This window comes from Streptomyces cyaneus (assembly GCF_004028635.1).
Lineage (GTDB): Bacteria > Actinomycetota > Actinomycetes > Streptomycetales > Streptomycetaceae > Streptomyces > Streptomyces cyaneus.
On record NZ_ML138679.1, the window covers coordinates 114,405 to 171,944 of the forward strand.

46 protein-coding genes and 1 tRNA gene (2 of these 47 running past the window's edge) are annotated in these 57,540 nt (G+C 69.8%); 23 read left to right on the forward strand and 24 right to left on the reverse strand.

Annotation, left to right across the window (positions count from 1 at the left end; translation table 11 throughout):
* The 4 genes from EHO50_RS07635 to EHO50_RS07650 form a co-directional block, all read right to left on the reverse strand.
* Positions 1–286 carry the 5' portion of an ABC transporter ATP-binding protein gene (locus tag EHO50_RS07635; RefSeq protein WP_128429097.1) on the reverse strand. 629 nt of this gene lie to the left of the window's left edge, so 286 of the gene's 915 nt are visible here — the first part of the coding sequence; its start codon is at positions 284–286; its stop codon lies off the left edge, out of view.
* Entirely contained in the window at positions 286–1,656 is a 1,371-nt protein-coding gene (locus tag EHO50_RS07640) for a branched-chain amino acid ABC transporter permease (protein ID WP_128429098.1), read from the reverse strand. Before EHO50_RS07640 ends, EHO50_RS07635 begins: the two co-directional genes overlap by 1 nt.
* Positions 1,653–2,576 carry a branched-chain amino acid ABC transporter permease gene (locus EHO50_RS07645; RefSeq protein ID WP_128429099.1) on the reverse strand — a complete coding sequence of 308 codons (924 nt, stop codon included), beginning with the start codon at positions 2,574–2,576 and terminating at the stop codon, positions 1,653–1,655. The genes EHO50_RS07640 and EHO50_RS07645 overlap by 4 nt, the downstream gene beginning before the upstream one ends.
* Before the next feature lie 178 nt (positions 2,577–2,754).
* The gene (locus EHO50_RS07650; RefSeq protein ID WP_128429100.1) at positions 2,755–3,915 is read right to left on the reverse strand and encodes a branched-chain amino acid ABC transporter substrate-binding protein; all 1,161 of its coding nucleotides are present in this window, start codon (positions 3,913–3,915) and stop codon (positions 2,755–2,757) included.
* Positions 3,916–4,187: 272 nt separating this feature from the next.
* On the opposite strand from EHO50_RS07650, the gene EHO50_RS07655 reads away from it, so the two are divergent.
* A complete protein-coding gene (locus EHO50_RS07655) occupies positions 4,188–4,784 on the forward strand; it encodes a hypothetical protein (protein ID WP_128429101.1) in 597 nt (198 codons plus the stop codon).
* A 28-nt stretch (positions 4,785–4,812) separates the two neighbouring features.
* On the opposite strand, the gene EHO50_RS07660 is transcribed toward EHO50_RS07655, so the two are convergent.
* A complete protein-coding gene (locus EHO50_RS07660; protein WP_128429102.1) occupies positions 4,813–5,463 on the reverse strand; it encodes an ANTAR domain-containing response regulator in 651 nt (216 codons plus the stop codon).
* Between the two features lie 101 nt (positions 5,464–5,564).
* Here EHO50_RS07660 and EHO50_RS07665 point away from each other — a divergent pair.
* Positions 5,565–5,639: transfer RNA gene (locus EHO50_RS07665), tRNA-Leu, on the forward strand.
* 106 nt (positions 5,640–5,745) lie between these two features.
* Positions 5,746–6,528, forward strand: coding sequence for a helix-turn-helix domain-containing protein (locus EHO50_RS07670; RefSeq protein WP_128429103.1), 783 nt, complete (start codon positions 5,746–5,748; stop codon positions 6,526–6,528).
* Between the two features lie 48 nt (positions 6,529–6,576).
* Here the strand turns inward: EHO50_RS07670 and pyk are convergent, their stop codons facing one another.
* Entirely contained in the window at positions 6,577–8,013 is a 1,437-nt protein-coding gene (gene pyk, locus EHO50_RS07675; protein WP_128429104.1) for a pyruvate kinase, read from the reverse strand.
* Between the two features lie 151 nt (positions 8,014–8,164).
* A complete protein-coding gene (locus EHO50_RS07680; RefSeq protein WP_128429105.1) occupies positions 8,165–8,881 on the reverse strand; it encodes an SIMPL domain-containing protein in 717 nt (238 codons plus the stop codon).
* 138 nt (positions 8,882–9,019) lie between these two features.
* Between EHO50_RS07680 and EHO50_RS07685 the strand changes: the two genes are divergently transcribed.
* Positions 9,020–10,825, forward strand: a complete 1,806-nt coding sequence (locus EHO50_RS07685; protein ID WP_128429106.1) for a 5'-nucleotidase C-terminal domain-containing protein — start codon at positions 9,020–9,022, stop codon at positions 10,823–10,825.
* 39 nt (positions 10,826–10,864) lie between these two features.
* Here EHO50_RS07685 and EHO50_RS07690 read toward each other — a convergent pair whose 3' ends face one another.
* The 6 genes from EHO50_RS07690 to EHO50_RS07715 form a co-directional block, all read right to left on the reverse strand.
* Positions 10,865–12,460 carry a lysine N(6)-hydroxylase/L-ornithine N(5)-oxygenase family protein gene (locus EHO50_RS07690; RefSeq protein ID WP_246101062.1) on the reverse strand — a complete coding sequence of 532 codons (1,596 nt, stop codon included), beginning with the start codon at positions 12,458–12,460 and terminating at the stop codon, positions 10,865–10,867.
* Positions 12,457–13,839 (reverse strand): pyridoxal phosphate-dependent decarboxylase family protein, encoded by a 1,383-nt coding sequence (locus EHO50_RS07695; protein WP_128429107.1) that lies wholly within the window; start codon positions 13,837–13,839, stop codon positions 12,457–12,459. The genes EHO50_RS07690 and EHO50_RS07695 overlap by 4 nt, the downstream gene beginning before the upstream one ends.
* A gap of 365 nt (positions 13,840–14,204) precedes the next feature.
* Entirely contained in the window at positions 14,205–16,712 is a 2,508-nt protein-coding gene (pepN, locus tag EHO50_RS07700) for an aminopeptidase N (protein WP_164904782.1), read from the reverse strand.
* 56 nt (positions 16,713–16,768) lie between these two features.
* The gene (locus EHO50_RS07705; protein WP_128429108.1) at positions 16,769–17,326 is read right to left on the reverse strand and encodes a response regulator; all 558 of its coding nucleotides are present in this window, start codon (positions 17,324–17,326) and stop codon (positions 16,769–16,771) included.
* Positions 17,327–17,466: 140 nt separating this feature from the next.
* Positions 17,467–17,817, reverse strand: a complete 351-nt coding sequence (locus EHO50_RS07710) for a chorismate mutase (protein ID WP_128429109.1) — start codon at positions 17,815–17,817, stop codon at positions 17,467–17,469.
* 23 nt (positions 17,818–17,840) lie between these two features.
* Positions 17,841–18,728 carry a helix-turn-helix domain-containing protein gene (locus EHO50_RS07715; RefSeq protein ID WP_128429110.1) on the reverse strand — a complete coding sequence of 296 codons (888 nt, stop codon included), beginning with the start codon at positions 18,726–18,728 and terminating at the stop codon, positions 17,841–17,843.
* 87 nt (positions 18,729–18,815) lie between these two features.
* On the opposite strand from EHO50_RS07715, the gene EHO50_RS07720 reads away from it, so the two are divergent.
* A complete protein-coding gene (locus EHO50_RS07720) occupies positions 18,816–20,591 on the forward strand; it encodes a glycoside hydrolase family 35 protein (RefSeq protein ID WP_128429111.1) in 1,776 nt (591 codons plus the stop codon).
* A 78-nt stretch (positions 20,592–20,669) separates the two neighbouring features.
* On the opposite strand, the gene EHO50_RS07725 is transcribed toward EHO50_RS07720, so the two are convergent.
* Positions 20,670–21,479, reverse strand: a complete 810-nt coding sequence (locus EHO50_RS07725) for a S1 family peptidase (RefSeq protein WP_128429112.1) — start codon at positions 21,477–21,479, stop codon at positions 20,670–20,672.
* A 148-nt stretch (positions 21,480–21,627) separates the two neighbouring features.
* Between EHO50_RS07725 and EHO50_RS07730 the strand changes: the two genes are divergently transcribed.
* Entirely contained in the window at positions 21,628–22,530 is a 903-nt protein-coding gene (locus EHO50_RS07730) for a hypothetical protein (RefSeq protein WP_128429113.1), read from the forward strand.
* Between the two features lie 262 nt (positions 22,531–22,792).
* On the opposite strand, the gene EHO50_RS07735 is transcribed toward EHO50_RS07730, so the two are convergent.
* Together EHO50_RS07735 and EHO50_RS07740 are read right to left on the reverse strand one after the other, a co-directional pair.
* Positions 22,793–23,725 (reverse strand): SDR family oxidoreductase, encoded by a 933-nt coding sequence (locus EHO50_RS07735; RefSeq protein ID WP_128429114.1) that lies wholly within the window; start codon positions 23,723–23,725, stop codon positions 22,793–22,795.
* The gene (locus tag EHO50_RS07740) at positions 23,722–24,477 is read right to left on the reverse strand and encodes an SDR family oxidoreductase (RefSeq protein ID WP_128429115.1); all 756 of its coding nucleotides are present in this window, start codon (positions 24,475–24,477) and stop codon (positions 23,722–23,724) included. The genes EHO50_RS07735 and EHO50_RS07740 overlap by 4 nt, the downstream gene beginning before the upstream one ends.
* A 54-nt stretch (positions 24,478–24,531) precedes the next feature.
* Between EHO50_RS07740 and EHO50_RS07745 the strand changes: the two genes are divergently transcribed.
* The 4 genes from EHO50_RS07745 to EHO50_RS07760 are packed head-to-tail and all read left to right on the forward strand — an operon-like array spanning position 24,532 to position 27,946.
* Positions 24,532–25,296, forward strand: coding sequence for an enoyl-CoA hydratase family protein (locus EHO50_RS07745; RefSeq protein ID WP_128429116.1), 765 nt, complete (start codon positions 24,532–24,534; stop codon positions 25,294–25,296).
* Entirely contained in the window at positions 25,297–26,133 is an 837-nt protein-coding gene (locus tag EHO50_RS07750) for a CoA transferase subunit A (protein ID WP_128429117.1), read from the forward strand.
* On the forward strand, positions 26,130–26,873 hold the full coding sequence (locus EHO50_RS07755; RefSeq protein WP_128429118.1) for a CoA-transferase subunit beta: 744 nt from the start codon (positions 26,130–26,132) through the stop codon (positions 26,871–26,873). The genes EHO50_RS07750 and EHO50_RS07755 overlap by 4 nt, the downstream gene beginning before the upstream one ends.
* Positions 26,873–27,946, forward strand: coding sequence for an NAD(P)H-dependent flavin oxidoreductase (locus EHO50_RS07760; RefSeq protein WP_128429267.1), 1,074 nt, complete (start codon positions 26,873–26,875; stop codon positions 27,944–27,946). The genes EHO50_RS07755 and EHO50_RS07760 overlap by 1 nt, the downstream gene beginning before the upstream one ends.
* 84 nt (positions 27,947–28,030) lie before the next feature.
* Here EHO50_RS07760 and EHO50_RS07765 read toward each other — a convergent pair whose 3' ends face one another.
* From EHO50_RS07765 to EHO50_RS07775, 3 genes are read right to left on the reverse strand one after another with little or no spacing between them, the layout of a single operon-like run.
* Positions 28,031–29,188: an acetyl-CoA C-acetyltransferase gene (locus tag EHO50_RS07765; protein WP_128429119.1), complete on the reverse strand. Its 1,158-nt coding sequence runs from the start codon at positions 29,186–29,188 to the stop codon at positions 28,031–28,033.
* A gap of 26 nt (positions 29,189–29,214) precedes the next feature.
* Positions 29,215–29,826 (reverse strand): TetR/AcrR family transcriptional regulator, encoded by a 612-nt coding sequence (locus EHO50_RS07770; protein ID WP_128429120.1) that lies wholly within the window; start codon positions 29,824–29,826, stop codon positions 29,215–29,217.
* Between the two features lie 16 nt (positions 29,827–29,842).
* Complete coding sequence (locus EHO50_RS07775; protein WP_128429121.1) at positions 29,843–30,628, reverse strand: SDR family oxidoreductase; 786 nt, start codon at positions 30,626–30,628, stop codon at positions 29,843–29,845.
* A gap of 61 nt (positions 30,629–30,689) precedes the next feature.
* Here EHO50_RS07775 and EHO50_RS07780 point away from each other — a divergent pair, with 61 nt between their 5' ends.
* Positions 30,690–31,829 carry an acyl-CoA dehydrogenase family protein gene (locus EHO50_RS07780; protein ID WP_128429122.1) on the forward strand — a complete coding sequence of 380 codons (1,140 nt, stop codon included), beginning with the start codon at positions 30,690–30,692 and terminating at the stop codon, positions 31,827–31,829.
* Positions 31,829–32,809: an acyl-CoA dehydrogenase family protein gene (locus EHO50_RS07785; protein WP_128429123.1), complete on the forward strand. Its 981-nt coding sequence runs from the start codon at positions 31,829–31,831 to the stop codon at positions 32,807–32,809. The genes EHO50_RS07780 and EHO50_RS07785 overlap by 1 nt, the downstream gene beginning before the upstream one ends.
* On the opposite strand, the gene qcrB is transcribed toward EHO50_RS07785, so the two are convergent.
* Both qcrB and EHO50_RS07795 read right to left on the reverse strand, forming a co-directional pair.
* Positions 32,787–34,433 carry a cytochrome bc1 complex cytochrome b subunit gene (qcrB, locus tag EHO50_RS07790; RefSeq protein ID WP_128429124.1) on the reverse strand — a complete coding sequence of 549 codons (1,647 nt, stop codon included), beginning with the start codon at positions 34,431–34,433 and terminating at the stop codon, positions 32,787–32,789. The two genes, EHO50_RS07785 and qcrB, sit on opposite strands and share 23 nt — an antisense overlap.
* An 85-nt stretch (positions 34,434–34,518) precedes the next feature.
* Positions 34,519–35,244 (reverse strand): vWA domain-containing protein, encoded by a 726-nt coding sequence (locus EHO50_RS07795; RefSeq protein WP_128429125.1) that lies wholly within the window; start codon positions 35,242–35,244, stop codon positions 34,519–34,521.
* Positions 35,245–35,388: 144 nt separating this feature from the next.
* Here EHO50_RS07795 and EHO50_RS07800 point away from each other — a divergent pair, with 144 nt between their 5' ends.
* From EHO50_RS07800 to EHO50_RS07820, 5 genes are all read left to right on the forward strand, one after another.
* Entirely contained in the window at positions 35,389–36,381 is a 993-nt protein-coding gene (locus EHO50_RS07800) for a rhomboid family intramembrane serine protease (RefSeq protein ID WP_128429126.1), read from the forward strand.
* Positions 36,378–37,286 (forward strand): chitosanase, encoded by a 909-nt coding sequence (locus EHO50_RS07805; RefSeq protein WP_128429127.1) that lies wholly within the window; start codon positions 36,378–36,380, stop codon positions 37,284–37,286. Before EHO50_RS07800 ends, EHO50_RS07805 begins: the two co-directional genes overlap by 4 nt.
* A gap of 98 nt (positions 37,287–37,384) precedes the next feature.
* Complete coding sequence (locus EHO50_RS07810) at positions 37,385–42,502, forward strand: HD domain-containing protein (protein WP_246101063.1); 5,118 nt, start codon at positions 37,385–37,387, stop codon at positions 42,500–42,502.
* Complete coding sequence (locus EHO50_RS07815) at positions 42,499–42,834, forward strand: hypothetical protein (RefSeq protein WP_128429128.1); 336 nt, start codon at positions 42,499–42,501, stop codon at positions 42,832–42,834. The genes EHO50_RS07810 and EHO50_RS07815 overlap by 4 nt, the downstream gene beginning before the upstream one ends.
* Entirely contained in the window at positions 42,831–43,280 is a 450-nt protein-coding gene (locus EHO50_RS07820; RefSeq protein ID WP_128429129.1) for a hypothetical protein, read from the forward strand. The genes EHO50_RS07815 and EHO50_RS07820 overlap by 4 nt, the downstream gene beginning before the upstream one ends.
* Before the next feature lie 123 nt (positions 43,281–43,403).
* Here EHO50_RS07820 and EHO50_RS07825 read toward each other — a convergent pair whose 3' ends face one another.
* The 3 genes from EHO50_RS07825 to EHO50_RS07835 all read right to left on the reverse strand — a co-directional run bounded on the left by EHO50_RS07825 (position 43,404) and on the right by EHO50_RS07835 (position 50,566).
* Entirely contained in the window at positions 43,404–44,864 is a 1,461-nt protein-coding gene (locus EHO50_RS07825; RefSeq protein ID WP_128429130.1) for a glutamate synthase subunit beta, read from the reverse strand.
* Positions 44,857–49,464: a glutamate synthase large subunit gene (gene gltB, locus EHO50_RS07830; RefSeq protein ID WP_128429269.1), complete on the reverse strand. Its 4,608-nt coding sequence runs from the start codon at positions 49,462–49,464 to the stop codon at positions 44,857–44,859. The genes EHO50_RS07825 and gltB overlap by 8 nt, the downstream gene beginning before the upstream one ends.
* Before the next feature lie 370 nt (positions 49,465–49,834).
* Positions 49,835–50,566 carry a VIT1/CCC1 transporter family protein gene (locus tag EHO50_RS07835; protein ID WP_128429131.1) on the reverse strand — a complete coding sequence of 244 codons (732 nt, stop codon included), beginning with the start codon at positions 50,564–50,566 and terminating at the stop codon, positions 49,835–49,837.
* Between the two features lie 273 nt (positions 50,567–50,839).
* Between EHO50_RS07835 and EHO50_RS07840 the strand changes: the two genes are divergently transcribed.
* The 6 genes in view from EHO50_RS07840 to EHO50_RS07865 are tightly spaced (at most 8 nt apart) and all read left to right on the forward strand, a layout consistent with a single transcriptional unit that may run on beyond the window.
* Positions 50,840–51,901 (forward strand): ADP-ribosylglycohydrolase family protein, encoded by a 1,062-nt coding sequence (locus tag EHO50_RS07840; protein WP_128429132.1) that lies wholly within the window; start codon positions 50,840–50,842, stop codon positions 51,899–51,901.
* A gap of 2 nt (positions 51,902–51,903) precedes the next feature.
* A complete protein-coding gene (locus tag EHO50_RS07845; protein WP_128429133.1) occupies positions 51,904–53,214 on the forward strand; it encodes an ADP-ribosylglycohydrolase family protein in 1,311 nt (436 codons plus the stop codon).
* 8 nt (positions 53,215–53,222) lie between these two features.
* Entirely contained in the window at positions 53,223–54,416 is a 1,194-nt protein-coding gene (locus EHO50_RS07850; protein ID WP_128429134.1) for an ADP-ribosylglycohydrolase family protein, read from the forward strand.
* A complete protein-coding gene (locus EHO50_RS07855; RefSeq protein ID WP_128429135.1) occupies positions 54,404–55,819 on the forward strand; it encodes an ADP-ribosylglycohydrolase family protein in 1,416 nt (471 codons plus the stop codon). The genes EHO50_RS07850 and EHO50_RS07855 overlap by 13 nt, the downstream gene beginning before the upstream one ends.
* Positions 55,816–56,709: a ribokinase gene (gene rbsK, locus EHO50_RS07860; protein WP_128429136.1), complete on the forward strand. Its 894-nt coding sequence runs from the start codon at positions 55,816–55,818 to the stop codon at positions 56,707–56,709. The genes EHO50_RS07855 and rbsK overlap by 4 nt, the downstream gene beginning before the upstream one ends.
* Positions 56,706–57,540, forward strand: partial view of a CaiB/BaiF CoA transferase family protein gene (locus EHO50_RS07865; protein WP_128429137.1) — the 5' portion only. Its footprint extends 407 nt past the window's final position; the window shows 835 of its 1,242 coding nt (coding positions 1–835); the start codon lies at positions 56,706–56,708; its stop codon lies off the right edge, out of view. The genes rbsK and EHO50_RS07865 overlap by 4 nt, the downstream gene beginning before the upstream one ends.

The window sequence follows — 57,540 nt, forward strand, 5'->3', positions numbered from 1 at the left end:
TGCTGCCCAGCAGGGACTTCTCGCCGCCGTCCTTCGGACGGAAGACGATCTTCCCTTCCTGGGGGGTGTACGCACCCGTCAGGGAGTTGAACAGGGAGGTCTTCCCCGCACCGTTGGGGCCGATCACCGCAAGGATCTCGCCCCGGCGCATCTGGAGATTGACGTGGTCCAGGGACGTCAGACCGCCGAACCGCAGCGTCACATCCCAGGTCTGGAGCACCAGATCCGCGTCGTCGGAGGCGGGCCCGCCCACGGCGGCCGACTCACTCGTCACATCGGTGGTCATCAGAACTTGCCTCCCGCCGGCTCGGACATCGCATCCGCGTCACCGATGCCTTGCTCGGCCAGCTTCAGCTCACGCTGACGCCGTCGGGAAGGCCAGATGCCCTGCGGCCGGTAAATCATCATGATCACAAGCAGTGCGCCCAGGTACATGTACCGGTCGGACGGGTCCACGTAGTCCTTCAGCGCCTCGGGCAGCCACACCAGGGCGGCGGCGCCGATCAGCACACCCGGAATCGAGCCCATGCCACCGAAGATCACGTACGCCAGCACCAGGATGGACTGGAGCAACGGGAAGACCTCGGGGTTGATGTACCCGTACTTGCTGGTGAACACCACACCCGCGACACCCGACGTCGACGCGCCGATCGCGAACGCCATCAGCTTGAAGCGGACCGTGTCCACACCGTTGGCCGCCGCCGCGATCTCGTCCTCACGGATCGCGGTCCACGCCCGGCCCACCCTGGAGTGCTCCAGGCGCGAGAACAGGATGATCACGATCACGATGAAGAAGACCAGCAGGTACCAGTAAGGCAGTGGATCGATCGACCACTTGTAGGAGATCCCGGCGAAGTCGATCGAGAAGTCGGGGATCATCCGCGCGCCCTGCGGACCGCCCGTCACGCCGTCGGCGTTCTTGGCCACGAGGTAGATGATCTCGTGGAAGCCGAGCGTGACGATGGCCAGGTAGTCGCCGCGCAGGCGCAGCGTCGGAGCACCGAGCAGCAGACCCGTCAGCAGACAGGTGACCACGGCGATCGGGATCACCCAGAACGGGTTCAGCACCACCGGAGGCTCGATCGGCAGCCGGCCGGTCCAGAACGCCGTCGAGTACGCGCCCACCGCGAAGAAGGCGAAGAAGCCGAGGTCCAGCAGGCCCGCCCAGCCGATCACCACGTTCAGGCCGATCGCCAGCAGCACGAAGATGGCGATCTGATCGACCAGCACCGTCTGCCAGTACCGCTCCACCATGGAGGGGATCGCGAGGGCCAGCACCAGGGCGAGAACGATCAGGCCCCAGCGCAGCCGCTTGTCGGCCTGGAACCGGCCGCGCACCGCGGCCAGCGGAGCGACCGTGCCCGGCTTCGCCTTCTCGGCAAGGCCCTTGAGCCCGTCACCCGCGAACTCGCGCAGCACCCACACACCGACGGTCAGCGCCAGGCAGACCCACAGCCCGCCGCCCGTGAAGGTGGTCTCGAGGGAGTAGAAGATGTCCCGGGTGTTGCCCTGCTCGCCCGTCACCAGGGCCAGCAGCACACCCAGCGCCACCATCGCCCACAGCCGGGAGAACCGCGGCTGCCGGTACCACGCCGTACGGCGCAGCTTCGCCGCCTGAGACGGCGTCAGATTCTGAGATGTCTCGACCGCACTCATGCCGCCCTCCCCACTCGCTCACCGAGGATGCCCATCGGACGGAACATCAGCACGAGAATCAGTACCACCATTGCGGAAACGCTTCGCCACTCATCACCGAGCAGCGGCACCGTCATCGTCTCCACGATTCCGATCAGCACACCACCGAGCATCGCTCCGCGGATGTTGCCGATACCACCCACCACCGCCGCCGCGAAGGCGGTGATGCCGGGTATGAAGCCCATCGTGTACGAAACCTGGTTGAGGTTGGCGAACAGGAAGCCCGCCACACCACCGAGCACACCACCGATGATGAAGGTGCGGGAGATCACCTTGTCGATGTCCACACCCATCAGGCTCGCGACCTCGGCATCCTGCGCCACCGCGCGGATGCCCTTGCCGAGCTTCGTACGGTTCACCAGCAGGTCGAGCGCGATCATCATGACCACAGCCGTCGCGAACTGCAGCAGCTGAGTGATGTTCACCCCCGCCCCGAAGATGGTGAACACGTTTTCGTTCTTGTACATCTCCGGCAGCGTCGACGGGTCACGGCCGAAAAGCTTGCCCGCCAGGTTGTAGAGGAAGAACGAGGCACCGATCGCGGTGATCAGAAAGATCAGGCGAGGCGCACCACGTCTGCGCAACGGCCGGTACGCAACCTTCTCGAGTCCGTACGCCGTCACACCACCGAACAATGCCGACCCGGCCATGGCCAGAGCGACAAAGCCGATCGAAGCCAGCATCGACGGATTGGCCCCCGGATCAACGAGGGTGAGAACAATGAGACTGCCGTAAGCACCCACCATGAAAACCTCGCTGTGCGCGAAGTTGATGAGCTGCAGCACACCATAGACAAGGGTGTAGCCGATGGCGATGACGGCATACAGCGAGCCGAGCATCAGCCCTAGGACCAGATAGTCCCAGAACTCCTGAAGGGACATGCGTTGAACTTCCTGTAGGAACCAGGCAAGCCGCCGGACTCAGAACGCCAGGGCGGCCCGCAGAAAAACATGCGGATCGGTCAACGGCTGCGCCATCTTGCACTCTCCGCAGACGAGGGCCGGGAGAACCACCGTCCCCCGGCCCCCATCACATGGCGTCAATCGCCGGAGCCCGGCCTCAGCCGATCAGCTCGTTGACGTTGCCCTGGTACGCGATCTTGCCGCTCTTCACCTGGTAGACGAAGACGTCCGTACCCTTGAACTCACCGTTCTTCTCGAACGAGAAGGTCTTCGTCAGACCCTTGTAGGAGGCCTTGGCGAGGGCGTCACGCAGCGCCTCACGCTCGACGTCCTTACCCGCCTTCTTGATCTCCGCGATGATCATGTTCGCGACGTCGTACGCCTCGGCGGAGTACGTACCCGGAGCCCGGTTGAACTCCTTCTGGTAGTCCTCCGCGAACTTCTTCGTACCCGCCTCGACCGTCGCGTCGGTGCACGGGCACGTCAGGTACCAGTTCTCGGAGGCCGAGCCGGCCAGCTCAACGAACTTGGCGTCGTTGGAACCGTCACCCGAGATCGCCGCACCCTTGAAGCCCGCGTCCGACAGCTTCTTCGCGAACGGCGCCAGGTCCTGGTAGTAACCGGCGTAAATCAGGCCGTCAGCCTTGGAGTTGACGACATCCTTCGCGGTGGCGCTGTAGTCCGGCGTCTTCTGCGGAACGCTCTTCTTCACGACCGAGACACCGGCCGCCTTCAGGGTCGCCTCGGCGACCTTGGACAGACCCACGCCGTAGTCGGTCTTGTCGTCGATCAGGTAGACCTTCTTGGCGCCTATCTTCTTCGAGAAGAAGTCACCCATGGCCTTGCCCTGCATGTTGTCGTTCGGGACAGCACGCAGCAGGCTCGTGAACCCGTTCGCCTCGTCCGTCAGCGTCGGGTTGGTGGCCGACGGAGTCACCGTCACCAGACCGGCCTCCGCGTACAGCGGCGAAGCCGAGTTGGTCGGACCCGAGAAGGCGGGACCGACAACAGCCTTGACATCCGGGTCGTCAATGACCTTCTGCGCCGCAGTCGGCGCCTTGTCCGGCAGACCCTGGTCGTCAGCAGCCACGTACTCCAGCTTGAAGCCCAGGTCACCGCTCGCATTGGCCTGCTTGATCGCCAACTGCACGCCGTTCTGCATGTTCTCACCCAGCGCGACGTTGTCGCCGGAGAGCGGCCCCTCGAAAGCGATCTTCACGGTGTCGCCACTGCCGGAGTCGCCACCGCCACAACCGGTCAGCGCCAGCGCTCCAACGGCCACAGGAATGGCCAGCTTGATGACGGTCTTGTTCAGCACTAAGGGCTCCCTGGCCTCAACGATGCTTCCCGCAGAAGAACTCGTGATCCCTGCAAGGACACCGCTTATCCCTACGGTGTGCGGGGAATCTAATCGGGTTGACAGCCAGTCGGATAGGCCGACCACCGATGTGTGATCGCCCTGTGACCTCGGTTCAACTGCCGGATACACAACCCCAGCCATCAGCGGGCGAATGTTTCGGCCACCAGCACACCAGCCGGATGATCTTCACAAGCTCTTAACGAGCCCCGCCGACCCACCCGAAACGAGCCATGCAGACACCAGACGGATCCAGACCCGCACCCACCCCAGCCCACCCCACACCCGACAAGCGACACCTGCGCACCGCACTGGCCGGACTCACCGGCCTCCTACTCGGAGCAGCCATCACCGCCGCAACCGCCTCGACCCTCTGGCCACACACACCGACCACCCCCCTACGCCCACTGGAAGCAGCCCCCGAAACCGACCCCGTCCGCAGCGGAAACCTCCAGTTCGACACAACCGGCCTACGCTGCGGAATCACCACCATCGTCGGCACCCACGGCGAACACTGGGCCAAAGGCCGACTCTGCCGCATCCGCCTCACCATCACCTCCCAGGACTCCGTCTTCGGCCAGATCGACAACGAAATCCACCGACTCGCCCTCGACGACGGCACCGAACTCACCCTCGACCGCGAAGCCACCCAGATCAAACGCCAGCCACTACGCACCGAAGTCGCCGCACACGGCACCATCACCTACGACCTCTGGTACGACCTCCCCCGCAACCGACACCCCACCGCACTGCGCGTCCGCGCAAACGACACGGAGCCCCCGGCCACCATCCCGCTCCCCCGACGAGACTGGACCGAAGGCTCCGCCTGACCACACAGCCAAAACGCGCCCGGCGCCACTACCGCGCCTTCTTCTCCTCAGAGTCCTGAATGACCGCCTCGGCGACCTGCTGCATGGACATCCGCCGATCCATCGAGGTCTTCTGGATCCACCGGAAGGCAGCCGGCTCCGTCAGCCCGTACTCCGTCTGAAGGACGGACTTCGCCCGGTCCACCAGCTTCCGCGTCTCCAGGCGCAGAGTGAGGTCGGCGACCTCCTTCTCCAGCTCCTTCAGCTCCGTGAACCGCGACACGGCCATCTCGATGGCGGGCACCACGTCACTCTTGCTGAACGGCTTCACGAGATACGCCATCGCACCGGCATCCCGGGCCCGCTCGACCAGATCCCGCTGGGAGAACGCCGTCAGCATCAGCACCGGGGCGATGCTCTCCTCGGCGATCTTCTCAGCCGCCGAGATACCGTCCAGCTTCGGCATCTTCACATCGAGGATCACAAGATCCGGCTTGTGCTCACGGGCGAGCTCGACAGCCTGCTCACCATCACCGGCCTCACCGACGACGGTGTACCCCTCTTCTTCGAGCATCTCTTTGAGATCGAGCCGGATGAGCGCCTCGTCCTCGGCAATGACGACACGGGTCGTCAGCGGAGGCACGTGCGACTTGTCGTCGTCGGGCGCGTCTACGGGCTGGGGCGACTCGGGGGCGGTCACGGGGGCTCCTCGTTCAGGGGCAGGGGTGGTGCTGACAAGAGCCTACCTAGCTGCGGTAAGGTGGACGGGCAGCGGGTCGAGGTAAACCTTCGATTCACTGGGCCCCGGTAGCCCAATTGGCAGCAGGCAATGGATTCAAAACCCATACAGTGTCGGTTCGAGTCCGACCCGGGGCACTTTTCCTTCGATTCCAAGGTCGACCTTGAAGAGCGGATGTCCACGTTCTCGTGAACATCCGCTTTTTGCTGCGTGTCGTCGCGATCACTGTCACAGAGTGGCCACATGTACGACGTCAGCACACGCAAGCGAGCCGTGGATCTCGTTACTCAAGGGCGCAGCTTGAGTTCTGTCAGCAAGGAGACGGGGATTTCGCGTGCAACCCTCCGCAGTTGGCAGCGCCGCATTGAGCCGCGCCCCCGGAGGCAGACAGGCCGCCCTTGCCCCAGGTGCGAGGACGAACCTCGCCCGCCCGATGACCAAGCGGCCTACGCCTACCTGTTGGGCCTCTATCTCGGCGATGGCCACATCAGCCACTACTCCGAGCACCGAGCACCTAACCTCATGATCACTTGCACCGAAACCTGGCCCGGCCTCATGGACCACTGCGAACAGGCCATGCGTGCAGTCTTCCCAGAGAACTCCGTCAGCCGCGTCCGCAGGACCGGCTGCAGCAACGTGAAGGTCTACTCCAAGCATCTGCCCTGCCTGTTCCCGCAGCACGGACCGGGCAAGAAGCACCAGCGCTCGATCACCCTGGAACCCTGGCAACAGGAAATCGTCGACGCGCACCCCTGGGAGTTCATCCGCGGCCTCATCCACTCGGACGGCTGCCGCATCACCAACTGGACGACCCGCATGGTCGGCGGTGAGCGCAAGCGCTACGAATACCCCAGGTACTTCTTCACCAACGTGTCCGACGACATTCGCCGGCTCTATACGGACACCCTCGACAAGCTCGGCATCGAGTGGACGCACTGCGCCCGAAACGGCAACCCGTACAACATCTCCATCGCCCGCAAAACCTCCGTAGCCCTCCTGGACACCCACGTAGGCCCCAAGCACTGACCCTCCCCCACCACGCAGGGCCCCTCCTCAAGAGGGGCCCTCCGCCTGCTACTTGGGGCTGTCGTCTTCCCCGATGTGATGCACCCGCACCATGTTCGTCGAGCCGGACACCCCGGGAGGCGAGCCCGCTGTGATGACGACCGTGTCGCCCTTCTTGCAGCGGCCGTACTTCAGCAGCAGTTCGTCCACCTGGTCGACCATCGCGTCCGTCGAGTCCACGTGCGGCCCGAGGAACGTCTCCGCGCCCCACGTCAGATTCAGCTGGGACCGCGTCGCCGGTTCCGGCGTGAAGGCCAGCAGTGGGATCGGTGAGCGGTAGCGGGACAGGCGGCGGGCGGTGTCGCCGGACTGGGTGAAGGCGACCAGGAACTTCGCGCCCAGGAAGTCGCCGATCTCGGCTGCCGCGCGGGCCACGGCGCCGGCCTGGGTGCGGGGCTTGTTGCGTTCCGTCAGGGGTGGGAGGCCCTTCGCCAGGATGTCCTCCTCGGCGGCCTCGACGATCTTGGCCATCGTCCGTACCGTTTCGATCGGGTACTTGCCGACGCTCGTCTCGCCGGACAGCATCACCGCGTCCGTGCCGTCGATGACGGCGTTGGCCACGTCCGACGCCTCCGCCCTGGTCGGCCGGGAGTTGTCGATCATCGAGTCGAGCATCTGAGTCGCCACGATCACCGGCTTGGCGTTGCGCTTCGCCAGTTTGATCGCGCGCTTCTGAACGATGGGCACCTGCTCCAGCGGCATCTCCACGCCCAGGTCGCCGCGGGCGACCATGATGCCGTCGAAGGCGGCCACGATGTCGTCGATCGCGTCGACGGCCTGTGGCTTCTCGACCTTGGCGATGACGGGGAGGCGGCGGCCCTCCTCGTCCATGATCCTGTGCACGTCCTCGATGTCCCGGCCGGACCGGACGAAGGACAGTGCGATGACGTCGAAGCCCGTGCGCAGCGCCCAGCGCAGGTCGGCTTCGTCCTTCTCCGAGAGGGCGGGGACCGAGACTGCGACGCCCGGCAGGTTCAGGCCCTTGTTGTCGGAGACCATGCCTCCTTCGACCACCGTCGTGTGGACGCGTGGTCCGTCGACGGAGGTGACCTCCAGGCACACTTTGCCGTCGTCGACGAGGATGCGTTCGCCGGGGGTGACGTCGGCGGCGAGGCCGGAGTAGGTGGTTCCGCACTGCTGGCGGTCGCCTTCGGCGCCGTCTTCGACGGTGATGGTGAAGGTGTCTCCGCGTTCAAGGAGTACGGGTCCTTCGGTGAAGCGGCCGAGGCGGATCTTCGGGCCTTGAAGGTCGGCGAGGATGCCGACGCTGCGGCCGGTCTCGTCGGAGGCCTTGCGTACGTGCTGGTAGCGCTCCTCGTGGTCGGCGTAGCCGCCGTGGCTGAGGTTGAACCGGGCGACGTCCATTCCGGCGTCGACCAGTGCCTTTATCTGGTCGTAGGAGTCGGTGGCGGGGCCCAGGGTGCAGACGATCTTCGCTCGGCGCATGTTTCGACTCTATGACTTACCGGCGGGTAGAGAATTGGCCGCGTATGACTACTCAACAACCTTTGCGTGAAGGGCTATTGACAAGTGTTGAATTGTGCGGCGGGGTGCTCCGATGAGCGTTCGAAGCACCCCCATTCGGAATCCCGCGCATTCACAGCTGCGGCGGCGCCATCGTAAAGCGGGCGTTGACCTGTGCGTAGACGTGCTGGCGCTGGGGTTCGAGATCGAGGGGGGCAGCCGTGGTGTCCTCGGCGGCGCCGTAGGCCATGGAGCGCATGCGGCTGCCGGGGGCCTGTGGGTAGGGGGGTGGGGCGTTTTCCGCGCCGATGTCGGCGAGTTCGACCAGGGCGGCCAGGGAGGTGCCGAGCGCTTCCGCGTATTCCCGTGCGCGCTGGACCGCTTCTCGTACCGCTTGCTGCCGGGCTTCCCGGTGGGCGGGTGAGTCGGGGCGCAGGGCCCAGTAGGGGCCGTCGACGCGGGTGAGGTCGAGGTCGGCGAGGCGGGTGGTGAGTTCGCCGAGTGCTGTGAAGTCGGTGAGTACGGCGGTGATGTGGACGCGGCCGTGGTAAGCGTGGACGCGTTCGCCGCGGCCTTTGTCCTTGAGTTCGGGGCTGATGGAGAAGGCGCCGGTCTCCAGTCGTTCGACTGCGTCGCCGTAGGTTTTGACGAGGTCGAGGACGGTGGTGTTGCGGCGGGTGAGGTCGTCCAGGGCGGCGCGGCGGTCCTTGCCGCGGGAGGCGACGGTGACGCCGATGCGGGCGATCTCGGGGTCGACTTCGAGGCGGGCTTCGCCGCGGACGGCGATGCGGGGGGCGTCGGGGGTGCCGTAGGGGACGGCGGGCTGAAGTTCCTCTGATGGGGCGGTCATACGTCCCACTCTGTCATTGCTTGCCGGGTTACAGGACCCCGTGGGTCATCAGATCGAAACCTGCGGGGTCTGTTGCTGCCTGCCATGGCCAGGTCAGAATCTACGCGCGTTGTTGACCATTCGCCTGGGAGAAGCACCATGCCGTTGAACCGCCGGAAGTTCCTGAAGAAGTCCGCCGTGACCGGAGCGGGGGCGGCGCTGGCCACGACGGTGGCCGTCCCGGCGGCGCAGGCCGCTGAGGCGGCGAAGGGGTCGCGGCCGGCGAAGCGGTACTCGCTGACGGTGATGGGCACGACCGATCTGCACGGCAACATCTTCAACTGGGACTATTTCAAGGACGCGGAGTACGCGGACGCCAAGGGCAATGCAAAGGGTCTGGCGCGCGTCTCGACGCTGGTGAGCCAGGTCCGTGAGGAGAAGGGCCGCCGCAACACGCTGCTCATCGATGCCGGCGACACGATCCAGGGCACCCCGCTGACGTATTACTACGCGAAGGTCGACCCGATCACCGCGAAGGGGGGCCCGGTCCACCCGATGGCGGCGGCGATGAACGCGATCGGGTATGACGCGGTGGCCCTTGGCAACCACGAGTTCAATTACGGCATCGAGACGCTGCGCAAGTTCGAGGAGCAGTGCGACTTCCCGCTTCTGGGTGCGAACGCGCTGGACGCGAAGACGTTGAAGCCCGCGTTCCCGCCGTACTTCATCAAGAAGTTCTGTGTGCCGGGTGCCCCGCCGGTGAAGGTTGCGGTGCTCGGTCTGACCAACCCGGGTATCGCGATCTGGGACAAGGCGTACGTCGAGGGCAAGATGGTGTTCCCGGGTCTGGAGGAACAGGCCGCGAAGTGGGTGCCGAAGCTGCGCTCGATGGGTGCGGACGTGGTGGTCGTGTCGGCGCACTCGGGTTCGTCCGGTACGTCGTCGTACGGTGACCAGTTGCCGTACATCGAGAACTCGTCGGCGTTGGTGGCCCAGCAGGTGCCGGGCATCGACGCGATCCTCGTCGGGCATGCGCACACGGAGATCGCGGAGCTGCTGGTCACGAACGAGAAGACGGGTAAGACGGTCGTGCTGTCGGAGCCGCTGTGCTATGCGCAGCGACTGACCCTGTTCGACTTCGAGCTGGTCTTCACCAAGGGCCGCTGGACGGTCGAGTCGGTGAAGGCGACCGTGCGTGACTCGAAGACGGTCGCCGACGACCCGAAGATCACCAAGTTGCTGAAGGACGACCACGACATCGTCGTGGAGTACGTCAACCAGGTCGTCGGCAAGGCGACGGAGAAGCTGACGACGGTCGAGGCGCGCTACAAGGACGCCCCGATCATCGACCTGATCACCAAGGTCCAGGAGGACGTGGCCAAGGCGGCGCTGGCGGGGACGGAGTACGCCTCGTTGCCCGTGATCTCCCAGGCCTCCCCGTTCTCCCGCACCTCGGAGATCCCGGCCGGCGAGGTGACGATCCGGGATCTGTCGAGCTTGTACGTGTACGACAACACGCTGGTCGCGAAGTTGATGACGGGTGCGCAGATCAAGGCGTACCTGGAGTATTCGGCGGAGTACTTCGTGCAGACGGCGCCGGATGCGACGGTCGACGTCGAGAAGCTGACGAACGCGAACAACCGCCCGGACTACAACTACGACTACGTGTCGGGGCTGTCGTACGAGATCGACATCGCCCAGGCGGCCGGTTCGCGGATCAAGAATCTGTCGTACAACGGTGCCGCTCTGGACGACGCCCAGCGGTTCGTGTTCGCGGTGAACAACTATCGGGCCAACGGCGGTGGCGCGTTCCCGCATGTGGCGTCGGCTCAGGAGCTGTGGTCGGAGTCGACGGAGATCCGTACCCGGATCGCGGAGTGGGTGACCGCGAAGGGTGTGCTGGACCCGAAGAACTTCGCGTCGGTGGACTGGAAGCTCACGCGGAACGGCACGCCGGTCTTCTAGACGACAGGGCCTGGGCGCGCAGTCGTCTCGTCGGGAGCCTCAGATCCCGTCCATCAGTGGTGTCAGCACCTTCGGCTGACGCGCGGACGGGATCCGGGGCTCCTGCTGTTCGAGGCCGAAGGTGGTGAAGGCCGTGCGTGTGGGCAGGGGGTAGGTCTCCTTGCCGGTCACGGAGTTGAGGATGGCGGCGCTGCGCCAGGCTGCGAGGCCGAGGTCGGGGGTGCCGATGCCGTGGGTGTGGCGTTCGGCGTTCTGGACGTAGATGTGGCAGCCGGAGCCGGTGACGGAGGGGTCCATGACGAGGCGGTACTCGTCGTCGATGCGGGGGCGTTCCCGGCTGTCGAGGCGCATGTAGGGGTCGAGGCCGGCGAGGATGCGGCTGAGGGGGCGTTCGCGGTAGCCGGTGGCCAGGACGACGGCGTCGGTGGTGAGGCGCGAGCGGGTGTTCTGGTGGAGGTGCTCCAGGTGGAGTTCGACCTTGGTCGTGGCGACTCGGCCGGCGGTGCGGACGCGGACGCCGGGGGTGAGGACGGTGTCGGGCCAGCCGCCGTGCAGGGAGCGGCGGTAGAGCTCGTCGTGGATGGCGGCGAGGGTGCCGGCGTCGATGCCTTTGTGGAGCTGCCACTGGGAGGCGACGAGTTGGTCGCGGACGGGTTCGGCGAGGGCGTGGAAGTAGCGGGTGTAGTCGGGTGTGAAGTGTTCCAGGCCGAGCTTGGAGTACTCCATGGGGGCGAAGGCGTCGGTGCGGCCGAGCCAGTGCAGTCCCTCGCGTCCGACGGGGCGGCGGCGTAGCAGGTCGAGGAAGACCTCGGCGCCGGACTGTCCCGATCCGATGACGGTGATGTGCTCGGCGGCGAGGAGTGTCTCGCGGTGGTCGAGGTAGTCGGCGGCGTGGATGACGGGGACGCGGGGTGCCTCGACGAGGGGCCTGAGGGGGTCGGGGATGTCTGGTTCGGTGCCGATGCCCAGGACGATGTTCTTGGCGTAGGTACGGCCGAGCGCTTCGGCTTCTCCGTCGGGGCCGAGTTGGGTGAAGTCGACCTCGAAGACGTCGCGTTCGGGGTTGAAGCGGACGGCGTCGACCTGGTGGCCGAAGCTCAGTGCTGGGAGGTTCTCGCAGACCCAGCGGCAGTAGGCGTCGTACTCGGCGCGTTGGATGTGGAAGCGTTCGGCGAAGTAGAAGGGGAAGAGCCGGTCGCGGGTCTTGAGGTAGTTGAGGAAGGACCAGGGGCTGGCGGGGTCGGCGAGCGTCACGAGGTCGGCGAGGAAGGGGACTTGGATGCGGGCGCCGTCGATGAGGAGGCCGGGGTGCCAGGCGAAGGCGGGGCGCTGTTCGTAGAAGACGGTGTCGAGGTCGTCGAGGGGGTGGGCGAGAGCGGCGAGGGAGAGGTTGAAGGGGCCGATGCCGATGCCGACGAGGTCGCGGGGGGTGTCGGGGTCGCGGGGGGTGTCGGGGTCGCGGGGGGTGTCGGGGTCGCGGCGTGGGGGTGTCCTGAGGGCGGGCTGGGGGCCGGTGTCGGGGACGGCGCGGAGGGGGGCGCCGGAGCCTGTCTGGGGGCGCGTGTAGGCGTTTACCTGGGGGCGCGTGTGGGGGCCGGTGTGGGGGTTCGGCTGGGGGTTTGTCTGGGGGCTCATCCGGGGGTGTTTCCTTCCACCAGTTTCAGGAGGGCGGCCAGGTCGTCCGGGCGTGTGTGGGGGTTGAGGAGTGTGGCTTTGAACCACAGGCGCCCGTCTATCCGGGCCCGCCCGAGTACGGCACGGCCGTCGGTGAGGAGCCTTCGGCGTACGGCGGCGACGGCGGCGTCGGTGGCGTGTGCGGGCCGGAACAGGACCGTGCTGATGGTGGGCGGGTCGTAGAGGTCGAACCCGGGGTGGTCGTGGACGAGGGCGGCGAACTCGTGGGCGTGGTCGCAGACTTGCTCGACGAGTCGGCCGAGGCCGCTGCGGCCGAGGGTCTTGAGGGTGACGGCGATCTTGAGGACGTCCGGGCGGCGGCTGGTGCGCAGGGAGCGGCCGAGGAGGTCGGGCAGGCCCGCTTCGGTGTCGTCGTCGGCGTTGAGGTAGTCGGCGCGGTGGTGGAGCACGGCGAGGTCGTCGGGGTTGCTGACGGCGAGGAGACCGGCGGCGACGGGCTGCCAGCCGAGCTTGTGCAGGTCGAGGGTGACGCTGTCGGCGGCGTCGAGTCCGGTGAGTCGGTCGCGGTACCGGTCGCTGAAGAGGAGGCCTCCGCCGTAGGCGGCGTCGATGTGGAGTCGGGCGCCGTGCGCGGCGCAGAGGGCGGCGATCTCGGGGAGGGGGTCGATGAGCCCGGCGTCGGTGGTGCCCGCGGTGGCGGCGACCAGGTGTGGGCCGGGCAGTCGGTTGAGGGCCTCGTCGAGGGCGGCGGGGTCGAGGACGCCGGCCGGGGCGGGTACGGCGACCGGTTCGGGCAGGCCGAGCAGCCAGGCGGCGCGGGGCAACGAGTGGTGGGCGTTGGCCCCGTGGACGAGCCGGACGCCGGCGCCCTGGGCTTCTCGGGCGAGGAGGAGGGCCAGTTGGTTGGATTCGGTGCCGCCGGTGGTGAGCAGGGCGACGCAGCCCTTCTCCGCTCCCCCGGCGCCGAACACCTCCGCCGCGAGCACCCCCATCACCAACGCCTCCAGCTCGGAGGCCCCCGGCGCCTGGTCCCAGGAGTCCAGCGAGGGGTTGAGGGCCGAGGCGGCGAGGTCGGCGGCGGTGGCGAGGGCGAGGGGTGGGCAGTGGAGGTGGGCGGCGCAGAGGGGGTCGGAGGGGTCGGTGGCGCCTGCTGCGAGGGCCCGGACGAGGTTGTGGAGGGCGCCTGGGTCGCCGTTGTCCGGGAGTACGTCCCCGACGGCCTCCCGCATGCGTGCGGCGACCGCGTCCGGGCCGCCTGCGGGCAGGGGTCCCCCGCGAGCCCGGGCGCCCTCGCTCAGCGCGTCGAGCACGGTGTCGAGCAACGGCCGCAGGGCGTGGGGGCCTTCGGGGCCTGAAGCGAGCGACGGCGGCGTGCTCATCGTGTCCTCCCGGGCGCAGGGCAAGAGGGACTTCCAGCTTGTACCCGGATGCGTGATCGCGCCCGAAAAGCCCAACGACAGGAACCCGAAAGGAGGTACTTGCGTGCGGGGAAAGCGTGTCGGGGGTGGTGTGCCGCGGGTGGCGGAGTAAGGGGTGGTGGATGGGAGGGCGGCGGTCCTCGTCCGTCGAGGGGCTGATCCTCCTGGGGGCCGGCGCGCCAAGGCTCAGGAGCCGAGCCAGGAACCCGAGCCGGAAACCGAGCCAGGAGCCGAGCCCGGAGCCGAGCCAAGAGCCCGGCCAGGAAGATCAGCCCGCCGCATCACCCGTGGTCACCGGCGGTGCCCCTACCCCACCGGCGCCGGCCTCACTCGCCCTCCCGTACCCGCAATGCCCGTGCCAGGTCGTCGAGTTGGTCGGCGAGCCTGCGGCGCAGTGCCGGGATCGGCTCGCCGTCGCGCAGGCATTCCTCGCCGAGCCGCAGGGCTTCGGCGTCGACGGCGTACAGCGGGAAGGCGTAGCGGCCGGCGGCGTCGGCGATGGCGGGGCCGCGGCGGGCGCCGACGGCGAGCGCGTCCTGGTAGTAGCGCGGCACGTACTGCTGTACGAGGTCGGTCTGTTCGGGCTGCCAGAAGCCCTGGGCGGTGGCGATGAAGAGGTAGTTGGACAGATCGGTGCCGTCGTCGGTGGCGAACATGGCGTCCCAGGCCCTTGCCTTGGCCTCCGCGTCGGGCAGGGCGGCCCGGCAGCGGGCGGCGCCCTCCTGGCCGGTGGCGCTCGGGTCGCGCGCCAGCTCGGCGGCGATGGCGGCCTCGTCGACGGCGCCGAGGACGGCGAGGCGGCCCAGGACGCGCCAGCGCAGCTCGGGGTCGAGTTCGGGTCCGCCGGGCACGGTGCCGTCGGCGAGCCAGGCGGCGATCGTGTCGGGGTGGGCGGCGACGTCGATGAAGTGGCGTACGGCGATCAGGCGCAGGCCGGGGTTGTCGCCGTCCTCGGTGCGGCGGATGAGGTCGCGGCAGAGGGAGGAGAGGGTGGTCAGGGCTGCCGGGCGTGCCTCGGGGGTGAGGTAGCGGTCGGCGACCTGGGCGGTGGCGAAGGCGAGGACGCCCTGGACGACGGCGAGGTCGGTCTCGTGCGGCAGATGGGTGCGGGCGGCCTCCAGATAGGCGCCGGCGGCCAGTTCACCGTCGCGGACGGCGTCGCGCAGGGCGTTCCAGACGAGCGCGCGGGTGAGTGGTTCGGGCAGTCCGGCGAGGCTCGTGCGGATGGTCTCGAAGGATTCGGGTTCGAAGCGGACCTTGGCGTAGGTCAGGTCGCCGTCGTTGAGCAGCAGCAGTGCCGGGCGCTTGCCGATGGGCTGTGGGGCCGGGTGCGGGATGTCGAGGTCGAGGCGTTCGCGCAGGACGAGGTGGCCCTCGTTGTCGCCGAGGTCGAGGTCGTACAGGCCGACGGCGATGCGGTGCGGGCGGCTTCCGGCGCGGTCGACGGTGAGGCTGTACGTGCCGTTCTCGCCGGGGGTGACGGCCGGGGTGAGGGTGTCGACGCCGGTGGTGCGCAGCCAGGCGTCGGCCCAGGCGTGGACGTCGCGTTCGGTGGCGGCGGCGAGGGAGTCGACGAAGTCGGCGAGGGTGGCGTTGGCGAACTTGTGGCGGGCGAAGTGGGTGTTGATTCCGGTGAGGAAGTCCTTCTCGCCGAGCCAGGCGACCAGTTGGCGCAGTGCGGAGGCGCCCTTGGCGTAGGAGATGCCGTCGAAGTTGAGCTGGGCGGTGGCGGTGTCGTTGACGCCTTCGGGGGCGACGGGGTGGGTGGAGGGGCGCTGGTCGGCGTCGTAGCCCCAGGCCTTGCGGGCGACGCCGAAGTCGGTCCAGGTGTCGGTGAAGCGGGTGGCCTCGGCGCAGGTCTGGTAGCCCATGTACTCGGCGAAGGACTCGTTCAGCCAGATGTCGTCCCACCAGCGCAGGGTGACGAGGTCGCCGAACCACATGTGGGCCATTTCGTGGGCGATGACCATGGCGCGGGTCTGGCGCTCGGCGTCGGTGACGGCGGAGCGGTAGACGAACTCGTCGCGGAAGGTGACGAGTCCGGGGTTCTCCATGGCGCCGGCGTTGAACTCGGGGACGAACGCCTGGTCGTAGGAGTCGAAGGGGTAGGGCTCGTCGAACTTCTCGTGGTAGCGGTCGAAGCACGCGCGCGTGACCTCGAAGAGCTCGTCGGTGTCCGTGTCGAGGTAGGGGGCGAGCGAGCGGCGGCAGTGCAGGCCGAAGGGCAGGCCGCGGTGTTCGGTGCGCACGGAGTGCCAGGGGCCGGCGGCGACGGCGACGAGGTAGGTGGAGATCAGCGGGGTGGCGGCGGCCTGCCAGCGGCCGTCGTCGAGGTGTTCGGTGATGCCGTTGGCGAGGACGCTCCAGCCCTCGGGGGCCTTGACGGACAGGTCGAAGACGGCCTTGAGGTCCGGTTGGTCGAACGCGGCGAAGACGCGCTGGGCGTCGTCCATGCACAGCTGTGTGTAGAGGTACGTCTCGCCGTCGACGGGGTCGGTGAAGCGGTGCATGCCCTCGCCGGTGCGGGAGTAGCGCATGGCCGCGTCGACGCGCAGTTCGTGCTCGCCGGCGGTGAGGTTCTTCAGGGGCAGCCTGTTCTCGTCCAGGGTCTCGGGGTCGAGGGGTTGTCCGTCCAGCGTGACGGAGCGCAGTTCGGCCGGCTTGATCTCGACGAAGGTGTCCGTGTCCGCGTGGTCCGCGCGCGTGGTGAAGCGGATGACGGTGCGGGAGTCGAAGGTCTCGTCCCCGGTGGTGAGATCGAGTTCGATCGTGTAGCGGTGGACGTCGAGGAGCTGGGCACGGGTCTGCGCTTCGTCGCGCGTCAGTACGGACATGCAGGACATGCTGCCTGATGGCGCTGACAAGGCACAGAGGCTGATGGATAAGTGCCCTATGTCCGGTCTTTGCTCTGTTGAGGGGTACGGGCCGCCGCCGGGCTGTCGCGCTGCGGCGGGACGCGGGCGTCGGGGTGGGGCAGGCGGGGCCGCGGGGCGGGTTGCCGGCTGCCGGGGTCGTCCTTGACGAGGGCGCGTAATTCGTGGACCTCTCGCTCCAGTGCGCGTTGGCGCTGGTAGGAGTCGTACAGATAGCGGACCTTGGTGCGCAGCGCCCAGGGTTCGATGGGCTTCATGACCAGGTCGGCGACGCCGAGTCCGAAGGCGGTGGCGGTCAGTTCGTGGTCCGCGCCGAAACCGGTGAGCAGCAGGACGGGTATGTGCTGGGTCTGCTCCACGCGCCGCATGTAGCGCACCACCTCCAGGCCGCTGACGCCGGGCATGCGGACGTCCAGGAGCAGCAGGCCGACCTGCCCGCGGAGCACCTGCTTGAGCGCCTCGTCACCGCTGGTGGCACGGGCGAGGCGGTAGCCCAGCGGGGCCAGGGCGCTCTCGAGCGCGTACAGCGTGTCCTCGTGGTCGTCGACGATGAGGATCTTGGCATCCGACGGCATGGCCCGACGTCCCTCCCGGCGTGGACATCCAGGGTATGTCCGGGCGCTGACGGGGAGTGCGTGTCAGCTTGCATGGAGTGCACAGCGCAGCATGCCGGGCATGGGCCGCCGTGTCACTCCCTCGGGAGGGACGATCCAGGTCAGTTCGCCGTGGGCGCAGTGCCGTTGATGGTGTCCTCGGCGATGCTCTCGTGGTGCCTGATCACTTCGGCGATGATGAAATTGAGGAACTTTTCAGCGAAAGCCGGGTCGAGCTTGGCGTTTTCGGCCAGGGTGCGCAGGCGGGCGATCTGGCGGGCCTCGCGGGCGGGGTCGGCCGGCGGGAGCTGGTGCTGGGCCTTGAGGTGGCCGACCTGCTGGGTGCACTTGAAGCGCTCGGCGAGCATGTGGACAACGGCCGCGTCGATGTTGTCGATGCTGTCGCGCAGCCGGGCGAGCTCCTCGCGAACGGCGGGGTCGACGTCGCCGGGGGACGTGTTGCTGGTGGTCATGAGGGCCCAGCCTACGGGGCACCTCACGTGGTCGTTCGTTCGATCACGGGTGGATCGTCGGGGTCGGGGACCTGGTTGCTCCAGCCGCCGGGGACGGTGCGGCCCTGCTGGGCCCGGAAGCGGACGGGGGCCATGCCGACGCGGCGGGTGAACAGGCGGGAGAAGTAGGCGGGGTCGTCGTAGCCGACGCGGCGGGCGACGGCGGCGACGGGGAGCTCGGTGGCGGCGAGGAGTTCCTTGGCGCGGCCCAGGCGGATGCCGAGCAGATAGTCCTTGGGGCTGCAGCCGGCGCCGCGCCGCACGGCGGTGCGCAGTTCGGCGAGGGTCATGCCGTGCCGGGCGGCGTGATCGGCGACCGTCAGCGGCAGGCACGCGTCGCGGGCCAGCGCCTTGAGGACCGCCTCGCCGTCGGGGGCGAGGTCGGCGCGGGCGCGACGCAGGGCGACGAGGAGTTCGTGGACGGCGGCGCCGGTCTCCACCTCCAGGAGGGGGTTGTCGCGGCGCGCGGCGCGGGCCATCCGCCCGATGACGGCACGCGGGCCGGAGGCGTCGGACAGGGGCACGACGGGGCGGTCCGGCTCGATGTAGCCGAGTTCGGTGTAGGTCGCGGTGGCGGGCCCTGTGAAGTCGACGAAGCCCTCGTCCCAGCCGGTGCCGGGGTCGGGCGCGTAGTGGTGCGGCACGCCGGGGGTCAGCCACAGCAGCGCGGGCGCGGTGACGGTCGTACGGCGGCCGTCGGGGCCCTCGTACCAGCCGCCGCCCGCGTTGACGACGACGGCGACGTGGTGGTCGAGGGTGCGGGGGCCGACGGTGGGCAGGGCGCCGTACTGCAGGCCGACGCCGAGGCAGACCAGGCCGAGCCGGTGGTGGGCGGGGCCGGGCGTGAAGAACCGCATCCAGGTGTGGTACATCCGCGGTCCTCTCCGCGTCGCTTCGGTCCAAGCAGCGCCGATCTTTGTCCATGGACGTGATCACCGCCAGAGGTGAGGGTGGGGGGCATGAGCGAGTTCAGGGTGGGGGACACGGATTTCCTGCTGGAGGGGCGGCCGGTGCGGCTGCTGTCCGGCGCGCTGCACTACTTCCGGGTGCACGAGGCCCAGTGGGGGCACCGGCTGGCGATGCTGCGGGCGATGGGCCTCAACTGCGTGGAGACATACGTGCCGTGGAACCTGCACGAGCCGAGGCCTGGGCACCACCGGGACGTGCAGGCCCTGGGCCGGTTCCTGGACGCGGCCCGGGCGGCGGGGCTGTGGGCGATCGTGCGCCCGGGGCCGTACATCTGCGCCGAGTGGGAGAACGGCGGGCTGCCGTACTGGCTGACGGCCGGGTTCGGCACGCGCGTGCGTACCCGCGACGAGCGGTTCCTGCACCGCGTGCAGCGCTGGTACCACTACCTCCTGCGCGAGATCGTGCCCCGGCAGATCGACCGCGGCGGACCGGTGATCATGGTCCAGGTCGAGAACGAGTACGGCAGTTACGGGTCCGACGCGGCGTACCTGCGGTGGCTGGCCGATCTGCTGCGGACCAAGGGCGTCACGGTCCCGCTGTTCACCTCGGACGGCCCCGAGGACCACATGCTCTCCGGCGGCTCGATCCCGGGCGTTCTGGCCACGGTCAACTTCGGCTCCCACGCGCGCGAGGCCTTCGAGACGCTGCGCCGGCACTGCCCCGACGGTCCGCTGATGTGCATGGAGTTCTGGTGCGGCTGGTTCGACCACTGGGGCGGCGAGCATGTCGTACGGAATCCCCAGGACGCGGCGGCGGCCCTGCGGGAGATCCTGGAGTGCGGGGCCTCGGTCAACCTGTACATGGCGCACGGCGGCACCAGTTTCGCCGGCTGGGCGGGCGCCAACCGGGGCGGCGGCGCGCTGCACGACGGGCCGTTGGAGCCCGACGTGACGTCGTACGACTACGACGCCCCGATCGACGAGTACGGCCGCCCCACACCGAAGTTCTGGGCCTTTCGCGAGGTCCTCACCGAGTACGCCGAGGGCCCTCTGCCCGAAGTCCCGCCCGCCCCCGCCCCGTTGGGCGCGCCGGCCGAGGCGGTCCTGACCGGCTGGGCGCCCCTGGGCGACGTACTGCGGACGCTGGGCGGCCCGGAGGCGTCCGGCCCCGTCCCGCCCACCTTCGAGGAACTGGGTGTCGAGCGGGGCCTGGTGCGCTACGAGGTGACGGTGCCGGGGCCACGGCAGCCATACCCGCTGACGGTGCGCGGGCTGCGGGACCTCGCCGTGGTGTACGTCGACGGGGAGCGGGCCGGGGTGCTCACGGAGGACGACGCGTGCATCGAGGAGCCCGTGGCCGGGTACGCGCGCGTGGAGCTGTGGGTGGAGTCCCTGGGGCGGGTCAACTACGGGCCGCGGCTGGGCGAGCCCAAGGGGATCACCGGGGGCGTCCTGCACGAGCGGCAGTATCTGCACGACGTACGCGCGCGTGGGCTGCGGCTGGAGACGCTGGACGACATCGAGCAGGTCCGGGCGGTTCCGTCGCGGGAGCTGCCCGAGGACGGTGCCCCGGGTCTGTACCGGGGCACCGTCACGGTGCGGGGAGCCGGTGACGCCCGCCTGGAGCTGCCGGGCTTCACGCGCGGGTTCGTGTGGATCAACGGCTTCGGTCTGGGCCGTTACTGGTCCATGGGCCCGCAGCGCTCGCTGTACGTCCCCGGGCCCGTCCTGCGGGAGGGCGGCAACGAGATGTGGGTGCTGGAACTGGCGCAGACGGCCCGGTCGGGGTCCGGCGAGGCGGCTGCCCCGGTGCTCCGGGCCGTCTGACGCACTCCTGCTGACACACTCCTGCCGGCGCACTCCCACCGACGCACTGCTGCTGACGCACTCCTGGTACGGAGGTGCCTACAGGGCGTTCGCCGCGCGGGCTATGTCCTTCGCGAAGGTGCTGACCTCGGTGTAGACGCCGGGCACGCCGGTGCGGGCGCAGCCGTCGCCCCAGCTGACGATGCCGACCTGGATCCACTTGTTGGCGTCATCCTTGCGGAACATGGGACCGCCGGAGTCGCCCTGGCAGGTGTCGATGCCGCCGCTCTGCCAGCCGGCGCACAGTTCCTCCTTCGACACCAGCCGGTTTCCGTAGTGGCGCTTGCAGATGCGGTCGGCGACGAAGGGAACGGTGGCCTTACGGAGCTTGGTCGTGCCCGTGCCGCCTCCCTCCACGGTGTCGCCCCAGCCGGCGATCGTGAACATGCCGCGGTTGTAGCGGTCCGTGGTGGCGATCTTCAGCGTCGGCTTGTCGATGGGCCGGGCGAGCTTGATCAGCGCCCAGTCCTTGCCGGTGCCGTTGTAGCCCGGGGCCACCTTGACCTTGGTCGACTTGACCTTGATCGCCGCGGAGGAGTCGAGGTCGTTGACACCCGCGGTGACGGTGATGCTGGTGTTGTTGCCGGAGCCGTCCATACAGTGGGCGGCGGTCAGCACGACGTCCTTCTTGTAGAGCGCCCCGCCGCAGCCCATGGAGAGATGGACCATGAACGGGAACTCGTTCTGCGCGGCGGGCGTTCCCCCGACGACGCGGGTGGACGCGGCGTTCGCGCTGAGGGGCTGAAGGGAGGCGACCGCGAGGGCCACGGCACCGACCGCCGCGGCTCTTTTGGCCAGGGTTATGCCGCTTCTCTTCGGCGAGCTAAGGGTCAACGTACGTCCTTTCATGGCGTGTTGAGCGGCCCGCAGTATGAAGATCAGGTGGCATGCTTGACAAGGACGGATCTCACGTCCCGGGCATGGAACCTCGCCGGGGAAAAACCCCTCACATCCCCGTAGAGTGGAATCGGGTTCAAGGCGTCTTGGGGGTACGGGCGTGGCGAACGGCGGACCGGTCCAGCACGGCTTCCCACACCTGGAGACGGTGCGGGCGTCGATCACCGCGCTCTACAAGCGGCTGTCGTACGACACCGTCCAGACGTTCGCGACCAGCGTGCTGCCGGCCGATGTGGCGTTCTGCGACACGGACGACCTGTATCTGGGCGCGCAGCGGGTGGCCCGCGAGCTGGTGCGGCACTACCGCCTCCCGGACGCCCGGATGGTCGTCAGCTTCCGGGAGATGAACCACGCTGCCAGCGTGGAACTCGCCGCCGGGCCCGAGTACTTCGTCGAGCTGAACGACCGTTTCCGCACCCATCGCCGGGACATCGGGGCGGCCCTCGCCCACGAGGTGATGCATGTGTACCTGCACCGCCTCGACCTGTCCTTTCCCGGGACGCGGGACAACGAGATCTTGACGGACACGGCGACGACGTATCTGGGCGCGGGCTGGCTGCTCCTCGACGCGTACCGGGAGGACGCGGCGTCCTCGCAGAAGCTGGGGTATCTGACGCCGGAGGAGTTCGGGTACGTCCTCGCCAAGCGGGCGCTGGTCTTCGCCGAGGATCCGTCGGTGTGGTTCACCAGTCCGCAGGCGTACACGGCGTATGTGAAGGGCATGGCCGAGGCGCGGCGCGACGAGCAGCAGCCGCCGCTGACGGCGGCGGGGTGGGCGGGGCGGCGGCGGTATGCGCGCGATCGGCGGCATGCGCAGGACCAGCACGGGGCCGGGGCCGGGCCCCGGCAAGGGGTGCCGTACGCGTTCACGCCGGATGGGCGGGAGCCTCTGCGGGTGTCGTTTCCGTGTCCTACGTGTCAGCAGCGGATTCGGGTGCCGGTGCGGGGGAGGGTTCGGGCGCGGTGTGGGTTGTGCCGGACGGTGCTGGAGTGCGACACGTAGAGTTCTTCGCCCCCGCCGCCCCTACCCTTCCCGTCCCTGGGGGCTGCCGCCCCCAGACCCCCGCTTCGGCCCTGAAGGGCCTCGTCCTCAAACGCCGGACGGGCTGGAATGCCTGGACCGGCGTCGAGGGGTGAGGCCACCTGAAATCAGCCCCTCCGGCGTTTGAGGAGCGGGGGTCCAGGGGGCGGAGCCCCCTGGCGGGGTCGAAGGGGCGGAGCCCCTTCAAGGACGGGAAGGGTAGGGGCGGCGGGGGCGAAAACTCTCACGCCCCGTACACCGCACCCGGCACCCCCGCCTCCCCCAACAGCTTCAGCGCCACCTCCCCCGCCCCCTCCGGCGTCCAACGCGCCCCCTTGTCCACCGTCGGCCCCGCCCTCCACCCCTCCATGACCGTGATCCGCCCGCCCTCCGCCTCGAACACCCTCCCCGTCACGCCTTCACTCGCCGCCGAGCCCAGCCAGACGGCCCACGGAGAGACGTTCTCCGGGGCCATGGCGTCGAAGCCCGCGTCGGGCGCCGCCATCGACTCCGCGAAGGTGCGTTCCGTCATGCGGGTGCGGGCCGCCGGGGCGATCGCGTTGACCTGGACCCCGTAGCGGCCCAGTTCGGCCGCCGCGACCAGGGTCAGAGCGATGATGCCGGCCTTCGCGGCGCTGTAGTTGGCCTGGCCGAGCGAGCCCAACAACCCTGCCCCACTGCTCGTGTTGACGACTCGGGCGACGGGCGTGCGGCCCGCCTTCGCCTCGGCCCGCCAGTGCGCCGCCGCGTGCTTCAGGGGGAGGAAGTGGCCCTTGAGGTGGACGCGTACGACGGCGTCCCAGTCGTCCTCGTCGAGGTTGACCAGCATCCGGTCGCGCAGGAAGCCGGCGTTGTTGACGAGGGTGTCGAGACGGCCGTACGTCTCCAGCGCGGCCGCCACCAGGGATGCCGCCCCGGCGCTCGTCGCGATGTCACCGCCGTGCACGATCGCCTCGCCGCCCGCCGCACGGATCTCGTCGGCCACCTGCTGGGCGGGATTGTCGGCGGCCGTCTCCCCCGCAGCCCCGCCGACGGCCCGCGTGCCGTCGAGGTCAACCCCGAGGTCGTTGACCACGACCTTCGCCCCCGCCGCGGCGAACGCGAGGGCGTGCGCCCGACCCAGACCCCGGCCCGCCCCGGTGACGACGACGACCCGCCCCTCGCAGATCCGGCTCATGTCATGCCTCCTTGTTGACCGTTGTTGACCGTTGCCGCGTCCAGGAACGCCGGCCGCTCGCCCCCGCCGTGCACGAGCAGGCTCGCGCCGCTGATGTAGGCGGCGGCGTCGGAGGCGAGGAAGACGGCGGCCGCGCCCACGTCGGCCGGTTCGGCGAGGCGGCCGAGCGGGACGGTGCGGGAGACGCCGACGATGCCGTCCTCGCCGCCGTAGTGGAGAGAGGACCGCTCCGTGCGGACCATGCCCACGACCAGGGTGTTGACCCGGACCTCCGGCGCCCACTCCACCGCCATCGAGCGGGCCAGGCTCTCCAGCCCGGCCTTGGCCGCCCCGTACGCCGCCGACCCGGGCGACGGGCGGCCGCCGCTGACGCTGCCGATCATCACCACCGAGCCCCGCACCCGCCGCAGGTGCTCGTACGCGGCCAGGGACGCCGTCAGCGGAGCGACGAGGTTCAGCTCGATCACGCGCGCGTGCCGCTCGGCATCCACGTCCGTCAACCGTCGGTACGGTGTGCCACCCGCGTTGTTGACGAGGACGTCGAGGCGGGGCAGGGCCGCGAAGAAGACACGTACCGCTTCCGGGTCTCGGAGGTCCAGCGGCCTGAACTGCCCTGCCGCGAGCGGGACTTCGGGTGGTCTGCGGGCGCAGACCACGACGTCCGCGCCGGCCTCGGTGAAGGCCTTCGCCAACCCGGCACCGACGCCCCGGGTACCGCCCGTGACGACCACGACCTTCCCGTCCAGCCTCATTCCCGGCTACCCTTCACCTAACAAACGTTTGGTGGAAAGGTAGCTGATGCGGCCATGGGTGTCTCCACCTCGTCCCCGGAAAACGGGGCCGAAGAAGAGGGAATCGCCGTCGTCACGGTCGACTTCCCACCGGTGAACGCCCTGCCGGTGGAAGGCTGGTTCGCCCTGGCCGACGCCGTGCGGGCGGCAGGACGCGACCCGGAGGTCCGGTGTGTGGTGGTCGCGGCCGAGGGGCGCGGGTTCAACGCGGGCGTGGACATCAAGGAGATACAGAGGGACGGGCACAGCGCGCTGATCGGCGCCAACCGCGCCTGCGCGGAGGCCTTCGGCGCGGTGTACGACTGCGAGGTGCCCGTCGTCGCGGCCGTGCACGGCTTCTGCCTGGGCGGCGGTATCGGCCTGGTGGGCAACGCGGACGCGATCGTGGCGAGCGAGGACGCCACCTTCGGGCTGCCCGAGCTGGACCGGGGAGCGCTGGGCGCGGCCACCCATCTGGCCCGGCTGGTCCCCCAGCATCTGATGCGCGCGCTGTACTACACCTCGCGCACGGCGACCGCGGCCGAGCTGCACGCGCACGGCTCGGTGTGGCAGGTGGTGCCGCGCGCGGAACTACGCGCCGCGACGCTGAAGTTGGCCCGCGAGATCGCCGCCAAGGACGGCCGGCTGCTGCGCCTGGCCAAGGCCGCCATCAACGGCATCGATCCGGTCGACGTGCGCCGCAGCTACCGCTTCGAGCAGGGCTTCACCTTCGAGGCGGGCCTCAGCGGGGTGGCCGACCGGGTGCGCGACAACTTCGGCAAGGAGAAGGAGGGCGTGTAGGTGACCGACAAGACGATGACCGCCGACCAGGTCGTCTCCCGGCTGCACAGCGGCATGACCCTCGGCATCGGTGGCTGGGGCTCACGCCGCAAACCGATGGCCCTGGTCAGGGCCGTGCTCCGGTCCGACGTCACCGACCTCACCGTCGTCTCGTACGGCGGCCCGGACGTCGGCATGCTCGCCGCCGCCGGACGGATCCGGAAGCTGGTCGCCCCCTTCGCCACCCTGGACTCCATCCCCCTCGAACCGCACTTCCGTGCGGCCCGGGAGCGCGGCGCCTTCGAAATGATGGAGGTCGACGAGGCGATGTTCATGTGGGGACTGCACGCGGCCGCGAACCGGCTGCCCTTCCTGCCGGTGCGGGCCGGGCTCGGTTCGGATGTGATGCGGGTCAACCCGGGCCTGCGGACGGTGACTTCGCCGTACGACGACGGGGAGACGTTCGTCGCCATGCCCGCGCTGCGTCTCGACGCGGCCCTGGTCCACGTCAACCGCGCCGACCGGCTGGGCAACGGGCAGTATCTGGGCCCCGACCCGTACTTCGACGACCTCTTCTGCGAGGCCGCGGACACGGCCTATGTCTCGTGCGAACGTCTCGTCGACACGGCCGAGTTGACGAAGGACGCGGCGCCACAGTCGCTGCTGATCAAGCGGCACACGGTGACGGGGGTCGTCGAGGCCCCGAACGGGGCGCACTTCACGTCCTGCGCGCCTGACTACGGCCGGGACGAGGACTTTCAGAAGACGTACGCGACCATGCCCTGGCCGGAGTTCGCGGCACGGTTCCTCGACGGGGACGAGCAGACGTACCAGTCGGCGGTCAGGGAGGGGTCATGACGGAGGTCACCCGCACGCCCCTTCTCCCGGCCACCCGTGCCGAGTACTGCGTGATCGCCTGCGCCGAGGCCTGGCGCGACGCGGGTGAGGTCCTGGCGAGCCCGATGGGCCTGATCCCGTCCGTGGGGGCCCGGCTGGCACGGCTCACGTTCTCGCCGGACCTGCTGCTGACCGACGGCGAGGCGATGGTCGTCCGCCCCGACGGGACGACGGAGGGCTGGCTGCCGTACCGACAGCACCTGGCCCTGGTCACCAGTGGCCGGCGGCACGTGATGATGGGCGCGAGCCAGATCGACCGCTACGGCAACCAGAACATCTCGTGCATCGGCGACTGGGAGCGGCCGAAACGGCAGCTGCTCGGGGTGCGCGGCGCGCCGGTCAACACCCTCAACAATCCGACCAGTTACTGGATCCCCAGGCATTCCCGGCGGGTGTTCGTCGAGAAGGTCGACATGGTGTGCGGGGTGGGTTACGACCACGCGGGCGCCGCCCGCCATCACCGCATCCCTCGTGTCGTGTCCGACCTCGGCGTCTTCGACTTCGCCACACCCGACCACGCGATGCGTCTGGCCTCGCTCCATCCGGGCGTCACCCTGGAGCAGGTCCGGGAGGCGACCGCGTTCGACCTGGTCGTCCCGGACGACGTACCGCCGACCCGCGAACCCACCGCCGCCGAACTGCGCCTCATCCGCGAGGTCATCGACCCGGCGAACTCCCGCGCCAGGGAGGTCGGTGCGTGATGGAGACGCCGCTGACCCGCCTGGTCGGGGTCCGCCACCCGATCGTGCAGACGGGGATGGGCTGGGTGGCGGGCCCGCGACTGGTCTCGGCGACGGCGAACGCGGGTGCGCTGGGCATCCTGGCCTCCGCGACGATGACCGTCGACCGGCTGCGTGAGGCGATACGCGAGGTCAGGTCCCGTACGGACGCGCCGTTCGGCGTGAATCTGCGCGCGGACGCCGCGGACGCCGGCGACCGGGTCCGCGTCATGATCGACGAGGGGGTGCGCGTCGCCTCCTTCGCTCTCGCGCCCTCCCCCGAGCTGATCGCCGAGCTCAAGGACGCGGGCGTGATCGTCATCCCCTCGATCGGCGCCCGGCGACATGCCGAGAAGGTCGCGGCGTGGGGGGCGGACGCGGTGATCGTGCAGGGCGGGGAGGGCGGCGGGCACACCGGCGAGGTGGCGACGACGGTACTGCTTCCGCAGGTGGTCGACGCCGTGGACATACCGGTCGTGGCGGCCGGCGGCTTCTTCGACGGACGGGGACTGGTCGCGGCGCTGGCCTACGGGGCGGCGGGGGTCGCGATGGGCACGCGGTTCCTGCTGACGTCGGACTCGCCGGTGCCGGATGCGGTGAAGGCGCGGTACCTGGCGGCGACGGTCCGGGACGTGACCGTCACTACGGCTGTGGACGGCCTGCCCCACCGCATGCTGCGTACGGAACTGGTGGCCGCGCTGGAGAACTCCGGCCGTACGAGGGCCCTGGTGCACGCGGTCCGTCGGGCGGCCGGCTTCCGGAGGCTGTCAGGGCTGACCTGGCGGCAACTGATCCACGACGGCCTGGCTATGCGGCATGGCAAGGACCTCACCTGGAGCCAGGTGCTGCTCGCCGCCAACACGCCGATGCTGCTGAAGTCGGCGATGGTGGAGGGCCGTACGGATCTCGGGGTGATGGCGTCCGGGCAGGTCGCCGGGGTGATCGACGACCTGCCGTCGTGCGCGGGCTTGGTGGAGCGGATCATGAAGGAGGCGGAGCAGGTGCGGGAGCGGCTGACGGATCTGCAGCAGCCGACAGTTCGGCCGCGCCCCTGAGGGGCGCGGGGAACTGCGCGACCAGCCACGACGTCGCCGCAGCCGAACAGCGACACATCGCGGCAGTCACAGTGGAGCCCTGGGTCACAGCCTCTCGATGATCGTCACATTGGCCTGCCCCCCGCCCTCGCACATCGTCTGCAGCCCGAACCGGCCTCCGGTGCGCTCCAGTTCATGCAGGAGGGTCGTCATCAGCTTCACACCGGTCGCCCCCAGCGGATGCCCCAGAGCAATCGCACCCCCGTTGACGTTGACCTTGTCCGGGTCCGCGCCGGTCTCCTTCAGCCAGGCCAGGACGACCGGCGCGAAGGCCTCGTTGATCTCGACGAGGTCGATGTCGTCGATGGACAGGCCCGTCTTCTTCAGGGCGTGGGCGGTGGCGGGGATGGGGGCGGTGAGCATGCGGATGGGATCCTCACCGCGCACCGAGAGGTGGTGCACCCGGGCCCGGGGCGTGAGCCCATGCTCGCGCACCGCCCGCTCCGAGGCCAGCAGCATCGCCGCCGCGCCGTCGGAGACCTGCGAGGAACAGGCGGCCGTGATCGTGCCGCCGTCGATGACGGGCTTGAGCCCGGCCATCTTCTCCAGGGAGGTGTCCCGGCGCGGCCCCTCGTCGACGGCGACCTGGCCGTAGGGCACGAGCTCCCGCTCGAAGCGGCCCTCGTCGATCGCCCGCAGCGCCCGCCGGTGCGAGCGCAGCGCGAACTCCTCCTGGTCCCGCCGGCTGATCCCCCACTTGGCGGCGATCATCTCGGCGCCGACGAACTGGTTGACGGGCTTCTCCCCGTACCGCGCCCGCCAGCCCTCGCTGCCGGCGAAGGGACCCGCGGTCAGCCCCAGCGGCTCGGCGGCCTGCCGGGTGGCGAAGGCGATGGGGATCATCGACATGTTCTGCACGCCGCCCGCGACCACCAGGTCCTGGGTGCCGGACAGCACGCCCTGCGCCGCGAAGTGCACGGCCTGCTGCGAGGACCCGCACTGCCGGTCCACGGTCACGCCCGGCACCTCCTCGGGCAGCCCGGCGGCCAGCCAGCAGGTCCGCGCGATGTCCCCGGCCTGCGGCCCCACGGCGTCCAGGCAGCCGAAGACGACGTCCTCGACGGCGGCCGGATCCATGCCCGCGCGTGAGACGAGTTCCTTGAGGACATGCGCGCCCAGGTCGGCCGGATGGACCCCGCTGAGCCCTCCTCCGCGCCGCCCGACCGGCGTACGGACCGCTTCGACTATGTAGGCCTCTGCCATGGCAACTCCCCAGAATCCCCATTGAGTTACGTGCGTACGGCGATCCCGTCCAGCACCATCGACAGGTACTGCCGGGCGATCTCCTCCGGGCTGTGCTGTCCGCCGGGCCGGTACCAGGACGCGGCGACCCACACCGTGTCGCGCACGAACCGGTAGGTGAGCCGGACGTCGAGGTCGGACCGGAACACCTCGGCCGCGACCCCACGCTCCAGCGTGGACAGCCACGCCTTCTCGAACTTGCGCTGCGACTCGGCGAGGAACGCGAACCGCTCCTGCGCCACCAGCTGTCTGTTCTCCTTCTGGTAGATCGCGACGGCGGCCCGATGCCGGTCGATCTCCCGGAACGACTCGGTGACCAGCGCCTGAAGCGTCTCGCGCGGGTCCAGCTCGGCCTCCAGGACGGCGTCGTAACCGCTCCACAGCTCGTCGAGGAAGGTCCGCAGGATCTCCTCCAGCATCGATTCCTTGGAGTCGAAGTGGTAGTAGAGGCTGCCCGCGAGCATGCCCGCGTGGTCGGCGATCTTGCGCACGGTGGTGGCGTTGTAGCCCTGCTCGGCGAAGACCTCGGCGGCGGTGTCGAGGAGTTCGCGGCGCCTGGCGGCTGCGGCGGTCACCTGGGGCTTCTTCTTGGTCGGCACAGGGTCCATTGTCGTCCTAGGCGTGCTGGCTGCTGACGGAGACGATCTCGCCCGTCATGTACGAGGAGTAGCCGGAGGCCAGGAAGACGATCACGTTGGCCACCTCCCACGGCTCGGCGTACCGCCCGAAGGCCTCGCGGGCGGTCAGTTCCGCCAGCAGCTCGGGGGTCGTCACCTTCGCCAGGTGCGGGTGCATGGCGAGGCTCGGCGACACCGCGTTGACCCGCACCCCGTACTCGGCCGCCTCGATCGCGGCGCACCGGGTCAGCGCCATCACGCCGGCCTTCGCGGCCGCGTAGTGCGCCTGTCCGGCCTGGGCGCGCCAGCCGACGACGGAGGCGTTGTTGACGATCACGCCGCCACCGGTGTCGCGCATACGGCGCAGGGCGGCCCGGGTGCACCTGAAGGTGCCGTTCAGCGTCACGTCGAGGACCTTCGACCACTGCTCGTCGGTCATGTCGACGAGCGGTGAAGTCCCGCCGAGGCCCGCGTTGTTGACGAGGATGTCGAGCCGACCGTGCTCGCGCACGGCGGTGTCGAACAGGGCCTGCACCTGCGTCTCGTCGGTGACGTCACAGACGACTGACCTCACCGCGCCCGCGAACTCCCGGGCCAGCTCCGCCTCGTGCTCCTTCAGTCGCCGCGCGTGCGCGTCGCTGATCAGCACGCGCGCGCCCTCTTCGAGGAAGCGGCGCGCGGTCGCCCCGCCGATGCCCGCGCCCGCCGCGGCGGTGATGACGGCCGTGCGTTCGCGGAGCAGCCCGTGCCCGGGAACGTACGTCGGCGCCTCGACGTTTGTCATAGCAGCACGCTAACCTACCAAACACTTGTTAGGGAAGATTGGGGAGGGAAGGACGGTGACGGTGGACCTCACGCACGCTCCGGCCGACGAGGCGTTCCGCGCCGAGGCCCGCGCCTGGCTGCACGCGCACGTGCCGCCCGATCCGCTCCCGTCCCTGGAGACCGAGGACGGCTTCGCGGCGCACCGGGCTTGGGAGGCCGAACTCGCCGCCGACCGCTGGTCGGTGGTCAACTGGCCGGCGCCGTACGGCGGCCGGGACGCCACGCTGGTGCGGTGGCTGCTGTTCGAGGAGGAGTACTACGCGGCGGGCGCGCCGGGCCGCGTCAACCAGAACGGCATCAGCCTCCTCGCCCCGACCCTCTTCGACCACGGCACGGAGGAGCAACGCGCGCGTGTGCTGCCGCCGATGGCAACCGGCGAGGTGGTCTGGGCGCAGGCCTGGTCGGAGCCCGAGGCCGGTTCCGACCTGGCGTCGCTGAAGTCGAGGGCCAGGCGCGCGGCGGGCGGTTGGCTGCTGTCCGGCCAGAAGACGTGGTCCTCTCGCGCGGCCTTCGCCGACCGCGCCTTCGGCCTGTTCCGCACCGACCCGGACGCGCCCAAGCCCCACCAGGGCCTGACCTACCTGATGTTCGACCTGCACGCCCCCGGTGTCACGGTCCGCCCGATCGCCCGCCTCGACGGCAAGCCCGCCTTCGCCGAGCTGTTCCTGGACGAGGTGTTCGTACCCGACGAGGACGTGATCGGCGAGCCGGGCCAGGGCTGGCGCATCGCGATGTCGACGGCGGGCAACGAGCGGGGCCTGATGCTCCGCTCCCCCGGCCGTTTCCTCGCGAGCGCCGACCGGCTTCATCGCCTCTGGCAGGCGCAGGGCAGCCCTCAGAGCACGAAGAACCGTGTCGCCGACGCCCTGATCGGTGCCCGCGCCTACCAGCTCTTCACCTTCGCCGCCGCCTCCCGCTTCCTCGACGGCGAGTCGATCGGCCCGGAGTCCAGCCTGAACAAGGTCTTCTGGTCGGAGTACGACATCGCGCTGCACGAGACGGCCCTCGATCTGCTGGGCGCCGAGGGCGAGTTGACCGACACCGACTGGTCCGAGCGGTACGTCTTCTCCCTCGCCGGCCCCATCTACGCCGGGACGAACGAGATCCAGCGCGACATCATCGCCGAGCGACTGCTCGGCCTGCCGAAGGGGCGACGCTGATGCGGTTCCTCCTCGACGCCGAGCAGCGGGCGTTCGCCGACTCGCTGCACATGATGCTGACGGCTGCGGACACGCCGTCGGTCGTACGGGACTGGAGCCGGGGCGAGCATGCCAGTGGTCGCGCGCTGTGGTCCCGTATCGCCGAGGTCGGGGTATTCGCGCTGGCGGTTCCCGAAGCCCACGAGGGCCTGGGCCCCCGTCCCGTCGAACTCGCCGTCGCCTTCCTGGAGTTGGGCCGACACGCGGTGCCGGGGCCACTGGTGGAGACGGTCTCGGCGGCGGCGCTGCTCGCCGACCTACCGGACCTCGGCCCGGCCAAGCGGCTCCTGCCGGCGCTGGCGACGGGCGAGGCGATGGCGACGCTGGCGTGGACAGCGCCGTACGCCCTGGACGGTGACGTGGCCACCACCCTGCTGGCCCTCACTCCCCAAGGCCTGCACCTCTCCCCCGGTCACGGCCCGGTGCGCGCCTCCCTGGACCCGGCCCGCCGCCTCAGCCCTCTCCATGCGGGCGGCGAGCTCCTCAGCCCCGACCCGCCCACCGCCCGGACGCTCACCTACGCCCGCCTCACCACCGCCGCCCAGGCCCTCGGCGTCGGTCTCGCGCTCCTCGACAGGACGGTCGCCTACGTCAAGCAGCGCACCCAGTTCGGCGCCTCCATAGGCTCGTTCCAGGCGGTCAAGCATCGTCTGGCCGACGCGAAGATCGCCCTGGAGTTCGCCCGACCTCTCCTCTTCGGCGCCGCGCTCACCCTGGCGCCCGCCGACGTCGCCGCCGCCAAGGTCACCGCCTGCGAGGCGGCATACGCCACCGCCCGTATCGCGCTCCAGTTGCACGGCGCGATCGGGTACACGGCGGAGTACGACCTGTCGCTGTGGCTGACCAAGGCCCGCGCCCTGCGTACCGCCTGGGGCGACCCCGACGTATGCAGAGCCGAAGTACTCAGTGGTGATCGACTCAATGGTGATCGCCGCTGGTGAGCTCGCGGTACTCCGCCTCCGTCGGCTTGGCGATCCGCGACTGAGGGCCGAACATGGCCTTCGCCAGCCGGGCCCGCACCCGCTGGGACGGTGTGACCCGGCGCCGGACGCCGTTGGCGTCGACGAGCGGGCCGAGCTCGTACGGCGGATGCTCCTCGTGCTGGGTGAGGGTGAACAGCTGCCCCTGCGAAAGGGGTTCGTGGATCTCGATGTACTCGCCGTTCGGGAGCCGCTTGATGGTGCCCGTCTCCCTGCCGTGCAGCACCTTGTCCCGGTCCCGGCGCTGCAGTCCGAGACAGATGCGCTTGGTCACCACGAAGGTGACGACCGGCACGACGAAGACCGCGATCCGCACGAACCACGTGATCACGTTGATGGACAGATGCAGATGCGTGGCCACGATGTCGTTGCCGCCGCCGATCAGCAGCACCGCGTACAGGCTCAGCCAGGCCGCGCCGAGGCCGGTGCGCACGGGCATGTTGCGCGGCCGGTCGAGGATGTGGTGCTCGCGTTTGTCGCCGGTGATCCACGCCTCCAGGAAGGGGTAGAGGCCGAGCGCGAGCAGGATCAGCGGGAAGAGCGAGAAGGGGATGAAGACGCCCAGTTCCAGGGTGTGGCCCCAGGCGTTGAGCTCCCATCCCGGCATCACCCGGATCAGGCCCTCGGAGAAGCCCAGGTACCAGTCGGGCTGGGCGCCCGTGGTCACCATGTCGGGGCGATAGGGCCCGAAGGCCCAGACCGGGTTGATGCTGGCGATGCCGCCCATGAGCGCCAGTACGCCGAAGACCAGGAAGAAGAAGCCGCCCGCCTTGGCCATGTACACCGGCAGGAAGGGCATGCCCACGACCGTCTTCTGGTCGCGGCCGGGGCCCGGGTACTGCGTGTGCTTGTGGTAGAAGACCAGGATCAGATGGGCGACCACCAGGCCGAGCATGATCCCGGGCAGCAGCAGGATGTGGATCGGGTAGAGGCGGGCGATGAAGTCCTCCCCGGGGAACTCCCCGCCGAAGAGGAAGAACGCCACATACGTCCCCACGATCGGGATCGACAGGATCGCGCCGTGGGCGAACCGCAGGCCGGTGCCGGACAGCAGGTCGTCGGGGAGGGAGTAGCCGGTCAGGCCGGTGATGATGCCGAGCATCAGCAGGGTCCAGCCGAACACCCAGTTCAGCTCGCGCGGCTTGCGGAAGGCGCCGGTGAAGAACACCCGCATCATGTGCACGAGCATGCCGGTGACGAAGACCAGCGCCGCCCAGTGGTGGATCTGCCGGATGAGCAGCCCGCCGCGCACCTCGAAGCTGATGTCGAGCGTGGACTCGTACGCCCTGGTCATCAGGATGCCGTTGAGGGGCTCGTAGGTGCCGTTGTAGACGACCTCGTTGGTGCTGGGTTCGAAGAACAGGGTGAGGTAGACGCCGGTGAGGATCAGGACGAGGAAGCTGTAGAGGCAGACCTCGCCCAGCATGAACGACCAGTGGTCCGGAAAGACCTTGCGCATGTTGGCCTTGGCCAGCGCGTAGATGCCGAGCCGCCCGTCGGCCCAGTCGGCGATCTTCTCGCCCTTGCCGGGAGCCTCCCCGCGCGCGGCTCCCGCCCCGTCGTTCCCCGATCGTGCGCCGTCCATACGTCGTCGCCTCCCCGCCGGATCAACCACAGGGTGACACGGCCCCCTGGGCCACGCCAACGGGGCGAACACCCCGGCTCACACGTCAGTGCGGCCGTACGATCCCCCGCGCCCGGGCCGCCGCCAGCCACTTCGGGAACTCCCCGACGAGGCGGTCGTACAACTCGGTGTCGGAGACCTTGCGCGGATCCGAACCGGCGTGGAAGAACCCGGCGTTGTCGACCACCCGCTTCTCCGGCACCGCCAGTTCGTCGAGCTTGCGCAGGAAGTCGAACTGCCGGCTGGTCGGGTCGCCGAAGCCGATGAACTGCCAGAACAGCGGGAGCGTGGCCGCCTTGCACAGATACCGTTCCGCGGCGAGCTTGTTGATGGGGCCGCCGTCGGTCTGGAACACGACGAGGGCGGGGGCCTTCGACCCGCTGTCCAGGTAGTGGTCGATGACGGCGTCCATGGCCAGGTGGTAGCTGGTCTTGCCCATGTGCCCGAGGCCGGACACGATCCGCTCGATCCGCCCCTGGTGGTCGGCCAGCGCGATGTCGGTCTCGGCGTCGACGTCGGTGGAGAAGAACACCACCGGCACGGTCCCGTCGTCATCGAAGTGCGCCGACAGCCCGAGCACCCGGTCGGCGAGCGCCTGCACGCTGCCGTCCTTGTAGTACGGCTTCATCGACCCCGAGTAGTCGACGACCAGATACACCGCGGCCCGCGCCCCGGCCAGCCCGTGCTTGTGCAGCGACACCCCGGCGCTCTTGTACAGGCTGACCAGTGCGGGCGCGGTCTCCTCGACCTTGCGGAGACTGATCGCGGCCATATGCTCTCCCCCTCGTGCATGGTGCGGCTGCCGAGGTTACGGCACCATTGGCCCCGCCTCTCCCTCCGTCCACAGGTGTTCGCTATTTTGTTCGCCGCCGTCCCCACCGGCTCACCGTTCGTCCCGTCTTCCTAGGAGCCGGCTGTGGAGTCCGAGGCCACCGAGCCCACCAAGTCCACCGAGCCCACCGTCACCACCGAGTCCGCAGACCCCACCGAGTCCACCGTCACCACCTGCTATCGCCACCCCAAGGTCGAGTCCTACGTCCGCTGCACCCGCTGCGACCGGTTCATCTGCCCGGACTGCATGCGGGAGGCGGCCGTCGGCCACCAGTGCGTGGAGTGCGTGAAGGAAGGGTCGCGGTCGGTGCGGCAGGCCCGGACGGTCGTCGGCGGACGGATCGCCGCGACACCACTGGTGACCTCCGTGCTCATCGGGCTCAACGTCCTCGCCTACCTGGCCGAGGTGGTGCGCCCGGAGATCCTGGACCGGTTCGCGATGCTCAGCGCCCGGCTGGTCGGGCCGGACGGCGGCTACTACGTCTACGAGCCCGGCCACCCGTCGGACTTCCACGCCGAGGGCGTGGTCGCCGGCCAGTGGGACCGGCTGCTGACCAGCGGATTCCTCCACACGCCGCCGACGGAGGGCACCTTCGGGCTGCTGCACATCGTGATGAACATGCTCTCGCTGTGGCAGCTCGGCCGGGTCGTCGAGCCCATGCTGGGCCGGATCCGGTACGTCGCGCTCTACCTGCTGGCGACGCTGGGCGGTTCGGTGTTCGAGCTGCTGCTCACCGATCTGCACGTGGAGTCGGTCGGCGCGTCGGGCGCGATCTTCGGCCTCGGTGCCGCGTACTACGTCCTCGCCCGCCGCGTCGGCGCCGACATGCGCGCGGTCACCCGTTTCATGACGTTCCTGCTGCTGTGGCTGCTGCTCTCCGCGGGCTTCACCTCCTGGCAGGGCCACCTCGGCGGACTGCTGACGGGAGCAGCGGTCACCCTCGCCTACGCGTACGCCCCGCGCGGGCCGCGCCAAGCCCTGATCCAGGCGGCCGCCTGCGTGGGCGTACTGGTGCTGCTGGCGGCGGTCGCGTTCGCCAAGGTTGCGGAGCTGACCGGCACAGGGGTGGCGCAGTGAGACGTACCGGCATCCTGTTGTTCGCGGCCGTCCCGGTCGTCATCACCGCCACCGCCTACTTCCTCGTCCCCACGGACTCCGCCGGGAGCCCGGCGCAGCCCACCGTCGCCGGCACCCAGCAGGCGGCCCGTCAGGAGGCCAAGAGCCGTGCGGAGCAGGAGCGGGCGGCGGACGACAAGCTGATCGCGCAGCTGCCGCCGGGGCTGGCCGGCCCGGCCAAGAAGGAGCTGGCGCAGCAGATCGTGGCCAGCGCCGAGAACTCGACCCTGAACTGGCGCGGCGCCTACGGCTATATCGAGGACATCGGCGACGGCCAGGGCTACACGGCCGGCATCATCGGCTTCTGCTCCGGCACCCACGACCTGCTCACCCTGGTCGAGAACTACACCAAGGCCCACCCGGACAACGGTCTCGCCCAGTACCTGCCTGCGCTGCGCAAGGTCGACGGCACCGACTCCCACGAAGGCCTGGACCCCGGTTTCACCGCCGCCTGGAAGGCCGAGGCGAAGGTCGCCGCCTTCCGCCAGGCGCAGGACAGGGAACGCGACCGCGTGTACTTCAACCCCGCAGTCCGGCTCGCCAAGCTCGACGGCCTGGGCACGCTGGGCCAGTTCATCTACTACGACGCGATGGTCTTCCACGGCCCCGGCACCAACGCCACGAGCTTCTACGGCCTGCGCGAAAACGCCCTGCGGGAGGCGAACTCCCCGTCCGAGGGCGGTTCGGAGAAGGCGTACCTCGACATCTTCCTCGACGTCCGCAAGAAGGCCATGAGGGAGCGGAGGCAGGACATCGACACCACGCGCATCGACACCGCCCAGCGCCGGTTCCTCTACAACGGCAACTTCAAGCTCGCCACTCCCTTGGAGTGGCAGGTGTACGGGGAGACGTACAAGGTGCTCTGAGCAGCTCAAGGCCTCGTCTCGAGATGCCCGTTCCGGGGATGTCACGAGCCCCGTCTCTGGCAACATGTCGGAATCGGCACAATCGCTGGGGGGGCTGGATGGGTTCGATTCAGCATCACAAGGGACAGCGGCGCGCCCTGGTCATCGGCATCTCGCACACCCCCGAGCTGGAGGAGGACGACCACCTCGCGCAGCGCTTCCCACCGCTCAGCTGCGCGCCACAGGACGTGGCCCTCGTCGGCAACGCACTGCGGCAGTCCCACTACGAGGTGACACCCGTGCTCGACCCCGGCGGCTCCGAACTGCTGGGCAAACTCCACAAGTTCCTTTCCTCGTGCGCCCCCGGCGACACCGCCGTCGTCTATCTGTCCTGCCACGGCGAGACCGTGGACGGCCGCGACCACCTGCTGCCGCGGGATGCCCAGCCCGGGGACGCGTTACCCGAGGGCGGCCATGCGCTGCTCAGCCGTACGCTCATACCCGCCGACCCCGACGGCCTGCTCACCGGGCTGCGCGCTGAATGCACGGTCGTCGTGTGCCTCGACATCTGCCGTACGTCGGCGGGGACTCGGCCGGAGGCCGTGCAGGAGCGCACGACTTTGCTCTCGCGCCACGAGAACGTGTACTGGCTGCACAGCTGTGCCCAGGGAGAGCGCTCGTACGCCGACCCCGAGAAAGGCAGCTGGTTCGGCCGGGCCCTCGCCGAGGCACTGGGGCCGACGAGCCCGCCGACCACCTTCCCCGAGGTCGTCAGGTACGTCCGCGGCCGGGTGATCCGGATGGCGGACGCGTTCGGCATGGCTCCGCCGACGATCGAGCCCTACACGCCGCACGGCCGTACGGGCGACGCACAGGAGGCACTTGTCCTGTGCGAAGGCTCCCGGGAGGCGAGCCGCTGGACAACCATGATCGAGAAGTCCCTGCTGTGGGACCACACCTCCGGCACCGCGGAGGTCCACCAGCGGGTGAAGGACGGGCTGACCTCGCTCGTCGAACATGTGGCCGGGACGCTGCACGGAGCCGGTGCGCACCGCGACGACCCCTGGACCGACCCCAACTGGCCGGTCCGCATGGTCGACCGGCTCGGCAACCTGGTGCAGCAAGCCGGGCTGAGCGGCCGTGACCTACTCTCACCGGCCGAGACCGCCGCTCTGCTGGCGAGCCCCGTCGTCCACGAAGGACTCGTCACGGTCGCCCTGGAGGAGCTGCGCCGCACTCTCCCCGAACGGATGGACCCGGAGGCCGGTGAGCCTGGACACGGCGACACCGAGGCGCATGTGCGGGGAGCGGCCAAGGACGTGTGCCGTGCCCACGCGCAGGTGCGCCGCACCGCCGACACCTTGCGCCGCCGAAACCTGCGGGAGCAGGCCGTGGCCGCCGACCACTGGCTGCGGCACCGCTTCATCGCCGACTGGGACCCACTGTGGGAGCGCACCGGTGACTACCCAGCTGTGGACGGCCTGCTCGACCGCGTCGTGGACGTGGTGCTCGCCGGGGCCGAGGACCCGTCGGGCAAGCCCCCCGGCGAGACCTCCCGGCGTCGCGTCGACGGGCAGCTCCGCCAGGTTCTCGCCCACGTCACCGTGCACCCGAGTGGGAGCCCTCGCATCAACGACCCGCAGAGCAAGGACGCGTGGGACACGTACCCGCCCACACGTGGCAGCCAGTGGCGCGGGCCCGAACTCGCGCTGCTGCTGTGGATCTCCGGGCTGCTCGCCACCGATCCGCGCCGGATGTCCGGCGTACTCGTCGACCATCTGGGTGCGCACGAACAACTCGTGCCCCGCGACATCGTGGCCGCGTTGTCTGCGGACTTCGGGTACGACGACACGCCCGCGGACACCACGGACGGCACCTACCGCCCGGCGGTCCGGTTCGACTGCCCGCACCCCGCGCTGCACGTGGCCATCGAGGAACTCGTCGGCCATGCCAACAACACCGTCGCCGCGCTCCGGGCGGAGTGGCACAAGCAGCGCACCTCGCCGCCCGCCCTGCTGCGGGGCCTGCCCGAGCAGGTCACGACCGACCAGCTCGTCCCCCTGAACCAGCGGTACAAGCAGCCGCTGGAGCGGTTCCGGCTGGCGGAGGACGAGATCCGTCCACTGCTCATGGGCACCCAGCTGTACGGCGATCGCATGCTCGCCGTCCGCGAGCTCTACCAGAACGCCCTCGACGCCTGTCGGCACCGGGGCATGCGCCACCGGTACGGCGTGGCGCAGGGCCGTCACGCCCCCGACTGGGAGCCGACGATCACCTTCACCCAGGGCTGGGACGACAACGGCCGCCCCTTCATCGCATGCCGGGACAACGGCTCCGGAATGACCCGCGCCAAGCTCACGTCGATGTTCGCCAGGGCGGGCCGACGGTACGAGCAGGACCCGGAGTTCGTGCAGGAGCGGCGCAACTGGCGGCGGGCCGGGCTTCCCGAGATGCCCCTCAACTCCCGTTTCGGCATCGGGGTGTTCAGCTACTTCATGCTCGCCGACGAAGTGGTCGTGTGGACCAACGCCGTCGACCGCTACGGCCGCCCCGAACAACCGCACACGCTACGGGCCGACATCCAGTCGGGTTCGGGTCTGCTCCGTATCGGCGACGATCCGGAGGTCGCCCTGGAGGGCGGCACACTGGTGCGGCTCTACCTCAGCGCGGACGACGAGGCATTGCCTTCCTTGGTGGAGACCCTGGAGTCGCAGCTCTGGGTGAGTGACTGCACGGTCGTGGCGAGCGAGCGCGAACAGAACGATCCGGGACAAGTCCTCCGGTCGGTCACCTGGCGGCCGGGCGAGTTGCGGGTCGCGGAGCCCGGCTGGTACGGGGAGCCCGCGCGGGCCCACGACGACGCCTGGCTGGTCCAGGGCCAAGGGCAGCTCTTGCTGGATGGCGTCGTGGTCAAGGACGCACCCGAGGTGTACGGGCACGTGGTCAATCTGCGGGAGCGGCATCGGCCGGAGCCCAGTGTCGACCGCAACAACATGCGGTCGTACGACGACGAGCTGGTGATGCGTGAGCTGCTGAGGGGCGTGCCGAAGGCGTGCGGTCAGTGGGACGAAGTCTCGCTGAACTGGCTCTGGCAGCTCGCCAGGAATGTGCCCCGCCTCGCCGTGGCCGTACTGGACGCGCTCCCCGACGGCACCAGTGCTCGGCTCGATGCTCCCGAGCACGGGGATCGGTTCCCACCCCGGAGGCTGCCCCTGTCCAGGGTGGGCTGTCTGCCCGTCGACGAATCCCTCCTGGACTGGAGCGAGCAGCCGATGCAGCTGGACGGCAACAAAGACAGCTCTGGGAGCGTTGTGCTCGGCCGATGGCAGCAGACCAGGCTTGCCACCGGCATCGTTACGGATCCCTTTGCCCCCCAGAGCTACCCGACCCCCGAGAGCCTGGACGTCCTGCTCTTCCTGAGCGATGTACCCGTCGGATGGGCAACGGCATTGAGCGGAGCAAATCGGGGGCGCATTTCCCTTGGCGAGGTCGTCCGGGCGTGGCGCCGTTACGCCGTGGCGGGACTCCGGGTGCCGGCTGTGGACGACATCCGATCGCTGCGGGACATCCATCCGGACGAAGCCATGGCCGACCTCTACTCCAGCTACAAGTCCCCGCACTACGTCGATCCCCCTGCCATCCATGCTCCCTTGCTCATGATCTCCGCGAGGCAGCAGACCACTCTGGGAAGAGCCGCCGAGCTGCTGGAAAGGCTCCGCACACTGGATCCGTCCTTACCCGCACCACCCGAACTCCAGCATCTGGCATCCGAACGTGCCACGAGGGCCGACCAGATCTCCTTGGCGGGAGACGGAACCTTCGGACAGGCGCCCGGCCTCATCCGTCCCGTGGACCTGTTGTCCCGCGTCGGCCACTACTCGCTGGACGAGTTGGTCGACCGCATCAGGCACTACGCCCCCCTTGGCTGGTCACTGGCAGCGGAACCAACCCCCGCGGCCCGAGAGCAGGGGGAGCTCAGGGGGCCGGAACGCTTCCTCCTCTCCATAGACCTCGACGAGCGTGGCCCGTGGATGGAGGGACACGTCTCACTGCGGCACGTCGTGAGACTTGCCCGGGCCACGGGCACGCCCCTGAACGCCCTGATCGAACAGATCAACGCCTTGACCCCGGTCACCCAGGTCGTGGCACCGGATCTGCCACCGGGAGTGGAGGAGTGGATCCCCTCCGCAGAGGGTCCACTGATCGGGGCACTGCTGAACAATGAGGGTGTCCGCCTCGGTCCCTGGGAATGCGTGTTCCTCCTCAACCCCGACCGTTACCGTGTTCGCCCCGAAGCAGCCGAGCAGGCCCGGAAGCAGCTCCACATCACGGATGTCTTCGGAAGGCTCTCGCGCGAAGCCTCGGACCTCATCGACGCTGTGGTCAAACAGATGGCCATGGTGAAGTCCCTGCTGTTCCACAGTGGCCGGATCGATGGGAGAACTCTTGACGAACACGGTCTGACCCACGTCCACGCCCTGACAACCAGCGCGAGCACAGACCTTCCGCTCGGCGACGTCTACGACCTGCTGGAGGACGAGGAGCGCCACCTACCGTTGCGGATTGTCCGACCGGCCCCCGAGGCCCTCTCCCTTCAGGCCACTTACACCGATCTCCGCGCGCTGACCGCGAACAACTCTGAGTTCAAGGAGAGCCTCACCATCCTCGATCTCCTCGATCATGCCGCCGACGACGGCACCCCGGTGGGCCATTCCCACCGCCGCCTGCAGGAGTTCACCGTCCTGGGGACGCCCGCTCCCCCGGGTGAACTCAACGGCCCGGAGGGCGAGTTCCTGGACACCTTCATTCCGAATACCTTCGATCTGGCAGCTTTCGAAGCGGAGGGCCTGCTGGGCCGCGGCACCATGGGCCCCCTGGAACTCGTTCTCACCGCAGGCCGCTTCGGCTGGACGCTGGGCGAGACCTACGACCGCTATGCGCCTTTCCGCTGCCTGGCACTGGACGTGGCCACGGACCGACCGAACGAGTACGAAGCCGGACTTGCCCCGGACTGGCGGGATGTCGTCATCCTCACCCGGCAGCTGACAGGACGTGCCCCCGCGCTGTCCGGCCAGGTCGATCAGGACCACGTGGTGTTGTGCGCCGAGGAGACGGACCTCACCGAGCAGCAGGTGCGGGAGCGTCTGGCACGCTACGCCCGTCTCTTCTCCCTCGACCTTCCCTTCAGCGGGCCTGCGCCCCACGGCCTCCCTTCCGGAGAGGAGTCGCTCGTATGACCACGGCCATCCCGTACGACGCCGACGCCACCCACACCACCCCGCTCACCTTCGAGTGGACCTGCGTCGCGTCGGGTGACGAGGTCTCCTACGAGGCGACGGGCAACTGCCCGGTGTGCGGCTGTGCCATGACACGAAGCTGGACGTTCGGTCAGCATCTGCTGGCCAAGGGTGGCTTCCTCGGGCGACGCGACGAACCCGGTCCGCAGCCGTACCACACGCTCTGCCGATGCCGGACCACGCACCTGGGACGGCCACCGCAGGAGGAGTTCGGGTGCGGAGCCCTGTTGGTCATCGCTCCGCCAACACCTGAAGCCGGGCCCGCCTCATGACATTCACCCCGCAGCAGCTGCGGGATGCCGACCGCCGTGTGCGTGAGATGAGCTCTCCTGAACGGCAGTTGCAGGCCGCCCTGCACCAGGCCGAGGGCTACCGCAACTTCCTGGCCTCACTCACCGGGCTGCTCACCGCCGTCTTCGTGCTGAAGGGGCAGGAGGATCTGAGCAAGCTGGAATGCGCCCCGCGCTGGACCGTGATCGGCTTGCTCGGTGCGGGGTTCGTGGCGCTGATCGTCGGCTCCTGGCTGGGCGTGCGCGCCGTGCACGGACGCCCCGGCGAGGAGATCATGCTGGAAGCGGGCAGGCTGCTCCAGTACGAGAAGGACCGCACCCGCCGCATCTGGTGCCTCGTGGAGTGGGCGCGATGGCTCGGGCTCCTCGGTGTGCTCGCCATAGCCGGTGCCGTCATGGTCACCTGGGTGTGGCCCGGCAAGCAGTAGCGGCGAACATGCGACAGCGCCTGCCCTGTAGTCCGGTCGGGGACTGTGGGCAGGCGCCGTCTGTGTTCCGTACGCCGTTGTACGGGACGTTTATGGGTGACCGTCAGGTCGGTTGTCGAGCCGTCAGACCATCAGTGCGCGGTCCGTCGGCCGGATCGGGGCCGGCAGCTCGCTGGCACCGGTCAGGAAGCGGTCGCAGCCGCGGGCGGCCGAGCGGCCCTCCGCGATCGCCCAGACGATGAGGGACTGGCCGCGGCCCGCGTCACCGGCGACGAAGACGCCGGGCACGTTGGTCTGGAAGTCGGCGTCGCGGGCGATGTTGCCGCGCTCGTCGAGCTCCAGGCCGAACTGGTCCACGAGGCCGTTCTCGCGGTCGGTGCCCGTGAAGCCCATGGCGAGGGTGACCAGCTGGGCGGGGATCTTGCGCTCCGTGCCCGGCTTCGGGGTCAGCTTGCCCTCGATGAACTCCACCTCGGTGAGGTGCAGCCACTGGACGTTGCCGTCCTCGTCGCCCTCGAAGTGGGTGGTGGAGACGGAGTAGACCCGCTCGCCGCCCTCCTCGTGCGCCGACGTGACCTTGTAGAGCATCGGGAAGGTCGGCCACGGCTGGTGCGCGGCACGCTCCTCGCCCGGCCGCGGCATGATCTCCAGCTGCGTCACCGAGGCCGCGCCCTGGCGGTGGGCGGTGCCCACGCAGTCGGCGCCGGTGTCGCCACCGCCGATGACCACGACGTGCTTGCCCTCGGCCGTGATGGGGGGCGTCACGAAGTCGCCCTCCTGGACCTTGTTGGCCAGCGGCAGGTACTCCATGGCCTGGTGGATGCCCTTGAGCTCACGGCCGGGGACCGGGAGGTCACGGGCGGTCGTGGCGCCGGCGGCGATGACGACCGCGTCGTACCGCTTCTTCAGGTCGGTCGCCTTGAGGTCGCGGCCGATCTCGATGCCGGTACGGAAGCGGGTGCCCTCCGCGCGCATCTGCTCGATACGGCGGTTGATGTGCCGCTTCTCCATCTTGAACTCGGGAATGCCGTAGCGGAGGAGGCCTCCGATGCGGTCCGCGCGCTCGTAGACGGCGACGGTGTGGCCGGCCCGGGTCAGCTGCTGGGCGGCGGCCAGGCCGGCCGGGCCCGAGCCGATGACGGCGACGGTCTTGCCGGACAGGCGCTCCGGGATCTGCGGCGCGACGTCACCGGTGTCCCACGCCTTGTCGATGATCGAGACCTCGACGTTCTTGATGGTGACGGCCGGCTGGTTGATGCCGAGCACACACGCCGACTCACAGGGAGCCGGGCACAGCCGTCCCGTGAACTCCGGGAAGTTGTTCGTGGCGTGCAGGCGCTCGCTCGCCGCCGACCAGTCCTCGCGGTAGGCGTAGTCGTTCCACTCGGGGATCAGGTTCCCCAGCGGACAGCCGTTGTGGCAGAACGGGATGCCGCAGTCCATGCAGCGGCTGGCCTGCTTGCTGATGATCGGCAGCAGGGAGCCGGGGACGTAGACCTCGTTCCAGTCCTTCAGACGCACGTCGACGGGACGGGACTTGGCGACCTCGCGGCCGTGGTTCAGAAAGCCCTTGGGATCAGCCATTGGTCGCCGCCTCCATCATCTTCTCGGTGATCTCGGTCTCGGAGAGACCGGCTCGCTCGGCGGCGTCCTTGGCGGCGAGCACTGCCTTGTACGTGCTGGGGATGATCTTGCTGAAGCGGTCCACGGCGGTGTCCCACTCGGCAAGCAGCTTCTCGGCGACCGTCGAGCCGGTCTCCTCCTGGTGGCGGCGCACCACGTCGTGCAGCCACTGCTTGTCCGCGTCGTCCAGGGCCTCTACGGCGCTGACGTTGCCGACGTTGACGTTGTCGCGGTCGAGGTCGATGACGTACGCGACACCGCCGGACATACCGGCCGCGAAGTTACGGCCCGTCTCGCCGAGGACGACCGCGTGACCGCCGGTCATGTACTCGCAGCCGTGGTCGCCCACGCCCTCGGAGACGACCAGCGCACCGGAGTTGCGGACGCAGAACCGCTCGCCCGTACGACCGCGCAGGAACAGCTCGCCGCCGGTCGCGCCGTAGGCGATGGTGTTGCCCGCGATCGTCGAGTACTCGGCGAGGTGGTCGGCGCCCCGGTCGGGACGGACGACGACCCGGCCGCCGGAGAGGCCCTTGCCGACGTAGTCGTTGGCGTCGCCCTCCAGGCGCAGCGTGACACCGCGCGGGAGGAAGGCGCCGAAGGACTGGCCCGCGGAGCCGGTGAAGGTGATGTCGATCGTGTCGTCGGGCAGGCCCGCGCCACCGAACTTCTTCGTCACCTCGTGGCCGAGCATGGTGCCGACCGTGCGGTTGATGTTGCGGATGGCGACCTGGGCGCGCACCGGCTGGGCGTCGGTCGCGGAGTCCGCGGCCAGGGCGTCGGCGGCGAGCTTGATCAGCTCGTTGTCGAGCGCCTTCTCCAAGCCGTGGTCCTGCTCGATCACCTGGTGGCGCACCGCGCCCTCGGGCAGCGCCGGCACGTGGAACAGCGGCTCCAGGTCCAGGCCCTGCGCCTTCCAGTGGTCGACCGCGCGGGTCACGTCGAGCGCCTCGGCGTGGCCGACGGCCTCCTCGATGGAGCGGAAGCCCAGCTCGGCGAGGATCTCGCGGACCTCTTCGGCGATGAACTGGAAGAAGTTCACGACGTACTCGGCCTTGCCGGTGAACCGGTCCCGCAGGGTCGGGTTCTGGGTGGCGATGCCGACCGGGCAGGTGTCCAGGTGGCAGACGCGCATCATGACGCAGCCGGAGACGACGAGCGGCGCGGTCGCGAAACCGAACTCCTCGGCGCCGAGCAGCGCGGCGATGACGACGTCACGGCCGGTCTTGAGCTGGCCGTCGGTCTGCACGACGATGCGGTCGCGCAGGCCGTTGAGCAGCAGGGTCTGCTGGGTCTCGGCGAGACCGAGCTCCCAGGGACCGCCCGCGTGCTTCAGCGAGGTGAGCGGGGAGGCACCCGTACCACCGTCGTGACCGGAGATCAGGACCACGTCCGCGTGCGCCTTCGACACACCCGCCGCGACCGTGCCGACGCCGACCTCGGAGACCAGCTTGACGTGAATCCGCGCCTGCGGGTTCGCGTTCTTCAGGTCGTGGATCAGCTGGGCCAGGTCCTCGATGGAGTAGATGTCGTGGTGCGGCGGCGGGGAGATCAGGCCCACGCCCGGCGTCGAGTGACGCGTCTTGGCGACCCACGGGTAGACCTTGTGGCCGGGCAGCTGGCCGCCCTCACCGGGCTTGGCGCCCTGGGCCATCTTGATCTGGATGTCGTCCGCGTTGACCAGGTACTCGGACGTCACACCGAAGCGGCCGGAGGCGACCTGCTTGATCGACGAACGCCGCGCCGGGTCGTACAGCCGCTCCGGGTCCTCGCCGCCCTCACCGGTGTTGGACTTGCCGCCCAGCTGGTTCATGGCGATGGCGAGGGTCTCGTGCGCCTCCTTGGAGATGGAGCCGTACGACATGGCGCCGGTGGAGAAGCGCTTGACGATCTCGGAGACCGGCTCGACCTCGTCGATGGAGATCGGCTGGCGGCCCTCGTAACCGGACTTGAAGCCGAACAGGCCGCGGAGCGTCATCAGGCGCTCGGACTGCTCGTTCACTCGGTCCGTGTACTTCTTGAAGATGTCGTAGCGGTTGGCACGCGTCGAGTGCTGGAGGCGGAAGACCGTCTCCGGGTCGAACAGGTGCGGCTCGCCCTCACGGCGCCACTGGTACTCGCCGCCTATGTCCAGCGCGCGGTGCGCGGGAGCGATGCCGGAGGCCGGGTAGGCCTTGGCGTGGCGGGCGGCGACCTCCTTGGCGATGACGTCGATGCCGACGCCGCCGATCTTGGTGGCGGTGCCGTTGAAGTACTTCTCGACGAAGGCGTCGTCGAGACCGACGGCCTCGAAGACCTGGGCGCCACGGTAGGAGGCGACCGTCGAGATGCCCATCTTGGACATGACCTTCAGCACGCCCTTGCCGAGGGCGTAGATCAGGTTGCGGATGGCCTGCTCGGCCTCGATGTCCGACAGGAAGGTGCCGGCGCGGACCAGGTCCTCGACGGACTCCATCGCCAGGTACGGGTTCACGGCCGCGGCGCCGAAGCCGATCAGCAGGGCGACGTGGTGGACCTCGCGGACGTCACCGGCCTCGACCAGCAGGCCCACGTGGGTGCGCTGCTTGGTGCGGATGAGGTGGTGGTGGACGGCCGCGGTGAGCAGCAGCGACGGGATCGGGGCGTGCTCGGCGTCCGAGTGGCGGTCCGACAGGACGATCAGCCGGGCGCCGTTGTCGATGGCGGCGTCGGCCTCGGCGCAGATCTCCTCGATCCGGGCGGCGAGGGCGTCACCGCCGCCGTGCACCCGGTACAGGCCGGACAGGGTCGCGGCCTTGAAGCCCGGCATGTCGCCGTCGGCGTTGATGTGGATGAGCTTGGCCAGCTCGTCGTTGTCGATCACCGGGAACGGCAGCGTGACGCTACGGCAGGACGCGGCCGTCGGCTCCAGCAGGTTGCCCTGCGGGCCGAGGGAGCTCCTGAGCGAGGTGACGAGCTCCTCGCGGATGGCGTCCAGCGGCGGGTTGGTGACCTGCGCGAACAGCTGGGTGAAGTAGTCGAAGAGCAGACGCGGGCGCTCGCTCAGCGCGGCGATCGGCGAGTCGGTGCCCATCGAACCGATCGGCTCGGCACCGGCCTTGGCCATCGGCGCGAGGATGACGCGCAGCTCTTCCTCGGTGTAACCGAAGGTCTGCTGGCGACGGGTGACCGAGGCGTGGGTGTGCACGATGTGCTCACGCTCGGGCAGGTCGGACAGCTCGATCTCGCCGGCCTCCAGCCACTCCGCGTAGGGGGCCTCGGCGGCGAGCTGCGCCTTGATCTCGTCGTCCTCGATGATGCGGTGCTCGGCGGTGTCGACGAGGAACATCTTGCCGGGCTGCAGACGGCCCTTGCGGACGACCTTGGCGGGGTCGATGTCGAGGACGCCGACCTCGGAGCCGAGGACGACGAGGCCGTCGTCGGTGACCCAGTAGCGGCCGGGGCGCAGACCGTTGCGGTCGAGCACGGCGCCGACCTGGGTGCCGTCGGTGAAGGTGACACAGGCCGGGCCGTCCCAGGGCTCCATCATCGTGGAGTGGTACTGGTAGAAGGCGCGCCGGGCCGGGTCCATGGAGTCGTGGTTCTCCCACGCCTCCGGGATCATCATCAGCACGGAGTGCGGCAGGGAGCGGCCACCGAGGTGGAGCAGCTCCAGCACCTCGTCGAAGGACGCCGAGTCGGAGGCGTCCGGCGTGCACACCGGGAAGATGCGCTCGAGGGCCTTGTCGTCGGAGCCGAACAGGTCGGAGACCAGCTGCGACTCGCGGGCGACCATCCAGTTGCGGTTGCCCTTGACGGTGTTGATCTCACCGTTGTGCGCGACGAAGCGGTACGGGTGCGCGAGCGGCCACGACGGGAAGGTGTTCGTGGAGAAGCGCGAGTGGACGAGGGCGACGGCCGAGCCGAAGCGGCGGTCGGACAGGTCCGGGAAGAAGGGCTCCAGCTGACCCGTGGTCAGCATGCCCTTGTAGACGATCGTGCGGGCCGACAGCGACGGGAAGTAGACACCGGCCTCGCGCTCGGCGCGCTTGCGCAGCACGAAGGCCTTGCGGTCGAGGGCGATGTCCTTCGAGGTGCCGTCCGCCACGAAGATCTGGCGGAAGGCGGGCATCGTCGACCGGGCGGTGGCACCCAGCAGCTCGGGGGCGACGGGGACTTCGCGCCAGCCGAGGACGGTCAGCCCCTCCTCGGACGCGATCGTCTCGATCTGCGAGACGGTGTCCTCGGTCCCCTCCTCCGGCAGGAAGGCGATACCGACGGCGTACGCACCGGCCTCGGGCAGTTCGAATCCGGCCACCTCACGGAAGAAGGTGTCCGGCACCTGGGAAAGGATGCCCGCGCCGTCACCCGAGTCGGGCTCGGAGCCGGTGGCACCGCGGTGTTCGAGATTGCGCAGAACGGTGAGCGCCTGCTCGACCAGCGTGTGGCTCGCCTCGCCGGTGAGGGTGGCCACGAAGCCGACGCCACAGGCGTCGCGCTCGTTGCGGGGGTCGTACATACCCTGCGCAGCAGGGCGAGCATCCATGAAGGACCAGTTCTGGCCATTCGCGGAGTGCTGGGACGGCTGGCGCGGCGTACGCATCGGCTCTCCCGTCGTCGTCATCTGGCATATGCAAATTGCCGAGGGACGACGTTGGCCCTCTGCGTGAGTGCAAAATTTCGTGCAGGTTACATGATGGAGCGGTTCTCGGGAAGCGGGATAATCCGTTCCAACATGCGGACACCACGGGCTACGGCAGGGGTTCCGCGCACATGGCTTGAAGTATGTGGGGACCGAACGAGACAGGTCTATGTCTGTCGATCCGAGGGGCGGAGGAGGCGTCATCGCCCACCCCGCGAGTGCGCCGCAGGCGTCATTGCCCACAGCGCTTACGGCTCATGCCCGGTGGTCATGCATCCGAAACCAGCGAGTAACGGCTACTTATGCGGCCCAACGCATAAGTTCCAGCGAACTATCCTACGGCCGTTCCGAACAAGCTGCCCAGGGCGTACGTCACACCGGCCGCGGCGCCACCGAGCGCCAGCTGCCGCAGCCCGCTGAACCACCAGCTCCGCGCGGTCACCTTGGCCACCACCGCACCGCACAGGAAAAGCCCGACGAGCGCGAGCAGCACGGCCGGCCACAGCGCGGTCGCACCGAGCAGATACGGCAGTACGGGCAGCAGGGCCCCCAGCGCGAACGCCCCGAACGACGACACGGCCGCGACCAGCGGCGAGGGCAGATCGCCGGGGTCGATGCCGAGCTCCTCGCGGGCGTGGATCTCCAGGGCCAGCTCGGGATCACGCGAGAGCTGCTCGGCCACGGCCCGCGCGAGCTCGGGCTCGACGCCCCGGGCCGCATAGAGGGCCGCGAGCTCGGCCTCCTCGTCCTTCGGGTGCTTTCTCAGCTCCCGCCGCTCGACATCCAGCTCGGCCTCGACGAGCTCGCGCTGCGAGGCGACGGAGGTGTACTCGCCGGCGGCCATGGAGAAGGCGCCGGCGGAGAGCCCTGCGAGCCCACTCAGCACGATGGTCTGGTGACTGACGGCCCCACCCGCGACACCGGTCATCAGAGCGAGGTTGGAGACCAGGCCGTCCATCGCACCGAAGACGGCGGGGCGCAGCCAGCCGCCGTTCACATCCCGGTGCGTGTGGTTGTCACGGTGCGCCTCGTGCAGCGCGGCCTCGGTCTCGATGATCGCCATGGTGATCCCCCAGAAAACTCAGGTAAGGCTGTCTTTAGACAAGTTCTACTCTTGGACAACACTGAATCTACGCCTGGAAATTCCGCCCCGCCAGCAAGGAAAGGCTGGGCTAACCTGCGGTTTTCCCTAGAACGCTCATTCGTAGCGAGGCCTGCACAGATGTCGACCGGGTGACACTGAGGCCTCGGAGGCTCAGGTCAACCGCCGACGGTGGGACACATCCGCAAAGGGCTCCGCGCGCCCTGGGCGGAGCCCCCGGAGGAGAGGCCGCGCATGCCATCGATCGCCTGCATTCCCCCGGTCCCGGCGCCCGGGGACGCCGCCGAACTCCGCGACCGGGCACGCGGCGCACTGCTGGGCCTGGCGGTCGGCGACGCGCTGGGCGCCCCGGCGGAGAACATGAAGCCCTCCGAGATCCGCGCTCGCTGGGGCCGCATCACGGGATTCGTCACCGACAACCCGGCCGGCACGGACGACACCGAATACGCGATCTTCTCGGGTCTCCTCCTCGCCCGCCACGGCTCGGCCCTCACCCCGGTCCATGTGGAGACGGCCTGGCACGAGTGGATCGCGGACCGTTCGGAAGGCCCCTTCCGGGGTGCCGGCTTCAGCGAACGGGGCACGCTGGAGAACCTCCGCCGAGGCCTCGCGGCCCCCATCTCGGCCCAGCACCGCCACGCCTGGAGCGACGGCCTCGCCATGCGGGCGGCCCCCTTCGGCGTCTTCGCGGCGGGCCGCCCGGCCGAGGCCGCCCGCCTGGTCGCGATCGACGGCTCGGTGAGCCACGACGGCGAGGGCATCTACGGCGGCCAGGCGGTGGCGGCGGGCGTAGCGGCGGCGATGGCGGGGGCGCCGACGATCGCGGTGGTCGCCTCGGCCCTCGCGGTGGTCCCGGACGACTCCTGGACGGCCCGTTCCCTGCGCCGCGCCGTGGCGGTGGCCCACCGAGGCGAGCGCGCGGTCCGCTCCGCGGTCGTGATCGGCGGCTACCCCTGGACCGACCTGGCCCCCGAGGCGGTGGCGCTGGCCTTCGGGGCGTATGCGGCGGCGGACGGCGACTTCGTACAGGCGGTGCTGACGGCCGTGAACATGGGCCGGGACGCAGACACGACGGCGGCGGTGGCGGGCGCCCTGGCCGGCGCGACCCAGGGGGCGCCGGCGATCCCGACGGAGTGGGCGGCGGCGATCGGACCGGCGCGGGGAAGCTGTCTGCCGTCGATGGCCGGGCATCACGTGCTGGACGTGGCGGAGTTGCTGGTGGCGGGAGAAGACGCGAAGTGGAGGGCGGGGGGATGCGTAGCGGCTGAGGCTCCGGCACCAGGCGAAGGGGTCTGACGATGACACCGCCCACTCCCTGGGACGAGGGAACGCCAACGGCAGCACCCCCCGACGCGGATCCCACGGCCCTCACGCAGCCGAACGAACCCGAGGCCGCCGACGGCGAACACGCCCCACCGGGGCCACCCGCACACGACGACGAAAGCCGCACGGGCGGTGCGGGTGGGAAACAATCGGCCGAAGGCGAAGCCGAGGCCGGTCAACGCGTCCTCGGCCTCCTGCTCGGCCTAGCCGCAGGCGACGCCGCCGGCTGGCCCGCCGCCCGCCACCGAGCCGCCCGTATGCCCGAGTGGACCCGCCGCCTCACCCGCGAACTCGACACCTTCGCCGAACACAACGCGACGACCACCCTCCCCGTCCCCATCGCCCTGAACCAACCCCCGGAACCCCTGCGCCTCGGCCCCTCCGACGACGCGGAATGGGCGGCGTTCGCAGCAGAGGCGCTCCTGCGGGCCGGCGACGACACAGCCCTCGGCGATCTGAGCCGAGAGCGCCGCACGCGAGCCGCGATCGACCTCACCTGGAACGCCGTGGCCGGCGAAGTCGCCGCGGCAGCGGACCGCGCCCCCGAGGTCGAGTCGGCCATCCTCCCCCTGCGCGCCCGCATCTCCGTCCGCGCCGGCCTGGGCAACCTCGCCACCGGCCTGCGCCCACCCGCCACCGGCCACGACAACCCGCACTACTTCGACGACGCGGCCTGCGTCAGGGCGTGCGTCCTCGCCGCAGCCCACCCCGGCGACCCCCGCAGCGCCGCCGACCTCGCCGAGTTCGACGCCCGCTACACCCAGGACGGCGACGGCGTACACGGCGCGAGGGCGATGGCGGCGGCCCTGGCGCTGGCCCTGACGGGTGCGGACACCAGGGCCTGCGTGGCAGCCGCACTCACCGAACTCCCCGAGGAGACGGAGATCGGCCGCAACGCCCGCCACGCGCTGAAGCTCGCGCACGACGCCGACAGCGCCTTCGCCCTGATCCCCCTCCTCGAACACCAAATCGTCGACCACGTCTACAGCTACGGCATCGCCGCGGCCGAAACGGTCCCGGTGGCCCTGGCCCTCGCGGTCGCGGCGCGGGGCCGTATCGCCGAGGCGGTCCCGGCCGCCGCGTGCCTCTCCCGGGTCGCGGACTCGGCGCCGGCCCTGGTCGGCGCGCTGACGGGCGCGTTGGGCGGCGGCGCGTCGATCCCGGCGACCTGGCGGGACACCTGCCGCACCCTCTCCGGCTGTGTACTGCCCCGGCTCACCGGCACCGACCTGGTGGAACTCGCCGAACTCCTGGAAGCCACGCAACCGGCCCGACCAGGGGGATGATTCGGGGCATGACGCCCAAAGCACAAGAAACCAGTGGCCCGCGAGAAACCAGTGGTCCGCGTCTCGACGAGCGGATCACCGGCGCCCTGGTCGGCGCGGCGGTCGGCGACGCCCTCGGCGGGCCGGTGGAGGGCTACTCCCCCGACCAGATCCTTCAGCGCCACGGCGGCCGCGTCCACGGCATCGTCGGCCCCTGGAACGGCGACGCCTGGCGCACGGCCCGCCCCATCGCGCCGTACCACAAGGGCGACGGGCACATCACCGACGACACGTTGCTGACGCACGCGCTGATCCGGGTCTACGCGACGGTCCGCGACCACCTGGACGCGTACGCGATCGCCGACCACCTGGTCCCGGACCTGATGACGAACCCGCGCTGGATCCCGGAGCTGGAGGCCGAGGCGCTCCCCCTGCACCGGATCTTCCTGGCGGAGAAGTGGCTGGTGGCCAGGCTCCACTACGGCCACGTGGACCCACGAGAGGCCGGTGTCGGCAACATCGTCAACTGCGGTGCGGCGATGTACATGGCCCCGGTCGGCCTGGTGAACGCGGCCGATCCCAGGGCCGCGTACGCGGAGGCCCTGGACGTCGCGGGTGCCCACCAGTCGTCGTACGGCCGCGAGGCGGCGGGCGTCTTCGCGGCGGGGGTCGCCGCGGCGTGCGCTCCCGGCTCGACACCGGACACGATCGTCACGGCCTGCCTGTCCCTGGCGAAGGACGGCACGAGGGCGGCGATCGAGAAGGCCTGTGAAGCGGCAAGCCGTCACACGGACTTCGAGTCGGCCCTGACCCCGCTCCGGGAGGCGGTCGCCCCGTACGACACGGTGGGCCCCGACTACCGCCAGCCTTCCCTCGGCGCCCGCCGCCCCTCCCGCCTGCACGCGATCGAGGAACTCCCCATCGCCCTGGCCATGGTGCTGGTCGCGAACGGCGACTACCGCCAAGCGGTCCTGGGCGCGGTGAACTACGGCCGCGACTGCGACTCGATCGCGACGATGGCGGGCGCCCTGGCCGGCGCCCTGGGCTCACCGGTCCCCGAGGACTGGTCGAAGACGGTCGCGGAGGCCAGCCGCCTGGACCTGTGGGCACCACCCCGCACTCTGACCGAGGTCACGAGGGAGATCCACGCCCGCGACGTAGACCGCCGCCGAGCCCACGAAGCGGCCTTCACGGCACTGGAGGGCCGAGGATGCTCCGACTGACCTGGGTCCAGCCGGAGGACCTGCTGGGCCACGAGCTGCGCCAGGCGGCCCTGGACGGCCGGGAGCCGTCGAGGATCGCGGAGAGGTGGAAGGCGGCGGGTGGTGGAGAAGCCCCGCTGCGGGCGGGGGCGTCCACAAAACCGGCGTCGAGGTACCTGCGGACACTGGCGGAGGACCTGCTGGACGAACTGGCCGACCTGCCCAGCAGGTTGAAGGACGACGAGCCGACGGACCTGGAGAAGATCAAGTTCCTGTGCCCGAACTGGCCGAGCGACTCCGGCACCTCCACAGCAACCCCCGCTCCGGCCGCCTACGAGGCCGCCTGGCTCGGCCGAGCCATCGGCTGCCTCCTGGGCAAGCCCGTGGAGAAGCTCCCCCTCGAAGCCATCCGCCGGCTGGCCAAAGCCACCGGAAACTGGCCCCTGACCACCTACTTCACCGCTCGCGGCGTCCCCCAGGACCTCCTCGCCGCCCACCCTTGGAACCGCCGCTCGGCCCTCACCTCCCTCGCCGAGAACATCGACGGCATGCCCGAGGACGACGACCTCAACTACCCCCTCCTCAACCTCCTCCTGCTCAGGCGCCACGGCAGAGCCTTCACCACCACGGACGTAGCCCGCCTGTGGCTCGACGAACTCCCACCCGGCCGCACCTTCACCGCCGAACGCATCGCCCACCGCAACCTCCTCCTCGGCATCGAACCCCCGCACACGGCCCGCCACCGCAACCCCTTCCGCGAGTGGATCGGCGCCCTCATCCGCGCGGACGTCCACGGCTGGACCAACCCCGGCAACCCGGCCGCCGCAGCCGAACAGGCCCACCGCGACGCGACCCTCACCCACACCGCCAACGGCGTCTACGCGGCGATGTTCACGGCGGCAGTCATCGCGCAGGCAGCGACAGCGACGGCCACGACGTCAGCGACCGCAGCCCCCGACATCCACACCTGTCTGCGCACGGGCCTCACGGTGATCCCCCCGAACTCCCGCCTGGCCCGAGCCGTCCGGCACGCCATCCAACTGGCCGACACCCACGAGGACTTCGACACGGTCGTCGACGAACTCCACGCCACCCACGCGCACGCCCACCACTGGGTCCACGCCATCCCCAACACCGCCCTGATCACCGCCGCCCTCACGCACGCGAACGGCGACTTCACCGGCTCCATCTGCCGTGCCGTATCGGGAGGTTGGGACACCGACTCCAACGGTGCGACGGCGGGCAGCATCGCCGCCCTCCTCACCGGCACCCCCGCCGCCCTCCCCGATCGCTGGACGGCCCCCCTCAAGAACCGCCTCGCCACCTCCGTCGCCGACTTCAACGGCACTGGCTTCGACGCACTGGCCCGACTCACGCACGAACTCGCCCGTCCGCTCTCCCCCTTGGAGGCCACTCGCCCATGACCGACATCGTCGTGCTCGGCAGCACGAACATGGACCTCGTCACCTACGTCGAGAAGGCCCCGCAGCGCGGCGAGACCGTGACGGGCCGGGAGTTCCGTACGATCCCCGGCGGCAAGGGCGCCAACCAGGCGATCGCGGCGGCCCGCGCGGGCGGCAACGTCTCGATGATCGGCGCCGTGGGGAACGACGCCTACGGCACCCGCCTGCGCTCCACCCTCGAACACTCCGGCGTCGACACCGACGACCTCCGCACGGCCGAGGGCCCGTCCGGCACCGCGCACATCGTCGTGGACGACGAGGGCGGCAACGCGATCGTCGTGATCCCCGGCGCGAACGGCACGCTGGACCACCTGAGCCCCGGCGACGAGGGCGTCATCGCCGCCGCAGAGACCCTCCTGCTCCAGCTGGAGATCCCGCTGGCCGCGGTCCTCGCCGGCGCGCAGGCGGCCCACCGCCACGGCGTCCGTACGATCCTCACCCCCGCGCCCGCCCAGCCGCTCCCCCGCGAACTCCTCGCCACCATCGACCTGTTGGTCCCCAACGAACACGAGGCCACCACCCTCACCGGCCGCACCGACCCCCGAGAGGCGGCCACCGCGCTGCTCGACCAGGTGCCCGAGGTCGTCGTCACCCTGGGCGCGGCCGGCAGCCTGTACGCCACCCGCGGCGCCGACCCCGTGACCGTCCCGGCGCCCAAGGTCACCGCCGTCGACTCCACCGGCGCCGGCGACACCTTCGTCGGCGCCCTCGCGGTGGCACTCGGCGAGGGGCGGCCGATGCGGGAGGCGCTGGCGTGGGCGGCAGAGGCCGCGGCTCTGTCGGTCCAGCGGGAGGGCGCCTCGGTGGCGATGCCGTACCGTCCCGAGATCGACGCGCGGTACGCCTCATGACCGCGCCCGGCCCCCAGCCCCCTACCGCCCCTGCCCCTCTCCGTACCACCCCCGCACCTCCCCTGACCGGCCTGCGCGTCCTCGACCTCGCCACCCTCTTCGCCGGCCCCCTCGCCGCCACGATGCTCGGCGACTTCGGCGCGGAGGTCGTCAAGGTCGAGCACCCCGCGAAGCCGGACCCCTCCCGCGGTCACGGCCCGTCGAAGGACGGCGTGGGCCTGTGGTGGAAGGTCCTCGGCCGCAACAAGCGCAACATCACCCTGAACCTCTCCAAGCCAGGCGGCCGCGCCACCCTCCTGCGCCTTGCCGCGACCGCGGACGTCGTCATCGAGAACTTCCGCCCGGGCACCCTGGAGAAATGGGACCTCGGCTGGCCCGAACTCTCCGCCGCCAACCCCCGCCTGGTCCTCACCCGCGTCACCGGCTTCGGCCAGTTCGGCCCCTACGCCCACCGCCCCGGCTTCGGCACCCTCGCCGAGGCGATGAGCGGCTTCGCCGCGCTCACCGGCGAACCGGACGCACCCCCGACGCTCCCGCCCTTCGGCCTGGCCGACTCGATCGCCGCCCTCGCGACCGCGTACGCGGTACTGACGGCACTGGCCGCGCGCGAGCGCACCGGCGAGGGCCAGGTCGTCGACATGGCGCTGATCGAGCCGATGCTGCTGGCCCTCGGCCCCCAGCCGACCTGGTACGACCAGCTGGGATACGTCCAGGAACGCACCGGCAACCGCTCCGCCAACAACGCCCCGCGCAACACCTATCGCACCGCGGACGGAGGCTGGGTCGCCGTCTCCACCTCCGCCCAGTCGATCGCCGAGCGGGTGATGCACC

What these genes read in the sequence shown, in the direction of transcription:
- EHO50_RS07640 (WP_128429098.1), bottom strand. Translation starts at nt 1,656, where the DNA reads ATGAGTGCGGTCGAGACATCTCAGAATCTGACGCCGTCTCAGGCGGCG.
- EHO50_RS07645 (WP_128429099.1), bottom strand. Translation starts at nt 2,576, where the DNA reads ATGTCCCTTCAGGAGTTCTGGGACTATCTGGTCCTAGGGCTGATGCTC.
- EHO50_RS07655 (WP_128429101.1), top strand. Translation starts at nt 4,188, where the DNA reads ATGCAGACACCAGACGGATCCAGACCCGCACCCACCCCAGCCCACCCC.
- EHO50_RS07670 (WP_128429103.1), top strand. Translation starts at nt 5,746, where the DNA reads ATGTACGACGTCAGCACACGCAAGCGAGCCGTGGATCTCGTTACTCAA.
- pyk (WP_128429104.1), bottom strand. Translation starts at nt 8,013, where the DNA reads ATGCGCCGAGCGAAGATCGTCTGCACCCTGGGCCCCGCCACCGACTCC.
- EHO50_RS07680 (WP_128429105.1), bottom strand. Translation starts at nt 8,881, where the DNA reads ATGACCGCCCCATCAGAGGAACTTCAGCCCGCCGTCCCCTACGGCACC.
- EHO50_RS07685 (WP_128429106.1), top strand. Translation starts at nt 9,020, where the DNA reads ATGCCGTTGAACCGCCGGAAGTTCCTGAAGAAGTCCGCCGTGACCGGA.
- EHO50_RS07690 (WP_246101062.1), bottom strand. Translation starts at nt 12,460, where the DNA reads ATGAGCCCCCAGACAAACCCCCAGCCGAACCCCCACACCGGCCCCCAC.
- EHO50_RS07695 (WP_128429107.1), bottom strand. Translation starts at nt 13,839, where the DNA reads ATGAGCACGCCGCCGTCGCTCGCTTCAGGCCCCGAAGGCCCCCACGCC.
- pepN (WP_164904782.1), bottom strand. Translation starts at nt 16,712, where the DNA reads ATGTCCGTACTGACGCGCGACGAAGCGCAGACCCGTGCCCAGCTCCTC.
- EHO50_RS07705 (WP_128429108.1), bottom strand. Translation starts at nt 17,326, where the DNA reads ATGCCGTCGGATGCCAAGATCCTCATCGTCGACGACCACGAGGACACG.
- EHO50_RS07710 (WP_128429109.1), bottom strand. Translation starts at nt 17,817, where the DNA reads ATGACCACCAGCAACACGTCCCCCGGCGACGTCGACCCCGCCGTTCGC.
- EHO50_RS07715 (WP_128429110.1), bottom strand. Translation starts at nt 18,728, where the DNA reads ATGTACCACACCTGGATGCGGTTCTTCACGCCCGGCCCCGCCCACCAC.
- EHO50_RS07720 (WP_128429111.1), top strand. Translation starts at nt 18,816, where the DNA reads ATGAGCGAGTTCAGGGTGGGGGACACGGATTTCCTGCTGGAGGGGCGG.
- EHO50_RS07725 (WP_128429112.1), bottom strand. Translation starts at nt 21,479, where the DNA reads ATGAAAGGACGTACGTTGACCCTTAGCTCGCCGAAGAGAAGCGGCATA.
- EHO50_RS07735 (WP_128429114.1), bottom strand. Translation starts at nt 23,725, where the DNA reads ATGAGCCGGATCTGCGAGGGGCGGGTCGTCGTCGTCACCGGGGCGGGC.
- EHO50_RS07740 (WP_128429115.1), bottom strand. Translation starts at nt 24,477, where the DNA reads ATGAGGCTGGACGGGAAGGTCGTGGTCGTCACGGGCGGTACCCGGGGC.
- EHO50_RS07745 (WP_128429116.1), top strand. Translation starts at nt 24,532, where the DNA reads ATGGGTGTCTCCACCTCGTCCCCGGAAAACGGGGCCGAAGAAGAGGGA.
- EHO50_RS07755 (WP_128429118.1), top strand. Translation starts at nt 26,130, where the DNA reads ATGACGGAGGTCACCCGCACGCCCCTTCTCCCGGCCACCCGTGCCGAG.
- EHO50_RS07760 (WP_128429267.1), top strand. Translation starts at nt 26,873, where the DNA reads ATGGAGACGCCGCTGACCCGCCTGGTCGGGGTCCGCCACCCGATCGTG.
- EHO50_RS07765 (WP_128429119.1), bottom strand. Translation starts at nt 29,188, where the DNA reads ATGGCAGAGGCCTACATAGTCGAAGCGGTCCGTACGCCGGTCGGGCGG.
- EHO50_RS07775 (WP_128429121.1), bottom strand. Translation starts at nt 30,628, where the DNA reads ATGACAAACGTCGAGGCGCCGACGTACGTTCCCGGGCACGGGCTGCTC.
- EHO50_RS07785 (WP_128429123.1), top strand. Translation starts at nt 31,829, where the DNA reads ATGCGGTTCCTCCTCGACGCCGAGCAGCGGGCGTTCGCCGACTCGCTG.
- qcrB (WP_128429124.1), bottom strand. Translation starts at nt 34,433, where the DNA reads ATGGACGGCGCACGATCGGGGAACGACGGGGCGGGAGCCGCGCGCGGG.
- EHO50_RS07795 (WP_128429125.1), bottom strand. Translation starts at nt 35,244, where the DNA reads ATGGCCGCGATCAGTCTCCGCAAGGTCGAGGAGACCGCGCCCGCACTG.
- EHO50_RS07810 (WP_246101063.1), top strand. Translation starts at nt 37,385, where the DNA reads ATGGGTTCGATTCAGCATCACAAGGGACAGCGGCGCGCCCTGGTCATC.
- EHO50_RS07815 (WP_128429128.1), top strand. Translation starts at nt 42,499, where the DNA reads ATGACCACGGCCATCCCGTACGACGCCGACGCCACCCACACCACCCCG.
- EHO50_RS07820 (WP_128429129.1), top strand. Translation starts at nt 42,831, where the DNA reads ATGACATTCACCCCGCAGCAGCTGCGGGATGCCGACCGCCGTGTGCGT.
- EHO50_RS07825 (WP_128429130.1), bottom strand. Translation starts at nt 44,864, where the DNA reads ATGGCTGATCCCAAGGGCTTTCTGAACCACGGCCGCGAGGTCGCCAAG.
- gltB (WP_128429269.1), bottom strand. Translation starts at nt 49,464, where the DNA reads ATGCGTACGCCGCGCCAGCCGTCCCAGCACTCCGCGAATGGCCAGAAC.
- EHO50_RS07835 (WP_128429131.1), bottom strand. Translation starts at nt 50,566, where the DNA reads ATGGCGATCATCGAGACCGAGGCCGCGCTGCACGAGGCGCACCGTGAC.
- EHO50_RS07840 (WP_128429132.1), top strand. Translation starts at nt 50,840, where the DNA reads ATGCCATCGATCGCCTGCATTCCCCCGGTCCCGGCGCCCGGGGACGCC.
- EHO50_RS07845 (WP_128429133.1), top strand. Translation starts at nt 51,904, where the DNA reads ATGACACCGCCCACTCCCTGGGACGAGGGAACGCCAACGGCAGCACCC.
- EHO50_RS07850 (WP_128429134.1), top strand. Translation starts at nt 53,223, where the DNA reads ATGACGCCCAAAGCACAAGAAACCAGTGGCCCGCGAGAAACCAGTGGT.
- EHO50_RS07855 (WP_128429135.1), top strand. Translation starts at nt 54,404, where the DNA reads ATGCTCCGACTGACCTGGGTCCAGCCGGAGGACCTGCTGGGCCACGAG.
- rbsK (WP_128429136.1), top strand. Translation starts at nt 55,816, where the DNA reads ATGACCGACATCGTCGTGCTCGGCAGCACGAACATGGACCTCGTCACC.